Consider the following 57,671-nt stretch of genomic DNA (forward strand, 5'->3'; position numbering starts at 1 on the left):
GTTGTTGGGACATAGCGATGTTTCCACGACAATGATTTATACCCATGTATTGAATAAAGGCGGCCGGGGAGTGTTGAGTCCATTGGATCAACTCTGACACCCTCCCCTAATTTAGGATGCCAGCCACACTTTTTATTTCCTCGCAGAAGCACCCTACGTCCTTTGGGTAGCCACTCATTAATCAATCTCCCTAATCAACGCCATCATATCCTCAACCGACATTTTGCCGCTGACTTCGCCGCCTTCGAGCAGGCTACTGGCCAAGTCGGCTTGTATTTATGCAGCTCGAATCTTGTCTTCAATGGTGTCTTTGGCGACTAGGCGATAAATAGTCACCGGACGCTGCTGGCCTATGCGATGAGCGCACTCGGACGCCTGGTCTTCAACCGCCGTGTTCCACCACGGGTCCATGTGGATTACATAGTCGGCGGAGGTCAGGTTCAAGCCGGTACCGCCCGCTTTCAGGCTGATTAAAAACCAATCGCCCTCCCCGGCCTGGAATGCGTTCATGGCTTTTTTCCGTTGCGGCGCCGGGGTTGCGCCGTCCAGGTAATGATAGGCGATGCCTTTTTATCCAGCAGTTCGCGAATCAGCGCCAAATGCCCGACAAACTGGCTGAATACCAGCGCTTTATGGCGATTGTCCAGCAATTCATCGACCAATTCCTCAAAAGCTTACAGCTTGGAACTGGGAATGGCGCTGTCTTCAATCGCCAAGCGCAGATTGCAGCAGGCGCGGCGTAATTTCATGATTTCGGCCAATACTTTCAATGGAATACAGGTAAGTATGACGCTGTCAGCGAAAAACCTACAGACGATGCTTTTAGTGCCTTTCGTCGATAATGCGTAACATCGGTTAATCATGGGCAGTAAGGCCCAAGCAAGGAAATTTGGTTGTACCTTATCCGTTGCATATCTTACAATTCCGCTGGTGTACATTCAGGTTACCGGGCTATAGGTTTCCTTCCCACTAATAACATTAAATAATAATTTGGAGTGAGGTATGTTTAAAATTCGTTCGCTGGTTACCGCGTTAGCATTAACAAGTTCAATTTCGGTCGCTTCAGCTTGGGAAGCGTTGCCGACACACGCTGAGTCGCCTGCCGATAACCCAACTACGCCGGCAAAAGTCGAGTTAGGTCAAATGCTTTATCATGACCCGCGTTTATCTTCTACCGGAACGGTTTCTTGTTCTTCTTGCCACAACACGATGCTGGGCGGCGAAGACAATAGAGCGGTTGCCATGGGCGTTAACGGTCAAACCGGTGGACGCAGCGCACCGACAGTTTGGAATTCGGCGTTTAATAAAGTCCAATTTTGGGACGGCAGAGCGGCAAGCCTGGAAGATCAAGCAGCAGGCCCTGTAACCAACCCGATTGAAATGGGCATGAAAAATTGGGATGAAGTCGTCGCGCGTTTAAAATCGATTGAAGGTTATAAAGAACCATTTGAACAAGCCTTCGGTAAAGACTCAATCTCTAAAGAAACTGCGACTAAAGCAATCGCAGCTTACGAAAGAACTCTGATTACGCCTAACAGCCCTTATGACCGTTATGTTTCCGGCGAAAAATCGGCTTTATCGGCTCAACAAGTCCACGGCATGGAAAAGGTTGCGGAATTAGGTTGTACCAATTGCCATAGCGGCCCTGCATTTAACGGTCCCGGTATGTTCCAAAAATTCCCTGTCATTCCTAACGGCTACTGGGAAGCACAACATCATTTCAGCAAAGACAAGGGCTTGGCGGAAGTCAGCAAAAACCCGGCCGATGAGCATTTATTCAAAGTTCCTACTTTGCGGAATATCGCTTTGACCGCACCTTATTTCCACAACGGTTCGGTTAAAACGCTGGATCAAGCGGTTACGTTGATGGCCAAACTGCAATTAGGCAAAGATTTATCTAAACAAGAAGTTGCAGATATTGTCGCGTTCCTGAATGGTTTGACCGGCGAGTTTCCTAGACAGAAAATGCCGACTCTTCCAGGCACATCAGGTTCTACATTCAACAATTAAGCGGGTTAATTAAACGGCTTAGACAAAGGGAGCTTTTATAGCTCCCTTTTTTGTAACTATTCCGCGTATTCCCAATAGCACACGGATGGGACGGATTTACGCGGATTTCTAGCCCAAGCCAAGTCTAATTATGCTTTTAAAGATCAGTGATGATCCGTTTAATCCGCGCCATCCGTCGACTGCATGGACAAATATGCTCCTCGGCAACTGCTCCTGCGTTGCTCTACTACAGACTATCCATGGCCTTATGCAATATCTGCATGGCCGCCAAGGATGGTGGGAACGCCGCAAGATTACAGGGAGCAATCGCGACCGCTACATCCCGGTAGGTCATGCAGGAGGAACGACCCCATGGATGGGGGAGGCAGAGCAATTGCCGGGTTCCATTTCTTCATGTGCTGAATAGTTAGCCTTTTTATTCAGCGTTATAAATAGGCGTTGCTGAAATACGGGCATCGATCTGCTTTGAAATTTCCTGATAAACAGGGCTGTTTATTGATTCAAAGCGCTGTTTGAAATCGGCCTCGTTCATATGCTCGGGAAGATCCCTGGGATCCGGCATAAAGTCGCTGTAATCTTTTATCATTGACATCGCTTTTTGCATTTTTCGCGCATTTTCCGGCGACGATGTCGCCATTTCACCAAAGCGCGTACCGGCTTTGTCGGCCGCCAAATCAATAAAACTGAAGCCGCTACCGCCTTCTTGCGCATCGCTTAATTCTTTTTCTTCACCAGCAATCTGTGCCGCTTGTTTGTTCACCGATGCGGTCAATGCTGCTGAACCTATGAAGTGCTGGGCCAAATCAATGCGTTTATATAAAAAAGCGGAATATTGTTGTCCGGGCAACGGTACAGAGTCCGGCGCAGACAAAAGTTTTTTCGTCTCCTGCTTATTTACATAGTCGTTAATCGCGGAAATAACAATCCTGTTCTCATCTATCGCAGTTTCCAGTGTAGAACGCTGATAAGCCAATTCGAACAGCGGACGCAACAGCTCCGCCAGCGATAAACGCCATTCGGGGTCGTGTTTGGCGACGATGTCGGCGAGCTTTTGCTGGTAGATATTCAGCGTCGAATTGTCACCGGTATGGGTCAGGAAATTTCGTGCCTGAATTAATGTATCCTTGTTCGGATAATAGGTAATGGCGAGCTTTTCATCGTCAATTTTAATGGCTTTGATGGGGCGGGTTGCCAGAATGAAATATTCATTCAGCGATGAATGCTGGATAATCTTGTCGATGATAAAAGCCGCCAGTTTTGCCGGCAGCAATAATTTTCCGGCTTTAAATTTTGTGATGACGGGAAGATCATTGCCTTCGACGTTGCCTAACCGGAAGCTGATGTTTAAGTACTTGCCCAAAATATTCTTGGGCAAGGCCATGGTGACTTTGAATCTCAGCTCATTGTTTTTGAGGTCCAGATCGGCCGCGCTTTTGCTATAGCGGTTTAACAAATAATCGCCGGCAAGATTCAAGTCGGCTTCGCTTAATTCAACAATGCCAATCTCATCCGGCTTGGTTTTAGAACCCTCATGCAAAATCTTTTTTGCCCTGATCAGGTCCTCGCGGGTAGGCTCCCAACCTACTTCAAGCTCGGGCGTGTTGCCGACTCCGAAAAGAACCAGCATCACGCATAAAATGACCAATAAGCTGAAAAAATATAAAGGGAGGCGTATTAAAATTTTCATTAGCCGCCGCTTAGGCAAATTCCAGTTTGAATCCTGCCGACTTTAAATAATCGGCTTCCTGAATTAAATCGGCATGGGTCAACGGCGCCTGAGCTAGCCATTGGTCGGGAAACTGCAAACGAACTTTTGATTTTGCCAGCGATATTTTGAAATCGGGTTTGTCGTTTTCCTGGCGATTACGATGCAGCAATACCGACAAGCGCAAAATAACGGTCAACGTGATTGCGTCCACATTCCAAGGAGACGGCAACTCCTTGAACAGCGATCGGGAAAGCTTACGCCGATGCGACCTGACAATGGTTGACAACAAGATCTGGTCCTGTCTGGAAAAACCGGAAAAATCGCCATTCTCAACGATATACGCGCTGTGTTTATGGTAGTGGCTATGGGCAATATCCTGGCCTATCTCATGTAATTCCGCCGCCCAATTTAAAAACTGCACCATGTTCTCGTGGTTATCCCCTCCAAAATCCTCTCCTAATTGGTTCAGCACATAGCCGATCGTCCGCTTGACGCGAGCAGCATGGTCTTTATCGACGTGATAGCGTTCCGCTATGGCCTGCACGGTTGCGGAGCGAATATCGTGATCATAAAGCCGGCCCAATAGATCTTGAATCACGCCTTCCCTAAGCGCGCCGTCGGAGACGGTCATTTGCTCAATACCCAAGCTTTTGAACGTGGCGTAGATGATTGCCACGCCACCTGGAAACACCGGCAAACGTTCAGGATCGAGATCGGGCAAATTCAACTCGTTAACATGGCCGCACTGATTCAGGTGCGCGACCAGATGTTCGAGACCTTCCAGCGTTATTCCGTTGTTGCTCCAGCCCTTAGCTTTAAGGACTTTATCGATAGCCTTTAAACTACCCGATGCGCCGATAGCCTCATCCCAGTTCTTGCGTTGAAATTGTTTTTGAATCGGCTCAAGCTGTTGTTCGGCAAACAAGGTTGCGCGGGTAAACGCACTCCTGGACAACTTGCCTTCGCTAAAAAAAGCATTGCTAACTACCACGCAGCCCATCGGCGTACTTTCTTTAACTCTGGGCGTATCGCCGGAACCTATGATGTATTCCGTACTGCCGCCGCCGATATCCATAACCAGGCGCAAGTTGGCGTTGCTGCCCAAACTATGGGCGACACCCTGATAAATCAAACGGGCTTCTTCTATGCCTGAAATAATGTGGATAGGATGGTTCAGCGCTTTCTCGGCTTTTTCCAGGAACTGTTGGGAGTTTTTAGCCTGACGCAAGGTACTGGTACCGACAATGCGAACGCTTTCCGGCGAAAAGTTACGGATTCTTTGCCCGAATCGCTCCAAACATCCCAAAGCTCTTTCCTGGGTTTCAATATCAAGATAATTCCTTTTGTCCAAGCCGGATGCAAGCCTTACCATTTCTTTAAGGCGATCCAACGTTTGCAAATTACCATTGGTTAAGCTGCAAACGATCATATGAAAGCTGTTAGAACCCAAGTCTACAGCGGCAACGGTTTCGGGAGGTTTCTTCGGCACAAGTTATCCAGTTTTGTTTATGAAGCGTGTTAATATCTGATAAAATCGCATGGTTTTGACCATCCAAAGCTATGGATGAAACGCGTAATTTAACTTATTTGAAGGTTTCCGTTAAGTGTTAGTTTCAGCATGAATGCATTGTCCCTGCGTAATCTCAGAAAAACCTACAATAACGGCTTTGAAGCCTTAAAAGGCATTGACCTTGATGTCGAAGCCGGCGATTTTTTTGCATTGCTCGGCCCCAACGGCGCAGGCAAGTCAACGGCTATCGGTATTATCAGCTCGTTGATCAACGAATCCGGCGGCTCGGTCAGTATCTTCGGACACGATCTACAACGTGAGCGGGCCTTAGCCAAAAGCTGCATCGGCCTTGTTCCCCAAGAAGTCAATTTCAATCAGTTCGATACCGTCAAAAGTATTTTGCTCAATTCGGCCGGTTATTACGGCACGCCGCGTAAACTCGCATTGCAGCGCGCCGAGTACTGCCTTAAACAAATGGATTTATGGGACAAGCGCGACACGGTTTCCAGACGCTTGTCCGGCGGCATGAAACGCCGGGTCATGATAGCTCGCGCCCTGGTACATGCACCCAAGCTGTTAATTCTCGACGAACCGACCGCGGGCGTCGACATAGAAATACGCCGTTCAATGTGGCAAATGATGCAGGAAGTGAACCAGCAAGGCACGACTATCATTTTAACGACGCACTATCTTGAAGAAGCGGAAAGCCTGTGCCGCAATATTGCGATCATCAATCACGGCAAAATCATCGAACACTCCGATATGGCGAGCTTGCTGGCACGACTGCATATTGAACATTTCGTGCTGGATCTGGCTCACCCGGTTACCGTAGCGCCAGTCATTGAAGGCTGCCAGATTGAACTGCTGACCGACAGGTCGCTTAATGTCGCGGTAGCTAAAGAGCACGGGCTTAACAAACTATTCAGCCAGTTAAGCGCGCAAAATATCGAAGTCACCAGCTTAAAAAACAAAAGTAACCGGCTGGAGCAGCTATTTATGGATTTAATCGATTCAAATCCGAAAGATTCAAAAGCGGCAGGTGATAAATAATGAATGTCTCGATTGCTTTCAGAACCATTGTTGTCAAGGAAATATTCCGCTTTATCCGTATCTGGCCGCAAACCCTGCTGCCGCCTGCCATCACCACCGCCCTGTATTTCCTGATTTTCGGCAAGTTGATCGGCGACCGCATAGGCACGATCAACGGCGCCAGCTATATGGACTATATCGTTCCCGGCATCATTTTAATGTCGGTTATCAGCCATTCCTACGCTAATGTAGTGTCTTCATTTTATTCAACCAAGTTCCAACGCAATATTGAAGAACTGCTGGTTGCACCGATACCAAACTGGGTAATTCTTGGCGGATACGTGAGTGGAGGCATTACCCGCGGCTTACTGGTCGGCGTTGTCGTGGCTTTGATTTCTTTATTGTTTACCGACATTAGAGTGAGCAATGCGGCCATTAGTTTATCAATTGCAGTGCTGACGGCCACGGTGTTTTCGCTGGCAGGCTTTATCAATGCGATACTTGCGGAAAGCTTCGACGATATTTCGATTATTCCGAACTTCGTCCTGACACCGTTAAGTTACCTTGGCGGCGTATTTTATTCAGTGGACATGCTGCCCGGTATTTGGCAGTCGATCTCGATGGGCAACCCGATTTTGTACATGGTCAACGCCTTCCGCTACGGCCTGATAGGCGTGACCGACATCGATGTGCCGATAACGTTTGCGATCACCTGCGGTTTTATCGCCACGTTGACTTTGTTCAGCCTATACCTGCTGCACAAAGGCATCGGCATCAAAAACTAGCCAACCGCTCAAACTAATGCCGGACATTAACTTAAGCAAAATCTCGTTAATTACTTATTATGTACCTACCACAAAGACCGGAAGCTAAACGGCATTATCTCTTACAGGGCAATGCCGGATGAAACACAGCTTTGCGCAGGCAAAAATTTCCTAACAATACACAATTAAAAAACAATCAATGGGAGTGCGATGCTATTAAAAAAAGGCTCTACAGGCGACGACGTTAAAACGCTTCAAGCCCGGCTGGGTTTAACTGCCGACGGCATTTTTGGTCCAGGCACAGAAACAGCGGTAAAAGCATGGCAAACGCAAAACGGCCTCATCGCGGACGGCATTGTCGGCAACTCAACTTGGGCGGCGCTGTTTCCCGACTCGTCTACAGCCGCAAGCATAGCAACAACCGAGACCGGTTCTAACGTCGACAGCAACTTATCCAGCTCGCTAAATGCGCTCAAAGGCCATATTCCCGATGCCGTCATTGCCCAAATACCGGCAATAACCGAGCTCAGCAACGCATTGCGACTGGCCCATTTCTTGGCGCAGTGCGCACACGAAAGCGCGGAATTCAAGGTAGTTCAGGAAAACTTGAATTATTCCGCCGACAGTTTGAAAAATGTTTTTCCAAAATATTTTCCCGAACCGTTAAACGAGACTTACGCGAGCCAACCGGAAAAAATAGCTTCGCGGGTTTACGCCAACAGAATGGGCAACGGCGACGAGGCCAGCGGCGACGGTTACACGTTCAGGGGCCGCGGCTATATTCAATTGACCGGCAGATCGAATTACACCGCTTTCGGCCAGAGCGTCGGCGCGGACACAGTCGCCGATCCCGATTTAGTCGCCACCGAGTATCCGCTGGCATCGGCCGCGTTTTTCTTTGACGCCAATAAAATATGGACTATCTGTGACGGCGGCGCAACGGATGCCGTTATCACAGCGGTAACTCAAAAAGTCAACGGAGGAACTAATGGTTTGGCTGACCGCACGCAATATTTTAAGCAATACTACGCCTTGCTAAGTTAGCACATTGCAGGTTAGATATTTACAATGCAAGACTATGTAAATATCTAACCTGCCCTTTATCCAGGAGAAAAAATGATTAAATATATGTTGTCGGCTTTACTTTTTATTACATCGACGTTTGCATCCGCCGAGCCGGTGCATCACTGCTCGGAAGATGCCGTTATTCAAGCCAAAAAGCTATTGGATTTTCATTTCGGCCCGGATGACAGAAGCGAAATCGACAAACATGTCACCGTGCTTAAACCGATAAAAAATCCCGCCGGAAACAACAAATTTGACGTTCTGGAAGTATATGGACATATCTATAAAGGAACCTACCGGATGCATTTTATTTACGCTCAAATGGAGGGACAATGTTTACTTATCGGACAGGAAATCCTGGAGATGACAAATCTGTAAAACGGTATATTCGTCGCTAACAATCTGTAAGGCGCCTATGGACCCCATACCCGCTTAATATCCATGGGTAATCGATCGTAATTCGGGCAACGACCCCGGCAAACGCACAACCTCGGATTCAACCTGTCCATCCGCATACAGCTCTATTAACCGATAACCCGGAGCCGTTTCGCTGACGCTGAAATCGGGGGCTTCGGGCGTAAATTGAAAGCATGTAGAAGGCGCTCCCAATATCCGAAGAGTTGATGTTCTCACATCCATAACCTGATGAATATGTCCGGTAGTTATAACTTTTACTTGCGGATATTTAGCCGTTATCGCCAATAACTCTTGGCTGTTTTCTATGATCATCGCGTCCATCCAGGGACTTTTAGTTTCCAGAAGATGATGATGGACAGCGATAAGTGCATGACGATCCGGGATTTTAATCAAACACTCTTCGAGAAACGCCAATTCTTCTTCCGCTAAACGACCACCCGCTTCCCCAGGTATTTGACTATTCAGGCTAATGAGTTGCCAGTTATCCAGAATAACCTGTTTGCGGCAGTTTACCTTGTCGGTGTTTAAGACCCGCTGCATCAGCTCATAGTCATCATGGTTGCCGGGCAGGCAAATGCATGGCGTCCGGTAAGGCTCAAGGCTGCTCAAAATGCGCCGGTAACTTTCCGGACAAGGCTCCTGTGCCAAATCGCCGGTAAACAAAATCAAATCGAAATACGGCTTTTCAGCAAGAGCCTGTCGTGAGCTCAGCCGAAAAGCCTGCTCAAGACAGGCATGAAAATAATGCTCGGTATTAATGCCCAACAATTTGCCATCCGGCTCTTTCATGATATGCGAATCGGATAATTGCAGGATTGATATACTGGCGGGATTATTCATCATGGCAAGCCTTTACGTCATGTCTTTACAGAGAATTTTGGAATTTCTTTGTGGATTATATAAAGTCTTAAGTTGATCGGGGAGATCGCTAATGCTTGACGATAAAAAACCCCGTTCAATAAACCAGTGCATCGTTTGCGTAGACAGCACGAATAACCTTTTAAGCCGCAGCTCTGCCGCCCTGCGATACACATATTCCAGCATCCGGTTACCCCGATGCGAACCGCGGTAATCGGCATGCACGGCAAGACAGGCAATCGCACCGAAACGGCCTTGCAGATCCGGGTGCAAAGCCATGCAACCGATAATCAGACCGTCGCGCTCTATGACGATATAGTCGGCAATTTCCATTTCAATTTTTTCCCGCGAGCGTTTGGCTAATTTGCCTTGCTGTTCCAGCGGCTTGATCAATTCCAGTATGCCGCCGATGTCGTTCAACGTTGCCGGACGCAATTCTTCAAAAGCCGTTGAGCTGATCAGCGTACCTATGCCGTCGCGGCTGAATAACTCAAGCAACAACGCGCCGTCTATGGCCCGGTTAATTAAATGTACGCGATCAATACCGGACTGGCAGCTTTGCATCGCGGCTTTCAGCGGCAAGCTGATACTGGTGGATATGTCCGAATGTTGCTGTAAGAAAGTGCCGGCTTCGGCGGTGGTCATTTGCTGGATTTGTTCGCCGTTATCGGGATTACAGCAGCTTTGTTCAGTCAATAAAACCAGTTTTTCGGCTTTTAACGCAATTGAAACCGCCGTCGCAACTTGTTCGGCCGACAGATTAAAGACTTCGCCGCTTGGCGAATAACCGACCGGCGAGATCAACACCACATTGTCCTGGTCGAGTTGCTGGTGAATGGCGGCGCTGTCGATGCGGCGAACCTCGCCGGTATGACAATAGTCGATGCCGTCAATCACGCCTATCGGTTTGGCGACGACAAAATTGCCTGAGGCCACCTTGATTTTTGCGCCAGCCATCGGCGAATTAGCCAGCCCCATCGATAACAGCGCCTCAATTTCGACGCGGACCAAGCCGGCGGCTTCTTTCACGCATTGCAACGCGATGTCGTCGGTAATGCGCAAATTATTATGGAAACGAGCCGGAACGTCGAGCTTCGCAAGACGCTGGTCGATCTGCGGGCGTATGCCGTGAACCAAAACGAGACGAATGCCGAGGCTGTTAAGCAGCGCGAAGTCGTGGACATGATGATCGAAATCGTCAGCCAACACGGCTTCGCCGCCGAACGAGATGACGAAAGTTTTGTTGCGGTGGGCGTGGATGTATGGGGATGAGTCCCTGAACCAGCTGACGAAAGATTTTTGTGAGTCCATGACTATTTGATTGATGAGTGATTGATTTCCTTTCATCAGTCCACCCAGAATTACTCGTTATTTTCGAGATTGCCAATAATTGGGCTGTTTTCTTAAATGCATGATCGCAATTATTTCTAACAGATCCGGCTTTATTCTAAAAATGACTGCATAAGGAAAATGTAACAAACGACATTTTCTAATATCGTCATCTATCTTTCGGTACAGTAGCGGGTTTCGGCATGCTCTGTTAATCGCGTCTTGCACTGCCTCAATAAAGCGCTTTTCTAAACCCACTTGTTGTTGCTTGTAAAACAGAATCGTTTGTTCCAACTCCTCTTGTGCTTGAGGGTGCAGAAAAAACTTCATAAATAGCGTCGTTTCAGCTCGGCCATGACTTGCTCACCATCAACCAATACCGAAGGATCTGCATCTATTTCTTTACAACGCTTTTGTATTTCCTGCTGCCATTCTTCTGAAACGATGAAGTCTTCTTCGTAATCCAAGCTTTCAAGCAATATTTCCGCGATATAGGCCCTTGAGGCAGGGGCGAGTTTTAATGCTTGTTCGGTAATTGTTTCTATATTCATAAATCACCTCTAATTTTGCAAGCTCACCAACCCTGAGCCCGCATAAAAAGTACGACAGCATACCCTACTTGATTGAATTGCCGTAAGCACCGTTGCCATACAAGTTTGGATGCGTTTCAGATTGAAATAATTCCTTTTTAGGAAGAGTTTTGAGTAATGCAAACTCTTCAATCAAAGATTTGAAATTTTCATTACTCAAATGACTTAGCGCATTGTAGAACAAAAGAAGAAACTCCTGACTGGATAGTTGCTCCCTGACAATGTTTGTATAGAAATGTTTATCGGAGACATTACTATTTTTTACAAGATTTTATGATGTTGTACAGCATCCTAAAATAGTGTCCAAGCTCGTATTGATGTTCTAAGTAAAACCAATCATAGAGTTCATTAAAACATTTACGCCCCTTGATTACTTCTGTATCCGCATCATATTCATCTGGTAATCGAATAGGTGATCCTTTTCCATCGTGTACATATGAGGAATAAGTGCCATAGTTTCGATTGAATTGATAATCTCATTAAACAACGTCAGCATTTGAAAAAATGGAGTCTCAAATTGTTGTTTCTCTAATACCGTATTTTGTTTTTGAAATGACTCTGCTGATAATCTTAGTGTTGTAGACCGGTTCGAGCAGTAGCGAGAACCGGCGTTTCCAGCAAAACGATACTCGTTTCGCCGAAAAATTTTGCCTTGATCAGTACGAATCCCAACTGCTCCTACTACGCCGCCAGCTGAGCTTAGGTAAGATAAATCCCAGGATAACACCGATAAGGGATAAGATACCGCCGTATAAAAACCAGTCTTGGTTAGCCGTGTCTTGCAAGGCCTGATTCTCAAGCTTGAATTGTTGCAATTCACGTTCAACATTAACGACGCGCTCTTGAAGCTCATCGCGTTGGTTTTTTAACTCTATCGTGCTGGCTGCGGTTTTTTTCAGCTCACTAAGTTCCCGGCTCAATTGGTCGCGTTCCGACGCCAACGACTGCTCAAGCGTTGTGCCCGGCGTAATGGAATCTTTGACTGTCGCCAATTCAGACTTGAGCGTGGCATTTTCAGCCTGTAACGCCGCTAGATTTTTATTAGCCGTATCCAGTTGAGTCCGGCTGGGCAGTTCCTTCATGGTGTTACGGATCGGCATGTAACCTTCGGTGCCGTCATGCAGGCGAACATGAGAAAAACCGGTGATTTTATTTTCTTCAATGACCGTAAGCGGGGTGCCGGTCGGGAGTAGTTTTACAACTTTACTGCTGTTATTTTCTTCGCTCCTGAGCGATAAATTCAAATTGTCAGTAACATAGACGGTTTCGGCTTGGGCTGAACCAGCGGTTACCAGTAAGATAAAAAACGAGCTGAGTATTTTTTTCACTTGAATCTCTATTATTGGTCGTATCACGACTGTCAGGAATGGCTGAAGTGCCGCAACCGGCGAAAAACCGGTGCAGCTAAACTTAATTCTAACGTGATTTCTTGCACAGCAGAAATTCCAGCAATGCCTTTTGTGCATGCAGGCGATTTTCAGCTTCATCAAAGATAACGCTTTGATTACCGTCAATCACATCGCCACTGACCTCTTCGCCGCGATGAGCCGGCAAACAATGCATAAACAACGCATCGTGATTTGCAGCTTTCATGACTTCAGCATTGACCTGATAGTCTTTAAACGCTATTTCGCGTTGTTTTTGTTCTTCTTCCTGCCCCATGCTGGCCCATACGTCGGTGACGATCAGGTCCGAGTCTTGGGCTGCAGCCAACGGTGTATCGAAGAATCTGACACGATCCCCGGCGGCCTCGACGATCGAAGCTAACGGCCGGTAATCATCCGGACAGGCAATATGCAACGTAAAATCCAACACCATGGCCGCATGAATATAAGAGTGGCACATATTATTGCCGTCGCCGATCCAGGTAACTGTTTTGCCTTTAATATCGCCGCGATGTTCAAAATAAGTCTGCATGTCCGCCAGCAATTGGCAAGGATGCTGAAGGTCGGTCAAGCCGTTGATTACCGGAACACTCGAATACTCGGCGAACGTAGTTACCGTTTCGTGTTTATCGGTTCGAAGCATGATGCAATCGACCATGCTGGAGATGACTTTGGCGCTGTCTTTTAACGGCTCTCCGCGCCCCAATTGGGTATCCCTGGGCGATAAAAACAGTGCGCTACCGCCGAAGTGGCTCATTCCCGATTCAAATGAAATGCGGGTGCGCGTCGACGATTTTTCAAAAATCATCGCCAGGACTTGTCCTTTTAACGGTTGATAATTGGGATCGCGGTTGTGTTTTAAAACGATGCCTCTGTCGATCAAGCTGCGAAATTCGTCGCCGGATAAGTCAAGCAGGCTGATGAAATGTCTAGGATTCATAGGGTATGTCTATATGCTTAACAATAAGCGCCGATAAAGTTTCTACAAGTTGAGTGATTTGTTGGTCATCAATAATTAACGGCGGCAGCAAGCGAATGGTTTTCTCGCTGGTGACGTTAATCAATAAATTATTTTGTAAGGCTGCCTGCACAAGCTCCGCGCATGGACGGTCGAGTTCGATACCGATCATCATGCCTTTATGACGAATATCGACAATATGCGTATTGCCTTGTAAACGTTTCTTAAATGCCGAGCAGATCGCATCGCCTTTTTGCGTAGCTTGCTCGATCAGGTTTTCAGCATCTAAAGTTGCCAATACCGCTAAAGCAGCACTACACGCTAACGGATTGCCGCCAAAAGTAGAACCGTGGTTACCGGCAGTGAACAGCTTGGCTGCTTTGCCTCGTGCAAGACAGGCGCCGATCGGTACGCCGTTACCCAATGCTTTAGCCAACGTACAGACATCGGGAAGTATGCCGTTATGCTGAAAAGCAAGGAACTTACCGGTGCGCCCCACGCCGGTCTGGATTTCATCAAGCATCATCAACAAGTCATGCCGGTCGCATAGACTACGTATTTGGTTAAGGTAATCGGCAGCCGGAATATTAACGCCGCCCTCCCCTTGAACCGGTTCAAGCAAAATAGCGGCGACATTCTTATGCTGTTCAAGCGCTTGCTCGATCGCGTTGACGTCGTTGTACGGCACGCGAATAAAGCCTTCAACCAAAGGCTCAAAACCTTGCTGGATTTTAGCGTTACCGGTGGCACTTAATGTAGCCAGCGTGCGGCCATGGAAGCTTTTTTCCATAACAATAATCGCAGGCTTTTCTATGCCTTGCTCGTGGCCGTATTTACGCGCCAGTTTGATTGCCGCTTCATTAGCCTCGGCACCGGAATTACAAAAAAACACGTTGTCCATGCCGCTTTTTTCGGTCAGCCGGTCGGCTAACTGTTCCTGTACGGCAATACCGTACAGGTTAGAGGTATGCACCAATTTTTCGCTTTGTTTACAAATGGCTTGATGCACGGCAGGGTGAGCATGGCCCAAGCTGCATACCGCTATACCGGATACCGCATCCAGATAGCGATTATTGTTTTGATCAAACAACCATGCGCCTTCTCCCCGTTCAAAGGAAATGGGTAAACGTCCATAAGTTGGCATAATGTGGCTAGTCATTGATTCCGTCTATCACGAATAAATAGGCGACAAACTACCGCCCATTAAAAAAACGCTCGATTATAGGTTTCAATGAGTTATCAGGCAAGTTCTAATGAAGAGGCAGAGAGTCTGTTCAAACACCCAACCAATTCCGCGGCTTTAAATAGTCTTCGTAGAGCCTAGCTTCGGCACTTCCCGGCTCGGGCTGCCAGTTATATTTCCAGTGCGCGACCGGCGGCATGGACATCAAAATCGATTCGGTTCGCCCTCCGGATTGCAGGCCGAACAAAGTGCCGCGATCGTAAACCAAGTTAAACTCAACGTAGCGTCCGCGGCGGTATAGCTGAAAACCGCGCTCCCGGTCGCCGTAAGGCGTATCCTTGCGTTTTTGCACGATAGGCAGATAAGCATCGATATAATGATTGCCGACGCTTTGCATGAAAGCAAAAGACCGCTCGAAACCCCACTCGTTCAAATCGTCGAAAAATAGTCCGCCTACGCCGCGCGTCTCGTTTCTGTGTTTAAGGAAAAAATACTCGTCGCACCATTTTTTGTAAGCCGGGTAGACATCGTCGCCGAAAGCCCGGCAGACGTCGCGAGCGGTTTGATGCCAATGCAATACATCTTCGTCGAATGGGTAAAACGGTGTTAAATCAAAGCCGCCGCCAAACCACCAGATCGTCGGCTCACCCGGTTTTTCAGCGATTAAAAACCGTACGTTAGCGTGCGATGTCGGCACGTAAGGATTTTTGGGATGAATGACCAGCGACACGCCCATCGCCTGAAATTGCCTGTCCGCAAGCTGGGGACGTTTAGCCGTTGCGGAAGGAGGAAGCTTAAAGCCGGATACATGCGAAAAATTCACGCCGCCCTGCTCGAAAACCTGGCCGTCCGCTATGACGCGCGTCCTGCCGCCACCACCTTCTTCCCTGTCCCAAAGGTCTTCAGCAAACCGGGCTTCAGGCTCCACGCTTTCCAGCGCCATGCCGATCCGGTCTTGTAAATTTAGCAGATAGTTTTTTACTTCGGTGATGTTGTCAGTATTCATGCGCAGGCCAGTGTTGTGTTTTTAAATGCCGGCCATTAGCAAATTCAGGACCGCAAACTATCGCTGCCCAACGTGCCAAACCGGCCAAAGCATTATCATGATCGCTATATTCTCTGTGCATTTGAAGAATTTAACAATTAGAAAAACAGACCGTAGCGTATACTTTCTATCGAAAATATCCTGAAAAGCAATTTAACAACCATAAAATCGAGAGGACAAAGATGATAAAAGCACAAGCTATCAAATCGATGGGATTTATTCTGACAGCACTTACAACGCTATTCTTCTGCACCACACAAGGCGTTTCAGCCCAAGAAAAAACCAGCCTGAATAGAACCGCATTATTAGAAAAAAAACTGGAACTCCCCACCCCAAACATCACTACCAAAGTAATACGTATTGCTTTCCCGCCGGCATTTAAATCGCATTGGCATACTCATGAAGGACAAGGACCTCGTTATGTGATTAAAGGTACGCTAAAAGTTATTGAAGGCGGCAAGACCAACACTTATTCCGCCGGTGAAGTTTTTTGGGAAACGGGCGAATTGATGTCGATAGAAAACGTTACTGACGACGCCGCTGAACTTATTATTTTTGAACTGGCGCCGGCTAAATAACCTATGATGAATGAGACTATCGAAAATCCAATGCCATCATCTTTCTTTGCCCCATCCGGTTCGGATTGATGCGTATACTTTTCGCTTATGTCACTATTATTTTGCTTTGGTCGACGACGCCGCTGGCAATTAAATGGAGTGTTGAAGGACCGGGGTTTCTATTCGGAGTAACTAGCCGAATGGCAATCGGTACGGCCTGCGTCGTGTTATTGCTGATCGTGTCCGGACAACGCCTGGCTTGGCATCGAAAAGCAATCATGACCTATCTTGCCGTTGCAGTGCAGATTTACGGATCGATGCTGGTCGTGTATTGGGCGGCGCCCTATATTCCTTCCGGCTGGATTTCAGTGATATTCGGTCTTTTACCGTTGATGACGGCTATATTGGCGGCAATCTGGTTAAAGGAGCGGAGCCTGACGCCGGGAAACCTGCTGGCCTATATCCTCGCCATTAGCGGTTTGTGGATTATGTTCGGCTCGGCCTTGCAATTGGGATATGACGCAGTGCTGGGCATTATCGGCATACTGATCGCTACATTTTTGCAGGCTGTCAGTTCGGTCTGGGTCAAGCGCGTCGACGGCGAAGTTCCCGCTCTATGCCAGGTAGCGGGCGGCCTATTATTATCCCTGGTTGCTTACCTGACGACTTGGACAATATTCGATGGCCGTTGGCCGGTTGAAATTTCAACGATCAATCTGCTATCCATCTTTTATCTAGGCGTGATAGCGACGCCGGTTGGCTTTATTTTTTATTACTATTTGCTGATCCACCAGAGCGCAACCAAAGTTGCATTGATTACGTTAATTTCGCCGGTCATGGCTTTACTGTTAGGTCATGCCGTTAATCACGAACCGCTGACACTAAAAATAGTAACAGGCATTTCGCTAATACTCGGCGCATTACTGATACACGGCCTACTGGATGGGTTAGCAAGCTCAAAACAAACCAAGCTTTCCGATAATACGCCCGATTAGGCATCTATTTTTCAGCTTGGTTTAGCTGCTCTGGCGTTGCAATGAGAAACGGCTTTTATTCCTTGAAGGTGCTCATTCATAGCTATATTGCGCCCATCAAGACCAGTATCAGTAAGATAATCAGCACCACTCCAAGTCCGCCACTGGGCCCATAACCCCATGCTCGGCTATAAGGCCATGTTGGGATAACTCCGACCAGCATAAGAATTACAATTATCAGTAAGATTGTGCCTGTTGTCATGGTAGTTCTCCTGCCAGATAAAAACGTGAAATTGCAACCCGCTATAAAGCGGCATACTTCATGTAGCCCCCTAAATGAAATGATATGCTTTTAGCGCCTGATATTTTTCGATTACTCAACACGCGCCCTAACGATTTCGATAGAGACTTGCTCCGACGAGAGCCGATAAGGACGTTTTTCCTTAAAAGCAAAAACACTCTATCGGCAAGATCGCACCCAGTCTGTTCGGCGCGGAACATAAATCCATTTACCGCGGACGCTTCTATTGAGTTTATCGAGTTTGCGCCGAATTTGAAAACACAGCGTTCCGCGTTATTCGGAAGCCACATCTCCAGCATTTCCGGCCGTTCCCATCACCAATTCCCGCCACGCGGCTTTTTGCGGCATTAGCGGCGGCATTGCCGCAAATTCAGGCTCAGGCGTTATTTTTGCGATCAACTGCTCGGGATCGCGAGTCACAACGCCGCCCTTGCGGAAAAATGCGTTGTAGATAGTCCAATTCGCGGGATTGCGGGAACCGTCCCACGGAAAACGTTGCAACATCGAGGGCAAGGTGTAAAAACTGTCGTAAGTGTCCAGGTAACCGCGATAAAGTTGGTCGGCAGACAGGCCGGCCGGTTTAAAAACGATGTGGGACTGGTCGTATTTATCCCAATCGAAAGAGACGATCTGTTTGCGGCGCATCATCTCAAACCAATTGATAGTACCCGGATACGGCGTCAATAACGAATAACCGCACATATCGAACTTGGCCTCAATATTAAACTTCAAGGTTTCTTCGAACACTGACGGCTCGTCGCCTTCAAAGCCGAACATGAACAGGCCCAGCACCATGATGCCGTACCGGTGCAGTTTTTCGACCAGTTCGCGATAGGATTCGGGATTGTTCTGGCACTTATGCACGTTACGCAAGGTTTGCTTCGAGATCGACTCAAAGCCGATCGACAGCATGAAACAGCCGCTTTCAGCCGCCAATTCCAACAGCCGCTCATCGTTCGCATCGCGGCTGTTCACAGCAGCCTGCCATTTCAGCCCCCGCCCTTTAAACGCCTTCATAACTTCCATGGCCCGGCTCGGCGTGCCGAAAAAATCGGAATCGTTCAGCAAGATCACGCGTTCTTCAATATGTTCTATCTCGGCAATAATGTCTTCAATCGGCCGGTAGCGAAAACGCAGGCCGTACATCGTCGGCTCGGCGCAAAAAGTACAGCCGTGATGACAGCCGCGGGAGGTTTGCACGAAGCCCTTGTTGATATAGCGATTGCTCTTTAATAACTTTTGCCGCGGTTTCGGCATATTGATCATCGAATGCAGGTTTTCGGCCTTGTAAACGCCGTTCAGTTGACCGTGCTTCAAATCGTCGAGCACTTTGTCCATGATCAGCTCGGCCTCGCCGACCAGCACTGCATCGGCATGTTTGAGCGCTTCTTGCGGCAGATAGCTGACATGTACGCCACCCATAATGACAGGAATGCCGCGAACCCGGAACGCGTCGGCAATCTCGTACCCCCGGTTCACATAAGAAGTCATTGCCGAGATGCCGACCATATCGACGCTCAGGTCGAAATCGATAGGCTCGATGTTCTCGTCGGTCAGTATGATTTCGTACTCGTCTTCCGGGATCAGCGCCGCGACGGCTAACAGCCCGGCAACCGGGGAATAAAGCGCCTTGCCGAAGAATAACGGGCGCGTCGCGAAGGTATCGGCTTTAGGATTAATTAGATGGATGCGGCGGGTTCTAGCCATGTGAATATCTCGCAGTTATAAGGAGAGCAACATTCCGACTTGTCTATCATCACATTCTGAAAGAGAACGCAGCCACGCCTTGAGTTAATGTCTGGCTCAGAGACGGCGGTTTGCTCGCACACTGCAAAACCGATCGGCTTACGAAAAATAAGCGGCTAATAGCCGTCTAACAGAACCATTCCGGTGCGCCGACATTAAGACCGGCAACGCATATAGCATACAGAATCTGTGATTCCTGCCTATACGCTACCGTACCTACTTGCATTTACATTTTATCCGGCGCAATACTAACGACCAGATTGTTCTGAACCGACATCACACCTTTCTGGGTTTTAACCAGTTCCGCCGCTCTGGCAATATTCGATTCTGAATTAACCGTACCGTTCAAAGTCACTACGCCTTTATTGGTGTTAACCTCAATACGGGACGCACTCAGCAGCGGATCGTTGGCAATGGCCATCTTAACTTTGGCGGTAATGGCCGTGTCGTCGGCATATTCCCCAGCGGCTTGGCTTTTATCGGTGACCGATTCCTTGGCGGATTCAATTTGCTTTTCAGCTTGCTCTTTTGCTTGATCAATTCTTTGCTCGGCATTTTCAGCCGCGCGATCGATTTTCTTGCCGGCCTTTTCCGCCGTGTCTTCTTTTTGGCAGCCAGCCAACCCGAAAACAGCGATTAAACAGGCCATCGTAAGCATCTTACAGGTTATAGTCGTTTTCATCGGTTACTCCTCAAAATTTTAAAGCTTGAGCGGCTCACCTGCCCAAACGAAATTTATGCCCTTGGGGTGCTAATCGACGCAAACACCTCCGTTCAGGTCTAGCGCAATGAACTAAAAACTCGGAACTCACTTTAACGGCGGGATCAAACGCTGTCTGTACGTTAGCGAACGAAGATCATGGATAACCGCCCTCTCCGCTCGAATGCGGTACAAACCCGCTTTCACAGCGGATTTTCAGCCCTAACCTGTCGCTATTCGATCCAGATCAATTCGACACGGCGGTTTGCAGCCCTGCCTTGCGCCGTTCTGTTATCGGCAATAGGCTGGCTTTCACCGTAACCTCTAGCCATCAGCTTGTTGGTAACGCCTTTCGATTGCAGGTAATCAACAACCGATTGCGCCCGCCGTTGCGACAACTTCATGTTATAGGCGCTGGAACCTTCGCTGCTGGTGTGACCCTGGACTTCAATATCGTTTTTCTGCGGATCGGCAATCAGGCTCTTAGCGGTGTCGTCAAGAATGATCTTGGCATTCAAGGTCAAGGCGGCAGAGTTCTTCTGGAAATGCTGGCCTTTTAGCACCAACCTGACCGGGCAGCCTGTATTGTCAACCCGGGCTCCTCTCATTGTGCCCGGACATTGATCGACCGAATCCAGAACGCCGTCACCATCCGAATCGCGATCGACACGACTCGGCGCCGGGGCTGCGGCGGCGACCGGCGGCTCGGTCCTGGCCGGAGGACGGGGCTTGTCGCCGAACGGAATAACAAAGCCGACGTTTACCACCATATCGTGGAATTCGTCCTTACCGGGCTGGACATGGGCATTAAAATTATTATTGTAGCGATAGCGGACATCGCTACGGAGCAGGAAGTTGTCATGCACTTCATAGGTAAAACCGGCACCGGCTTCGCCAATGGCGCCTATGCCGCAATTGGCGGAAGCGCAACTATTCATAGCACCGCCCCCGATCACCGCATAAGGCGAAAATCTATCGCGGATAAAATAATACTGTAAATCAACCGTACCGCCGGCAAAACTCCAAGGACCGTTATCACCGCCGAATTCTTGGTAAAAGCCTTTCATCTCGACGTTGAAATGCCTATCGAGCATCTTGCCGATGCCCATACCGCCGCCCCAACCGTCCTTGGCATGGCGATCGCCGCCCGATTTAATAAACGTGCCGAATGGCGCAACATACCAACGGTCGTCATCGAATCGGCGGTTGTCATAAGAGGAGAGGTCATCATGAAATCGATCGCCGGCTTGTGCCATCGGCAACAAAGCGATACCAGCTAGTGAGACTAGAGTGAGTAAAATTTTTTCCAGCATAATATTATCCTTATCTATATGTTTACTTTTCATGATCACTTTTAAATTGATCTCGTTATTCCACTTGAACTTCCGCTTTCCTAAGAGACGATTAACAATATCCTCCGTTTACCCAAAGGGCATAAGTTTCGTTTGAGCAGCCAAGCTGCTCAACTCAGCTTTATAAAAGAGCGCCTTACGGCAATCATTTGTTGTTAGAAAATATAAAAAGTAGCTTAACTGCAACATTAACAGCTCGTCTGTACGGTAACGCGCATAGACTGTGTCTACTCCCCTGTTTGAAATAGGGTGTAGGTAATTGATTGCAAAGGACGGGGGCATACATCCCTAAGATTGGGCGGGAAGCCTCCCGCTGGGCAGACCTTCCGAACAGACGGGACCTATATCAATGAAGGCCGGATATGACATTGTCGGCGAGAGGAACCTACGGCCAATATTTTTTTGTGCCTTTCGTGCCTTTCACGGACACAGCGAACATTAGTCATCAGTAAAACAGCCAGATTCCTTCAAGTGCGCTTTTTACCGTCTGTTCCCTTATTTGCTTACGGTTTCCTAAAAATTGCTTTTTGACCACATTGGCCGTTCCGTCCTTATGTTTCCAGGCAATAAACACGGTACCGACCGGTTTCTCCAGCGATCCTCCATCCGGTCCGGCTATGCCTGTTACCGCAACGGTAATATCGGCATCGCTGTGAGCTAATGCGCCTGCGGCCATTGCCGTTGCCGTCTCGGCGCTTACTGCGCCGTATTTTTCCAGCGTTTGCGGATTGACGCCCAGCATCTGCATTTTTGCAGCGTTGCTGTAAGTGACAAAGCCACGGTCAAACCAAGCCGAACTGCCCGCCACCTCGGTAATCGTTTGGGCAATCCTGCCGCCGGTACAAGATTCGGCGGTGGCAATAATCTTTCCGTTTGTTTTTAGCAAGCGCCCCACTTGCTCGGCCAATTTAAATAATTCTGCATCCATGATGTGACCTCTCGCGGATTCGGATAAAATAGGCGTATGAGTATAAAACAAAACACCGCCACCCAGCAGCATACGCCAATGATGACGCAATTTCTCCGCATCAAGGCTGAACACCCCGATACCTTATTGTTCTACCGTATGGGGGATTTTTACGAACTGTTTTTCGACGACGCCAAAAAAGCCGCGCAACTGCTGGATATTACCTTAACCAGCCGCGGACAATCGGGAGGCCAGCCGATTCCTATGGCCGGTATTCCTTATCATGCGGCGGAAGGCTATCTTGCCAAGTTGTTGAAGCACGGCGAATCCATTGCGATCTGCGAACAAATCGGCGATCCGGCAACATCCAAAGGCCCGGTCGAGCGCAAGGTCGTGCGCATCGTAACGCCCGGCACCGTTACCGACGAAGCCTTGTTGGAAGACCGGAAAGACAATCTGCTGGTAGCCGTATGTTCGCTGCCAAGTTCCAGTTCGACTACGCAACACGGCATCGCCAGCCTGGACTTAACCAGCGGCCGCTTTGTGTTGCAGCAAGTTGAATCGATAGACCAGTTATTAAGCGAAATCGGCCGCCTGAATCCAGCCGAGCTGTTATTTAGCGAAGACTGGCCGTTACCCGCCAGCTTAAAGCAGCGTAGCGGTTTATGTAGAAGGCCGCCTTGGCATTTTGATGCGGAAAGCGCCAGGCAACTGGTATTGAAGCAATTCAAGATACTGGATTTGAAAGGCTACGGCTGCGAGGATGTGCCCGCCGCGATTGCCGCAGCCGGCGCTTTGCTGCAATACGTTAAAGATACCCAGCAGGGTGCATTACCGCATATTCAAGGCATCCGTACCGAAAACAGCGACGACAGCATTTTGCTGGACGCCTCCAGCCGCCGTAATCTGGAACTGGATTTTCACCCGTCCGGACAACTGCAATACACGCTGTTCGGGGTGCTGGATAAAACCGCGACGGCGATGGGCAGCCGCTGTTTAAGGCGCTGGATCAACCGGCCGTTACGCGATCACGACATTCTGAACAACCGCTATGCCTGCATCGATACCCTGCTTAATGTATTGTTGTATCGCGATATTCAAGGTCATCTGCGCCAAGTCGGCGATATTGAACGGATCAGTTCCCGTATTGCATTAAAATCGGCGCGCCCCCGCGACTTGTTGGTATTGCGCAATACGCTGGCGGTGCTACCTGCGCTACAACATGCGCTATCCGGCAGCGACAACTCCCAGGTTACGCACTTATCCGAACAAGTCGGCGAACATCCTGAGCTGCTGAATTTGTTGCAACGCGCCATTATCGACAATCCGCCGGTGCTGATCCGCGACGGCGGCGTAATTGCGCCCGGTTATCATCCGGAACTTGATGAGCTGCGCAATTTAAGCCAGAACGCCGACCAGTTCTTGATCGATATGGAAAACCGCGAAAAAGCGGCGACCGGCATCAGCACGCTGAAGGTTAATTACAACCGCGTGCATGGTTACTATATCGAGATTTCCAACCTACACGCCGAAAAAGTCCCTCCGCATTACACGCGCAAACAAACCTTAAAAGGCGCTGAGCGTTACATTACCGAGGAACTGAAATCGTTTGAAGACAAAGTGCTCAGCGCCAAGGAAAAATCGCTGTCGTTTGAAAAAGCCTTGTACGAGGAATTGCTGAATATCATCGGCGCTTCATTGATCCCGTTGCAACAGTGCGCCGCCGCATTGGCCGAATTGGACGTGCTGGTTAATTTTGCCGAACGCGCCGAGGCGCTGAATTTATCGCAACCGCTACTGACAGATAAGCCCGGCATAGAAATTGAAGCCGGACGCCATCTGGTTGTTGAGCAAGTTTCGGATATTCCTTTTGTAGCGAATGACTTATCGTTCTCCAATCAACGCAGAATGCTGATCATTACCGGCCCAAACATGGGCGGTAAGTCGACTTATATGCGCCAAGCCGCGCTGATCGTATTAATTGCCCATATAGGCTGTTATGTTCCAGCCAGAACCTTAACTTGCGGACCTATCGACAAGATTTTTACCCGTATCGGGGCATCCGACGACCTATCCAGCGGGCGCTCCACGTTTATGGTGGAAATGTCGGAAACTGCCAACATCCTGCATAACGCAACCTCAAAAAGCCTGATCCTGATGGACGAGATCGGCCGCGGCACCAGCACATTTGACGGTCTGTCCTTGGCTTGGGCTTGCGCCGATCATTTGGCAAGAGAAACCCAGGCATTTACGCTGTTCGCGACGCATTATTTTGAGCTGACGACGCTGCCCGAAGAACAAAAAACCATCCATAACGTGCATTTGGATGCAATGGAGCACGGCGATAAGATCATTTTCCTGCATGCGGTCAAAGACGGCCCTGCCAGCCAGAGTTACGGCTTGCAGGTAGCGTCGTTAGCCGGCGTACCCCGTTCTGTGATCGAAAAAGCTAAAGCCAAACTGAGGCATCTGGAAGACCAGACTTATCTTGAGCAGCAGGCGGAAACCGGATTTAACCAACTGGATCTGTTCTCAGCGCAAGAATGTCATCCTGTAGTGGGCTTGCTGGAAGATTTGAGCCCGGATGACCTTAGCCCGAAGCAGGCTTTGGAATTGCTTTACCGGCTAAAGGGGATGGTGTAAAAGGGCGCGCATAGCGCGCCCTAATTTGGATTAATTACTTTTGGCCTTTTTCGTCGGCCAGCGCTTCAGCTAGTTGCTTTGCAGGCAGATAGCCGGGGAAGATATTGCCTTTCTCGGTAACGATCATCGGCGTTCCCTTCACTTCAAAATCCTCGGCCAATTGCATGTGCTCATCAATCGGGTTGGTGCACGTTTTAGCGGGAGGCGTATCGCCTTTCTTTGCTGCCGTTAAAGCCGCTTTACGGTCGTCGGCGCACCATACCGATATAGCTTTATGATACGAATCGGAACCTTTACCGGCTCTTGGGAAAAACAAATACTGAACCGTAATGCCTTGAGCCATGTATTGATCAATCTCTGAATGCAGTTTACGGCAATAACCGCAGTCAATATCGGTAAAGACACTAACTGTATATTTGCTTTCTTTCGGCTTGAACACAATCATTTTGTCCTGGCCGAGTTTATCGAGAGCCTGTTTGCGAGCGCCACCCAATTTCTCTTCGGTTAAATCCTTGCGCCCGGCAACATCGATTAAATGCCCTTGAATCAAGTATTTACCGTCACCGGAAGCATAAACAATATTGCCGCCCACTGTGACTTCATACAGGCCACTGATTTCAGTAGGCTTAACCGAGCCTACTTTTACCGATGGCATCGATTTGGCCAATGCCTGTTTAATAGCTTCTTCATCCGCATGGGCCACGGATAAGGTCAGGCCAAGCATTGATAAGGCAGCGATATTAATGATTTTTTTCATACGTTATAGTGTCCCTTAAATTAGTTTATAGAGCGCAGGATAGGCTACTTAGATCGCACTGACTGCCTTATATTTGGTTGCTGTATTATTGAAATAAACGCTCAACATCCAAAAACATCGCCAATGCCATCAATGACACGAGCAATGCAATGCCGATTTGTTGAAAGAAGATTTGCGCCCTTTCCGAAACAGGACTGCCTTTAATGCCTTCCAAGGCAAAGAACATCAAATGCCCGCCGTCCAGCACAGGGATCGGCAATAAATTTAATATGCCTAAACTGACGCTGACGAGAGCCATATATTTTATGAAGGGCACCAGCCCCATCGTGGCCGACTGCCCTGCGTACTGGGCTATACTGATGGGGCCGCTCAAGTTTTCTACGGAGGCCCTGCCAACCAACATTTTGCCCATCATTTTCAAGCTGGTAACGGAATAATAATAGGTCGTTTCGAATGCAACCGGTATCGCTGCCAACGGCGACAACGAGTATTCAACGCTGACCGACCTCATCAATTCTTCCGGTACATAAACTGAAGCGCCGACTTTACCCTCGGTATTTTTGCCGACCGGAACACTTTTCGGTGTAATAGTTGCTGGTAATCGTACGCCATCGCGTTCGATCTCGAGCTTGATTGCAACACTAGGATGACTTTTTATGTAATCCACCCATTGCATCCAGTCTGTTATGTTTGTGCCGTCGGCACTAACGATTAGGTCGCGTTCCTTTAACCCGGCCGCTAACGCTGCGCTATCGGGAAGTATTTTCCCTATGATAGGCTGCAATTTCGGCGACCAAGGTTTGAAGCCTAATCGTTGATACAATACATCGGGATTCTCGCTGTCTTTATCGGCCAGCTTAAGCGTTCTGGTATTTTGTTGACCATCAAAGTTTTTTACTACAACTTCGATATCATGCACCCCATCGAGCGCCGCGGAAACCAGCACGCTCATGGCTTCGGTCCACGTGGGGGTTGTTTTGCCGTTAACCGAGATAATCTCATCGCCTTCGGCAAGGTTGGCATCGGCGGCTAAGGTGCCCTGTTCTACCGAACCGAGTATCGGCTTTATACCCATTTCGCCGATAACCAGCACACTCCAGAACAACACAACAGCCAATACTAAATTAAATACCGGGCCTGCTGCGACTATTGCAGTTCTGGCAAATAGCGATTGACGATTAAAAGCGTACGGCAAGTCGGCTTGCTTGACCTCGCCTTCCCGCTCGTCGACCATTTTGACATAGCCGCCTAGCGGAATTGCTGATATTACATACTCTGTTGAATCCGGGCTTTTCCGGTATGACCATAAAATCTTGCCAAAACCAAGCGAAAACCGAAGGACTTTTACTCCGGCTTTACGCGCGACCCAAAAATGCCCGAATTCATGAAATGAAACCAGGACACTGATCGCAACGATGAAATAAAACAGTGTATGCAATAAATCCATCAAGTATTAAGCTCTCCAATAATTTGTGTAGACATTAACCGGGCTTGCTGATCCGCATCCAAAATAATTTCCAGCGTATCGGCGGCCTTGGCTTCGAATTTGTTCATACAACGCTCGATAATCACCGGAATATCGGTAAACCGAACCTGCTCATTTAAAAACGCTTCCACGGCAATTTCATTGGCCGCATTTAAAACCGTAGGCATGATACCACCGGCATCGATAGCCTCATAGGCCAGTCGCAAACAGGGAAACCGTTCCAGGCTAGGCTCCTGGAAATCCATGCGCCCGACATCAAAAATATTCAGCGGATCAACGCCCGAATCGAACCGCTCCGGCCAAGCCATCGAATAAGCAATAGGTATACGCATATCGGGATTACCCATCTGCGCCAATACCGTTCCATCCACATAATCGACCATAGAATGAATGACGCTTTGCGGATGGATGACGACTTGAATCTGACTTGGGGACATATCGAACAAAATACAAGCCTCTATCATCTCAAGGCCCTTATTCATCATCGTTGCCGAATCTACGGAAATCTTCCTGCCCATATCCCAATTAGGATGAGCTACTGCCTGAGCCGGAGTAACATTGACCAATTGATCAACGGGCGTTTCCCGGAAAGGGCCACCCGAAGCCGTCAACAAAATACGTCTGGCCTGTTTTGCCTGCATACCGGTTTTATAACCGGCGGGCATGCACTGGAATATCGCATTATGTTCGCTATCAATCGGCAGTAACTGCGCCCCCGATTCCGTAATGGCTTGCATAAAAATTGAACCCGACATGACCAGGGCTTCTTTATTAGCCAACAATACGGTTTTACCCGCTTTTGCAGCCGCCAAACTCGGTAATAAACCTGCCGCGCCGACGATCGCCGCCATGACTGAATCAACATTATCCAACGTTGCAACATGCTCCAGCGCCTTGGCGCCGGATAGCACTTTTATATCCGAAACCGTTGAATTTTTTAGTTTCTCTGCAAAAATTTTCGCCTTACGCTCATCCACGACGACAACAACTTCGGGATGATGTTCAAGGCATTGTTCATAAAGGGCATCAATATTGGTGTTGGCCGTTAATGCGATAACTTTATATTGGCTGGAATGTCTGGCCACCACATCTAAGGTACTGACACCGATTGAGCCTGTCGCTCCGAGTATACAAATGCCTTTCATGGGTAAATTAAATAGATGCCGGCGTAGAAAAAGGGAACAGCCGCAATCAGGCTATCGATTCTATCCAGGATTCCGCCATGGCCGGGTAATATCGAACCAGTGTCTTTGACGCCACGCTGACGCTTGGCCACACTGAAAAACAAATCGCCATAAATTGAAATTAATACTGTTGTTATCGACAGCATGAGGAAATCAGACGCAACCATCCATGGAAAACCGTAGATCAAACTTAAAACGATAGCGCAAACGCCGCCCGCGATTAAAGCCCCATACATGCCTTGAACGGTTTTGCCTGGGCTGATCGCGGGTGCCAATTGGGTTTTACCGAATTTCTTTCCGGCAAAGTATGCGGCAATATCTGCGACCCAAATTAAAATCAAGAAATACAAAGTGAGTTCCGATCCGTAAAAAGCTCTTAACCTGCTCAAAAACATCCATGTTGTAAACAGGACAAACCATCCTATCAAAACCTTATAGCGGGTTTTTAGTTCCAATTTTAAAATACCCTCAGGCGTATTCCTGATTAATATCATCATCAATATCCAGAACAGCACCGGCGGCACAACCAACCACTCCAAAATCCCTGAGTAATTACGTACATCAGGCCAATCCAATACTTGAGCAATCACTTCCAGAAATTGCGTCCAAAAATGTAGCCATACCATCGGCAGAATCAATGTCACTAGAAATAATCCGCGTTTGAACGGCGAATTAATGCCGATTAGATTAGTCCATTCCCATGCGGCTAAAAGCGTGATTAGCCCCAAGAGTAGTGAAAAATACTCCGGATGCAGCTGGAAAACAGCAAGTACAACCAGAGGAACCAGAATTAATGCAGTAATAATTCGCTGTAGTAACATTTTTATAATTATTAGATGAAGTTGGAATTAAGTATCTGTTTTTTTTAATTAAGAACCGGAAATTTATTTTAAAAAGATTGATTTATCCAGCATTTGCTCACCGGTATGACCAAAGCGTCTTTGCCGACCTTTAAAGCTTTTGATTGCCTCTTCAAGTGAGCACTGATCAAAATCGGGCCACAGTGTTGGAGTGAAGTAAAGTTCCGTATAAGCCAGCTGCCATAACAAAAAATTACTGACTCTCTGTTCTCCGCCCGTCCTAATGAAGAGGTCAGGCTCGGGCAAATCCGCAGTTGATAAATGCTGGTTGATCAACTGCTCACTGATATCCTGATTTTTTAATTCGCCGGCAGCTATTTTTTCAGTCACGGTCCGAATCGCCTGACACAGGTCCCAGCGCCCTCCGTAATTTGCCGCGATAACCAGAGTTAAGGCATTATTATCCTTGGTTTGTTCCTCACCTTCAGCCATCTTGGCCTGTAACTTTTCAGAGAATGCTGTTCTGTCACCGATAAATCGCAAGCGGATATTATTGCGATCAAGCTTGTTGATTTCTCTTTGCAGAGTCGCCATAAACAGCCCCATCAGCAAGGAAACCTCTTCTTCCGGACGGCGCCAATTTTCACTACTGAAAGCGAACAAGGTCAAAACCTCTATCTCTTGTTTAGCGCAGTATTCTACAATTTTTCGGACCGCTTTAACTCCGGCTTGATGACCGAAAGCTCGAGGCATAAACCTCTTCTGAGCCCATCGGCCATTGCCATCCATAATAATGGCAATATGACGAGGGTTGTTGTTTGCACCCATCAGGGCATTTACCGACTCTAAACTATTACAATCATCCGTAGCCATTATTTAAATCCCGGTCACTACCCAGTAGTTATACCCAAAGGGCATAAGTTTCGTTTGAGCAGACAAGCTGCCCAACTCAACTTTAGAAAGCAAAGCACGGATAATGTGGACTTGACTAAAAAACACGCTCTCTCGTTTCCACCCTTGTTGCTAGAAATAAGAGGAAATCCTCTATCCGTCTGATCATTATCCTCCGTGTTCTGCGATTAAAGTCAACATCTGCCAGATATCTACAATCTCAATTACATTGACAGTAAATCGGCTTCTTTGGCTTCCAAAAGTTTTTCAACATCTTTTACATACTGATCGGTCAATTTTTGGATTTTTTCTTCAGCTGCACGGGCCTCATCTTCGGAAATCATTTTTTCTTTCTGTGCCTCTTTGATGGCTGAATTGGCATCACGACGAATATTCCTGATCGCAACACGGCCGTTTTCAGCTTCATTCTTGACCACTTTAACTAAAGTACGACGACGCTCTTCAGTCAGTGGCGGCAATGGAATCCGAATAGTCATCCCGTTGGTGGCAGGATTTAACCCCAGATCCGATTTCAAAATGGCTTTTTCAATTGCCTGAACCATGCCTTTTTCCCATGGTGTAATTGTCAATGTACGCGCATCTTCTACGGCAATATTGGCAACTTGGGATAAAGCAGACTCCGTTCCATAATATGTGACGCTAATTTGATCCAATAAGCTGGGATGAGCTCTGCCCGTTCTTATTTTTGAGAACTCATGCTTTAAGGCTTCAATACTTTTGCCCATACGCGTCGAAGCATCTTGTTGAATATCACTAATCATTAATCTGTTCCTCGTTCAATCAGAGATCCTATCTGTTCACCCATCATCAGTTTCATTACCGCGCCTTTTTCAAAGATATTCATCACGCGCATTGGCACATTATTATCCCGGCACAGCACCAGAGCAGTGGTGTCCATTACATTTAGACGCTGGTCCAGCGCTTCATCATAAGTTAATCGCGGGTAAAATGTAGCGTTCTTGTCTTTTTCGGGATCTGCGGAATAAACACCCTTAACTTTGGTAGCCTTAATCATCAACTGGGCATTAATTTCAATTGCTCGCAGACTGGCCGCCGAATCAGTAGTAAAAAAAGGGTTCCCGGTTCCCGCCGCAAAAATCACAACCCGGCCTTTTTCCAAATGCCTGACCGCTCTACGGCGAATATAATCTTCACATACTTGATTGATTTTCAGCGCAGACATCACCCTGACCTGCTGGCCGCATGCTTCCAGCGCGTCCTGCATAGCCAGGGCATTAATTACAGTAGCCAGCATACCCATCTGATCACTGGTTACTCTATCTAATCCTTTTGAAGCTTTTTCGGCCCCACGCAATATATTACCGCCACCGATAACCAAACCAACCTGAAGACCAACATCGCATAACTCTTTAATTTCAGTTGCAAGGCGTTTAACAATATCTGCATCAATACTACCACCCGTCTCACTCATTAAAGCTTCACCGCTTAATTTAAGCAAAATTCTCTGGCAAATCGTATTAGTCATTTTAATTTATCGAGTTAGATTAGTATTTATTATTGATGGGAGTTCCTCGGCAGTTAGCCGAGGAGTGCGTTAGCTGCCTCTAACTTGCGCCATAACCTCTTCAGCAAAGTTTTCTTCTTTCTTCTCAATACCTTCACCGACTTCCAGGCGAGCGAAACGAATAACACTGTTGCCTTTAGATGCAAGCAGTTTGCCGACAGTAACTTTATCGTCCTTAATAAAAGACTGCCCCATTAAAGTGACTTCCGCTAAGAATTTACTAACCCGTCCAGTAACCATTTTTTCGACAATGTCGGCCGGCTTACCTTTAATTTTCTCTTCTTGTTGCGCCAGGAAAATTTCTTTTTCTTTCTCAATAAGCTCTGCCGGTACTTGATCGTCGGAAACGCAAGTTGGTTTGCTTGCCGCGATGTGCATGGCAATGTCTTTGCCTAATTCGTTATCGGCTTTAGCTAATTCAACGATCACACCGATTTTTTTACCGTGTAGATAGCAAGCTGTGCCGCCAGTGGCAGTATGATATTTTTGGAAGCGTCTAACCGTAATGTTTTCACCCAACTTAGCAATCAGGCCGCGACGAACTTCGTCTACAATCGTGCCGTCAGCCAATTTCATAGCCAAAAGCTGTTCTTTAGTTTCAATATCGGAATTCAACAAAGCTTCTGTAACATTATTGACGAAAGTTACGAAATCATCGGCTTTGGCAACAAAATCGGTTTCGCAATTGACATCAACAATTGCCACAGTTTTTTCGTCAGCACTGACTTTAGCGCCGATGATACCTTCGGCAGCAATGCGATCGGATTTTTTATCAGCCTTGGCCAGACCTGATTTGCGCATATTCTCAATGGCTAACTCCATATCGCCATTTGCTTCAACTAACGCTTTTTTGCACTCCATCATGCCGGAGCTAGTTCTTTCACGCAGTTCCTTAACCATTGCAGCACTAATAGTATTACTCATTCTTTGATTTTCCTCATTATTCATATCTATAAAAACGCCCCCGTGAGGAGGCGTTTTTTTGCCTAACATCAAGCACTTATTTTACAGGAAAAACCTGCAAAAAAAGATCGCACTTATTCTGATGCCTCTTCAACAAAATCATCAGCCTTTGCTGACAATCCTAAAGTTGCTGATTTAGCTTCCATTACTGCTGCGGAAACACTTTCGCAATACAGTTTAACTGCACGAATTGAGTCATCATTACCTGGAATAATGTAATCAATTTTCTCCGGCGAGTTATTGGAGTCCACGACGCCAACAACCGGAATACCTAATTTTTTGGCTTCGCTGATTGCATTCTTTTCATAGCCAACATCCAATATGAAAATAACATCAGGAACGCCTTTCATATCTTTAATCCCGCCCAGGCTGCGCTCCAACTTTTCAAGCTCGCGCTCCATACCTAACGCTTCCTTCTTACCAAAACGTTGATAAAGCGTACCATCAGCCTTCATCGCTTCTAATTCTTTAAGACGATTAATTGATTTCTTGATGGTTTTGAAATTTGTCAACATGCCGCCCAACCAACGATGATTGACGTAAGGCATGCCGCAGCGTGCAGCTTCTTCAGCAACCACTTTTCTTGCTGCTTTTTTGGTACCGACAAACAAGACCGTGCCTTTGTTTGCCGCCATTTGACCCAGATAATTCATTGCGTCATTAAACATTGGAAGCGTTTTTTCCAAATCAATGATATGGATCTTGTTACGTGCACCGAACAGGTACGAAGCCATTTTCGGGTTCCAATAACGAGTTTGATGTCCAAAATGAACACCCGCTTCAAGCATTTGACGCATAGATACTGCTGCCATGTATTCTCCTAAAAATAAAAAATTCGGAACTTATGTCCGAGTTGGGTTACGCCTCCACCTATCCCGCCTGAAAACCAGCAATAACCGCTCCAAAAAGAGGTTACACCAGCACCCTTCCAACCGTGACGATAGGCGTGAGTATTAGTTCAAAAACGAACTTCCCTTTATACCATAATTACTTTCCCACAACAAGCGAATCCCTGTTAAAATAGTATATATTACATAGACGCAAAGCAGAAAAACACAAAAGTAAAACCTATATTTTGCGCTAACAACACTCTTACCTTTACATCTGTTTTTTATGAGCATACCTATCAAAACCGAAAGCGAAATTGAAAAAATGCGGATTGCCGGAAGGCTGGCAGCTGAAGTTTTAGAAATGATTGAACCCTATGTTGTTCCCGGAGTTACCACCGACGAGCTCAACCAGATCTGCCACGACTACATTGTTGACGTGCAAAATGCCATTCCCGCGCCACTTAATTATCACGGCTTCCCTAAATCTATCTGCACCTCGATTAATCACCAAATCTGCCACGGCATTCCCAGCGACAAAAAACTTAAATCAGGCGACATTGTCAATATCGACATCACCGTCATCAAAGATGAATATCACGGCGACACCAGCAAAATGTTCTGTGTCGGCGAAGTAAGCCAACATGCAAAGCGTCTAATTAAAATAACCCAGGAAGCTATGTTTTTAGGCATCCAACAGGTCAAACCCGGCGCTACGCTGGGAGATATCGGCCATGCCATACAAAAGCATGCCGAATCCAATCGCTACTCTGTTGTCAGGGAGTTTTGCGGACACGGTATCGGCAAAAAGTTCCACGAAGAACCACAAGTATTGCATTATGGCAAGGCAGGCGAAGGCGTGACTCTTGAAGCCGGCATGATATTAACCATCGAACCCATGATTAACCTGGGCAAACGCCATATGAAAGTTTTGGCCGATGGCTGGACCGCTGTAACTAAAGACCGAAGCCTGTCCGCGCAATGGGAGCACACTATTTTAGTAACCCCAAACGGCTACGAAATTCTGACCTTACGCAAAGAAGAGATGTGACCACCTTGGACAAAAGCATTAACAGCGCAATTTTTGCCGAAAAAGACAGCCTGCAACAGTTCAAACACCTCCTGAAACAAAAAGATTCGGAACTACGGCAGAAATTTAACCCTCATAAATCGGTTTCAAAATTACTCAAAGAGAAATCCGATTTTATTGACGAAATACTAAGCTGCTGCTGGCAACACTTCCTTGGCGAACACGCCAAACAACTCAGTCTAATTGCAGCTGGCGGCTATGGCAGAAGAGAACTATTCCCTTACTCCGACATTGATCTGGTCGTACTGCTGGATACAGAAGACACAAGCCCTTACCAAGAAGCCCTGTCAAGTTTCTTCACTTTCCTTTGGGATATTGGCTTAAAACCGGGACAGAGCGTTCGCACTGTCAAGCAATGTATTGAAGCAGCGGCAGCAGACCAAACCATCATAACCAGCCTGATGGAAAACCGCTTAATCACCGGCAACACTGCGCTACATAAAATACTTAACCAGCAAATCGCGCCCAACAAAATTTGGCCATCGGACCAATTTTTTGCCGCAAAAATGGAAGAGCAGCGGCAGCGCTATGCCAAATTTCATGACACCGCTTACAATCTCGAACCCAACGTCAAAGAAGGCCCAGGCGGATTGCGCGACAGACATGTCATTGCATGGGTATTCAAGCGCCATTACAACTCTTCAACACTCAAAGAGCTGATTAAATACGGATTCCTGCCCGAATCCGAATATTTGGAACTGGTTGCCGCCCTCGAAGTACTTTGGCGAATTCGCTACGCATTACACCTTTTAACCAACCGTTGCGAAGATCGATTAATTTTTGATTATCAACGCGATCTAGCCCGTCAATTCGGTTTTAGCACAGAACATCAAGAATATAATCAGGATGTCGAGCAATTCATGCAGTTTTATTTTAAAACCGTACTTGGACTTGAGCGACTCAATGAAATGCTATTGCAATTGTTTAACGAACGCTTCGTTTCAGAAGACGTTACTTACAAATCAATTCCCCTGAACGACAAATTTGTCGCGATCAATGGCTACCTTGAAGCCATTGATGAAGCGCTTTTTGAACGACAACCCCTAGCCCTACTCGAAGTCTTTTTAGTTTTAGAGCACAATCCATCAATCAAAGGCGTCAGAGCAACAACCATACGCTTGATTCGCAAAAGCCTGCATCTGATCGACGACTCATTCCGTAAGAACAAAGACGCCAACCGCCTTTTTATAGAAGCGTTTCGCCAACCCCGCGGCATTACCGATCAATTAAGGCGCATGAATCGCTATGGCGTGCTGGCAGCCTACATTCCTTGTTTTGCCAATATCGTCGCCCGAATGCAATACGATTTATTCCACATTTATACGGTAGACGAACACACGCTTTTCGTTATCCGTAACTTACGACGTTTTGCGCTAGAAAAGCATCTTGACGAACTCCCCTTTTGCAATGATATTTTTCTGATGATTTCAAAACCGGAAATTTTGTATCTTGCCGGCCTATTTCACGACATAGCAAAAGGCAGAAACGGCGACCATTCCGCCATTGGCGAAGAAATCGCTAGAGAGTTCTGCATACAGCACGACCTTTCACCGCACGACACCAACCTGATCTGCTGGCTGGTCCGCAATCATTTGGTTATGTCAATGACAGCGCAACGAAAAGACATCAGCGACCCGGACGTTATTCATCAATTCGCCCAAACTGTCGGCAGCACCGAATATCTGAACTATTTATACCTGCTGACCGTTGCCGATATTCGCGCCACCAACCCCGAATTATGGAATGCGTGGAAAGACGCCCTGCTGAAAGAGCTATATACAGTCACCTACAGCGCCTTACATAGAGGCCTGCAAAACCCCGTAGCACTCGCAGACCGCCTAGCTGAAAACAAAAAAGAAGCCAAAGACGAATTGGTGAAGCTCGGCATATCCGAGCCGGTAATTCTTAGATCATGGCAACATGCCAGCGACGATTATTTCTTAAGATATTCAGCGGATGAAATTGCATGGCACACCATTGCTATTGCTTCATCCAGGGAAGACGACTTCCCTTTGGTCCTGCTACGCCCACAAACCCAGCGAGGCAGCGCGGAAGTTTTTGTTTACACAAAAAACGAAGAAGCTATTTTTTCGCTGAGCACCGCCACTCTTGACCAGCTAGGACTCACGATTCTTGACGCCCGAATCATGACCACGACCGATGATTATGTTCTCAATAGCTTCCTGGTACTTGAACAATCGGGCAAACCGATCAATGAACTATTCAGGGAAGTACATATCTGCAACGTGCTTCGCACCAACCTTCAGCTCCGCGAAGTAAAAAAACATAAAAACATCCATCGCCAGTCAAGACAGGCCAAACACTTCCCCATCCCTACCAGCATTCAGTTTCATGCAGACCCGCTTAAAAGACATACAATTATTGAGCTAATCACCACAGACCACGCCGGACTTCTATCAAAAATAGGCCGCGCATTTGTACAAAAAGAAATCCACCTGCATAGCGCAAAAATCACCACTATCGGCAGCCGCGCCGAAGACATGTTTTATATCACAGACAACCAGTCGCAACCGATCACCGATCCGGTTAGACAGGAGCAAATACGCGAAGAAATATTAAAAATGCTGGGAGCTACCGGCGGCTAATGAATCCCAAACTTCTTCAGCCAGATAGCAGCCTTGCCTCAATGAATCGCACGAGCCACCGATGCCCGTCACCTTCAATATCAACATATCGCAACCCGATTTTACATTGATCACTGGACATGCGCCGCGAGAAAACCACATGACACCGCGCCACTATTTTGGCCGGCTGCCCATCCTCATCAAACAAACTCAGATCAACAGACACCGAAACAGGCTTGCCATCGCGAACAAAACTTCCTCCCGGAGTAATCATATTCCGCTGCCTAATATTACACTCCACCCCCAACCCATCACTGGATACATCGACCGCAATCACCTGAATACGCACACCATCCCCATTGGTAACAACAGCCGAAGCCTGCACCGGAATCCTTTGATAAAGCCTTCTTTCCGCAACCATCTATACTCACTATCAAAATAACTTAAAGACTTAAGTTTAAAAAATTGATTATTTCGACGCAATCGCCGCAAACAACCGGCCGCCAGGCATCCAAAAACGCTAATGAATTCAAATAATCGGCTCGCCTCGCGCAAGCTTGGGCAAGTTACCTTCCAACCCCATTGCATTACGCATCACCTTATTTTTAGCCGGCAAGATTCGCTCAGCCAAACCCAACCCCAAGTTACGCAAGAATTTAACAGGTAAAACTTGATTACTAAATACCCGGTAAAAAACATCCATCACCGTCATCATCTTTAAATTCTCATGACGGCGCATTTTTTCATAGCGCCTTAAAACCGACAAGTCACCAAGATCATGGCTTTGCCGGCTTGCATCAATCAACACCTCGGCCAACGCCGCCGCATCCAGCAAACCAATATTAACGCCCTGCCCAGCCAAAGGATTAATCATGTGCGCAGCATCGCCCACCAAAACCACACCCGGCTTAACATAGCTTTGCGCATGCTGGCGCTTCAACGGAAAACTTGCCGTTCCCAAAATTGCATTAACCTTGCCCAGACAATCAGGAAATGTCGCAACCAACTCGCGCAACAAATCGTCGTTAGATAAAGCCTTCAAGCGCCCCACCTCATCCGGCGAGTTATACCAAACTATAGAACCGTAATGACCGGTTAGCGGCAAAAACGCCTGCGGCCCACTCGGCACAAAACGCTGCCAAGTAATGTCCTGCTGCCCGTAATCGGTTTCAACATAAATCACCAGCGCATGCTGATTATAATCCCAGCTGGTTACGCCCAAGCCGACAACCTGCCTAACCTTCGATTGACCTCCATCCGCCGCAACCAATACTTTTGCGGACAAAACTCTACCGTCACCCAACTCCACCTCAGGCGAACTGCCAACTGAATAATTAATTTTATTAATCGCAGCCGGACACATCAGTTCGACGTTGTCGAAATCCCGCAAACGGTCCAGCAATGCCAACTGCGTAACCCTGTTCTCAACGATATAACCCAGCTCGGGATAGTTAATATCATCACTGCAAAATTCAGTATCCCCCGCCGTTTCCCAAACCCGCATCCTGCGGAATGGACAAAGCCTGCGATTAACAATGCCACCCCATGCACCAACAGCTTCAAGTATCTTTTTTGAGGCAATGCTGAGCGCAGACACCCGCAAATCATGAGGCTGCTCAGGCGCAAAAACCTGCGGCAGCGCGTTCTCTATCACCGCCACTTTCAACGCACTTCCGCCTAAACTACAGGCAACAGCGGCCCCAACCATACCCCCGCCCACAACGATCACATCAAAATTTTCTTTCATAACCAACTAATCAATGTATTTAAGATTTATTTGAACAATTGTAATAGCTATTGTCCGGCCGCAAAAATTTAGCGAATAGCAATGGGAATAACCAGCTATTAAAATAAAGCTCAGAAAGATACCATATCTCTATTAAAGAGCAGACAAAATACCCTTCCCAATATCACAACCAAAGCCCGCGCCCCACGCCAAAATATGACAAGCAGCCGCCGACCAGCAGCAAAACAAAAGACTGCGTGACAGAATTGCTTGTCATCCGTATAATTAACTGGTTTTGCCGTATCGTAGGCCTTGATGACTCCATCAAAGCAGGTACGCAACGAGGGTTATTTAAGTTAGAGGATAACGACCCTTTTGTAATATTTTTTAGAGGTGACAATGAGTCAAAGTATGCTACCGACCAGACAGGGTTTATATGATCCACGCAATGAACACGATGCATGCGGCGTGGGTTTTATCGTTCATATAAAAGGTCAAAAAAGCCATGAAATCGTACGTCAGGGCTTGGAATTACTTAAAAACCTGACCCACCGTGGCGCGGTCGGTGCCGATATACATGCGGGCGATGGCGCTGGCATTTTGATTCAAATGCCCGACGCTTTTTTACGCGGTGAGTGCGATAAATTAAATATAACGCTTCCGTCAATCGGCGATTATGCCGCCGGCATGGTATTTTTGCCGCGCGATGCCGCCAACCGAAGCACTTGCGAAAAATTATTAACGGATATTATTGCGCAAGAAAAAGCCGTGCTGCTGGGCTGGCGCGATGTACCGGTTGATAACCGCACACTGGGTGAATCGGTAAAACTAGTTGAACCATTTATACGGCAAATCTTTATTGGCCGTGGCGAGAATTGCCCTGACCAGGACGCTTTCGAGCGCAAATTGTTTGTAATTCGCAAACAAGTCGAAAATACCGTGCGCGATTTAAATCTCGATCACGGACACGCTTTCTACATGCCCTCATTGTCATCGCGCACAATAGTCTACAAAGGCATGCTGCTGGCAGACCAAGTCGGATCGTTTTATGCGGATTTAAACGATGAACGCATGGTCAGCGCCTTGGCGTTGGTGCATCAACGATTCTCCACCAACACCTTCCCGACTTGGGATTTGGCACACCCTTTCCGCCTGATCGCTCATAACGGCGAAATCAACACCTTGCGCGGCAATGTCAACGGCATGGCGGCGCGCCGCCATTCGATAGCGTCCAAGATATTGGGCGATGACATGCAAAAATTATGGCCGCTGATTAACGAAGAGCAATCCGATTCGGCGTGTTTCGATAATGCCCTTGAATTATTGGTAGCGGGCGGCTATTCACTTGCCCACGCGATGATGCTGTTAATCCCGGAAGCCTGGGCCGGCAACGAGCTAATGGATGAGAAACTGCGCGCGTTCTATGAATATAACGCCGCCTTGATGGAACCTTGGGACGGTCCTGCCGCAATTGCCTTTACCGATGGCCGTCAAATCGGTGCAACTCTGGATCGCAACGGCTTGCGCCCGGCGCGTTATCTGGTCACCGATGACGATATCGTGATCATGGCATCGGAAATGGGCGTCATCGAAGTACCCCAACACAAAATCATCAAAAAATGGCGTTTACAGCCAGGCAAAATGCTGCTGATCGACACCGAGCAAGGCCGCATTATTGATGACGCAGAATTAAAAACCAACTTGGCTGCATGCCATCCTTATTCCGAATGGTTGAGCAAAACTCAAATCTTGCTCGCCGACTTGCCGCCCGAAATTTCCGCGATGGCCCCGGATGCACGCACGCTTTTAGATAGACAGCAAGCTTTCGGCTATACCCGCGAAGATATTGAATTCATCCTAAAACCGATTGCGCAAACCGGCCAGGAACCTATCAGCTCAATGGGTATTGATGCCGCGTTGGCGGTATTATCGGAACGCTCGCGCTTACTGTACGATTACTTCAAACAAGGCTTCGCGCAAGTCACTAACCCGGCTATCGATCCTATTCGCGAAGAGCTGGTCATGTCGTTGGTTTCACTGATCGGTCCGCGTCCTAATTTATTGGGACTGGACGAAGGCGGCACGCATATGCGCCTGGAAGTCGAACAACCCATTTTGACCAATCAGGATTTGGAAAAAATTCGCCGCATCGAAACACGTACCGGCGGCGTATTCAAAACCAAAACCCTGACGCTTTGCTACCCATCCGATTTGGGCGCAAGCGGCATGGAAGCGGCACTTGATAAACTTTGCCTTGCAGCAAAGCAGGCTGTTGAAGAAGGCAACAATATTTTGGCACTGTCCGACCGCGACCTGGATGTTGCACATATCGCGATCCCTGCCCTGCTGGCAACTTCCGCCGTACACCATTACCTGACCCGCGAAGGTTTGCGCACTAAAGTCGGCTTGGTTGTAGAAACCGGCGAAGCGCGTGAAGTTCACCATTTTGCGCTGTTGGCGGCCTATGGCGCAGAAGCGGTTAACCCTTACCTTGCGTTCGACACGCTGTCAGGTTTATGCGAAAACATCGCCGATCTGAGCGAATATGAAGCGCACAAACGTTATATCAAAGCGATCTCCAAAGGCCTATTGAAAGTCATGTCCAAGATGGGCATTTCGACTTATCAATCTTATTGCGGCGCGCAAATCTTTAACGCAATCGGTTTATCGGAACCTTTCTTGAATCGCTATTTCACCGGCACGACCAGCACAATCGAAGGCGCCGGTTTAGCGGAAATCAGCGAAGAAACCGCTCGCCGTCATCGAGTTGCATTCGGCAAGGCGCCGTTGTTCCGCGATGCTTTGGATATTGGCGGGGAATACGCCTATCGTCTACGCGGCGAAGCGCATACCTGGACGCCCGCAAGCATCAGCACTTTACAGCATGCAACGCGCAGCAACAGCTATGAGAAATATTCCGAGTTCTGCCGTCTAATCGACGAGCAAAACGAAGCCTTGTTGACATTGCGCGGCTTGATGTCGTTTAAAGAATCCGAAACGCCGATTCCATTGGACGAAGTCGAACCCGCAGCAGAGATCGTCAAACGCTTTGCGACAGGCGCGATGTCGTTCGGCTCAATTTCCTATGAAGCCCACACGACTCTGGCTATTGCGATGAACCGCATCGGCGGCAAATCCAATACCGGTGAAGGCGGAGAACTCCCTGAACGCTTCAAGCCGTTACCCAACGGCGATTCGATGCGTTCGGCAATCAAGCAAGTCGCTTCCGGCCGTTTTGGCGTGACCACTGAATACCTGGTTAATGCCGACGACATCCAAATTAAAATCAGCCAAGGTGCGAAACCGGGCGAAGGCGGACAGTTGCCCGGACATAAAGTCGACGCGGTTATTGCCCGGGTACGTCATTCGACGCGCGGCGTAGGCTTAATTTCACCGCCACCGCATCATGATATTTATTCGATTGAAGACTTGGCGCAGCTGATCCACGACCTGAAAAACGTCAATCCCGAAGCGCGAATCAGCGTCAAGCTGGTATCCGAAGTTGGCGTCGGCACTGTTGCCGCAGGCGTATCCAAAGCCCATGCCGATCATGTGACCATTTCCGGCTATGACGGCGGCACCGGCGCAAGCCCAATGACGTCTATCAAGCATGCTGGCTTGCCTTGGGAAATCGGCCTTGCCGAAACCCATCAAACGCTGGTGCTGAACAAACTGCGCGGACGTATTTCCGTACAAGTTGACGGCGGTCTGCGCACCGGTCGCGACGTAGTCATCGGCGCATTACTGGGTGCCGACGAGTTCGGTTTTGCGACTGCGCCATTGATTGTTTCAGGTTGTTTAATGATGCGTAAGTGCCATTTAAACACCTGCCCAGTCGGCGTTGCGACGCAAGACCCAGAACTGCGCAAGCGTTTTACCGGCCAGCCGGAGCATGTAGTCAACTACTTCTTCATGGTCGCGGAAGACGTGCGTCAATGGATGGCAAAACTGGGCTTCCGTACAATCAATGAAATGATAGGCCGCTCGGACAAATTGGACATGAAACGTTCAATTAATCATTGGAAAACGCAGGGCTTGGACTATAGCCGTGTTTTCTATAAACCTGAGATTGACAACAACACTGCCGTTTACAACACCGAAAAACAAGACCACGGTTTGGATCAGGCATTGGACCATGCATTGATTGCCCAGGCCCAGCCAGCGTTGCAAAACGGACAAGCGGTAGTCATCGAAACGCCTATCCACAACATTAACCGTACTTTCGGCGCAATGCTGTCCGGCGAGGTTGCAAAGCGTTACGGGCATAAAGGCTTGCCTGACGACACTATTGCCATCCGAGTTAAAGGTACGGCCGGACAAAGTTTCGGGGCATTTTTAGCGCAAGGCATCAGCATTGAACTTGAAGGCGAAGGCAACGATTATGTCGGCAAAGGCATGAGCGGCGGCCGTATCGCCATTTACCAGCCTAAAGACTGCCCTATTACACCGGCTGAAAATATTATCGTCGGCAACACGGTGCTGTACGGTGCCATCAACGGCGAATGCTATTTCAGCGGCGTTGCCGGAGAACGCTTTGCAGTACGTAACTCGGGCGCTATCGCCGTCATCGAAGGCGTAGGCGATCATGGCTGCGAATATATGACCGGCGGCGTTGTTATCGTGCTTGGGCAGACCGGACGCAACTTCGCGGCGGGTATGTCAGGCGGTGTGGCTTACGTGCTCGATGAAGACGGCAGCTTTGAGAAACGCTGCAATATGGCGATGGTCGAAATCGAACCTATCCCTGCTGAAGACGACATGCTGGAAGCCATCGCACATCAAGGCGGCGATATGGAAACCCATGGCAGGGTCCACCTGATGTCGGATATGACCCGTTTTGACGCTCAACGTTTAAAGCATTTCATTGAAAATCATAAGCGTTACACCAACAGCGCCAGAGCGCAACATATTCTGGATAATTGGCAGGATTATTTGCCGCGCTTTGTTAAAGTCATGCCGGTCGATTACCGTGAAGCGCTCAAACAAATCCAAGCAGAACAAGCTAGCGCAACTGCATAATCGTTGCGAAACTATTTAAGTAGAAGGTATTAAAAATGGGTAAACCAACCGGGTTTATGGAACTACCACGCACAGAGCGGCATTACGCATCTCCGAGCGATCGTATCCAGCATTATCGCGAATTTACGCTACCCCCTAGTGAAACCGAGGTGGCTCAGCAGGGCTCAAGATGCATGGACTGCGGCATTCCTTTTTGCCATCAAGCCTGCCCCGTCAATAACATTATTCCTGATTGGAACGATGGCGTTTATCGAACAAATTGGCAGCAAGCACTGGAAGTCTTACACAGCACCAATAACTTTCCGGAATTTACCGGACGCATCTGCCCTGCTCCTTGCGAAGCAGCTTGCACATTGAACTTGCAAGAACAACCGGTGACTATTAAATCGATAGAATGCGCCATTATCGACAAAGGCTGGGAAATGGGCTGGGTAAAGCCGCAAATTCCGGAAAAACGTACCGGCAAGCGCGTTGCAGTCATAGGCTCAGGCCCATCGGGCTTAGCCTGCGCCCAACAGCTGGCCCGCGCCGGACATGAAGTCGTGGTCTATGAGAAAAACGACCGTATCGGCGGCTTATTGCGCTACGGCATCCCCGATTTCAAGATGGAAAAATCGCACATCGACCGCCGCATCGCGCAAATGCAGGCCGAAGGAGTCAGATTCAGACCCAACAGCCATATCGGCACCGACATTCCCGCGCAAAAAATCCTTGCCGAATACGATGCAGTGGTTTTAGCAGTAGGCTCCGAGAAGCCGCGCGACCTGGAAGTGTCCGGACGTAATGAATACCAAGGCGTTTATTTCGCGATGGACTTTTTACGTCAACAAAACAAGCGCAATGCTGGCGACGTCATCCCTGAAGAGGAAATCATCAGCGCGACGGATAAACGCGTGGTGGTGATCGGCGGCGGCGATACCGGCTCCGACTGCATCGGCACATCGATTCGTCAAGGTGCGGCCTCCGTCGTACAGCTCGAAATTTTGCCGCAACCGCCCGAGAAAGAAAACAAGCTGCTTACCTGGCCGCTATGGCCCAATAAACTGCGCACCACTTCTTCGCATGAAGAAGGTATCGAAAAGCGTTATTGGAGCGTTAACACGCAAAGCGTAACCGGTAAAGACGGCAAAATCACCCATCTGAACGTAGTCGAAGTCGAATGGAAACAAGAAGGCGGACAATGGAAAATGAATGAAAAGCCCGACAGCGCGTTCGCTCTGGAAGCCGATATTGTATTTTTAGCGATGGGCTTTGTTCACCCGGTACACGAAGGCTTGTTAAAAGAGCTGGGCGTTGAACTGGAACGTAACAATATCAAAGCCAACGACAAGCAATATCGCACATCGGTCGATAAAGTATTTGCTGCGGGCGACGGACGTCGCGGACAATCGCTGGTAGTCTGGGCAATACGCGAAGGCCGGCAAGCAGCCAGAGCGGTAGATGAGTTCCTGATGGGAAGCACGGAACTACCTAGATAATCACCTACGCAAAAAAAGCGCTTTAGCGGCAATTGCCGCTAAAGCGCTTTAGATTTTATCTTCCCACAGCGTTTACATTGATAGACGGTAATCAACTTCCCCTGCTTCACATCAAACTGTTTCTCTTTCAAAACTTCCCATTTATGGAAATTGCTGCGGCATAGCGTATTGCCTTTATGTAATTGCGATGGTTTAGGGCGTTTAAACGGAACTACCTCACCCATCATTTCCTTCCTGTTCGTATAAAGCTGAGTTGAGCAGCTTGCCTGCTCAAACGAAACTTATGCCCTTTGGGTATAAGCAATATTTAGTACGCATAACTTTTTGCGATATAAAAATAACTAAGCCGGCACTTTCATCTAAAAATTCAACATCATTTTTTGACTATTGCATTCCAGGCGGCAAGCCAAGCTTGCGATTGATAAAAATCGGCTTTCCGGTCAAAAAAGCCGGTCAGCACCAATTTCAAAACATTCTCTATGATGCCGAAGAACAGTGCATAACCTAGCCGGGGTGTGATGCTGCGGAGTTCGCCGGCTTTGACGCCAGCTTCAATAATCCTGATGATCTTTATAAAGGCTACGGACTCATGCAGCGGCTTCGCTTCCGGCAGAAACTCGTTGACATTCAAGATCAACAAAAACCGCATTACATCCGGGGCCTCATCGGTCAACTTAAATAACAAATCGACTATGCCTCGCAACTGCTCGGACGGCTTCTCATTCTTACATTTTATTTCATCAATAGAGATGCTTAAGCTGTCGAGAATATTCGCATGCAACTGCGCCGCAATCATTTGTTTTGTTTTGAAGTGCTGATAGATTGTGCTTGTGCTTGTTCCTGCCGCATCTTTAATATCGATTAAAGACGTATTGAAATAGCCTTTTTCTACGAACAGCTTCAAAGCCGCCAGCAATATCTCATGCTGCACTTCCGATTCTACCTGAATATTTTCTATTTCCTGATCCATGTTCTTCTTTTACAGCTGATTCAATGCGCTGTGTTATTTGTAAGTGAGTGAAAATTCAAATGGCCTACGCCCGTAGACCCACAAATATTAAGCTGAGCCGAGCGGCTTGTCCGCTCAAACGAAACTTATGCCCTCTTTGGGTATAAAACTTATTTTGCGGACAACACTGCCATTGCCGCACTTAAATAATTAATCATTGACCATAATGTCAATATGGCCGCCACGTACAACAAACCGTAACCGCAATAATTTACCGGTATGCCGAATAAATCCTCGCGATATAACAACATGCCGATCGCCAACATTTGAGCCGTCGTTTTCCATTTGCCTAATTGAGAAACCTTGACGTGCGCCCGCTGACCTATCTCCGCCATCCATTCCCTAAGCGAGGCAATGGTTATTTCCCTGCCGATAATGATTGCGGCAGGTATTGCCAAATACGGACTGGCCTGTTGCTGAACAATCAATACCAAAACCATGGCCACCATCAGCTTATCCGCGACAGGGTCTAAAAAAGCCCCGAAAGGCGTTTCCAAACGCATTTTTCTGGCCAGATAGCCGTCCAACCAGTCAGTAACTCCGGCCGCTAGGAAAATCAGCATGCAAGCGACATTGGAATATGCCCAAGGCAGATAAAAAACCACGGTTAATAGCGGTATTAACGCAATTCTTAACAGTGTCAGATTTGTCGGTATGTTAAATTCAATTATCATCTTGATGATGAAATAGTTCGTAAATCCGTTGTGCCAAATGACGGCTGATGCCGTCTACACTGCAAAGAGCATCCACACCAGCCTGTGAAATACCTTGCAAGCCCCCAAATTGTTTTAATAACGTCTGCCGCCGCTTAGGCCCTAACCCCGGAATAGTTTCCATCGGCGATTGTTTTTTAGCCTTACCTCGGCGTTGCCTGTGTCCGGTTATAGCGAACCGGTGCGCTTCATCGCGAATATGTTGGATTAACAACAAACCGCTAGCGCCAGGATTTATATCTATTGGCTGCTCCTGATCCACCAGTATCAGCTTTTCCATGCCGGGTTTTCTATCCGGCCCTTTCGAAACACCGACTATCATAACATTGTTTACGTCTAATTCCTCCAATGCCTTTTGCGCTTGATGAACTTGGCCTTTGCCGCCGTCTATCAGCAATATATCCGGAGCCGCATGTTCGCCTTGCTTCAAACGTTTAAAACGCCTGAATACCGCTTGATGAATGGCCGCATAATCATCGCCGCCGGTTATGCCTTCAATATTAAATCGCCGGTAAGCCGACTTTACCGGCCCTTCCCGGTCAAAGACTACGCAGGACGCAACTGTCTGGTCACCCTGGGTATGGCTAATGTCAAAACATTCCAAGCGTTTCGGCAGCTCCTTGCAGCCTAACTCTTCTTGCAAGCTGAGGAAGCGGGTATAAATTCCCTGCTTATCGGCTAGCTTACTCTGGAGTGAATTTTCGGCGTTGGTGCAGGTCATTTGCAACCATTTTAAGCGCTCGCCCCTGACATTATGGGAAATAGCCACCGCATGCTTTGCCTGAGCCGCCAGCACTTCCCTTAATAAATCGGTTTCTTCCGGCTGATGACTGACAATCAATTCATGAGGCACTTGCTTATCCATATAATATTGAGGAATAAACGCCTGAATGATCGCAGCCGCATCGTACTCGTCGGTTATTTTCGGGAAAAATACTTTGTTTCCCAAATGCTGCCCGTTACGAATAAAAAATACCTGCACGCAAGCCACGCCGGCTTTAGCCGCACAAGCGATGATGTCCACATCGCCCCGCTCGCCGAGCACAAAATGTTTTTCCAGCACAGTGCGCAATTTTACAATCTGATCCCTGAAAATGGCAGCCTGCTCATATTCGAGTTTAGCGGACGCTTCCTCCATATTAACAATCAACTGATCGATCAGCAGCCCGCCCTTGCCTTCCAGAAACATAATCGTGTTTTCAACATCCTTCGCATAAGCGGCTTTATCGATTAAGCCGACGCACGGAGCCGTACAACGCTCTATCTGATGCTGCAAACAAGGTCTGGAACGATTATTGTAAATTGAATCATCGCACTGTCTGACCTGAAAAATCCGTTGCAATAGCTTAAGACTCTCCTTAATTGCACCGATGCTTGGATAAGGCCCGAAATACCTCCCTTTTTTTCTTTTTGCACCCCGATGCAGGGTAATCTGGGGAAAATCATGTTCGGTCGATAAGAAAATATAAGGATAAGATCTATCGTCCCTTAAACAGATATTGTATTGGGGCTTATGCCGCTTGATCTGCTGGCATTCCAACAGCAATGCTTCCCCTTCGGTATGAGTTACAGTAACTTCAATACCCGCTATTTTCGGCACCATCCGGTGCTGTTTAGTCGAAGCGGACGGTTTTCTGAAATAGCTGGAAACGCGGTTTTTAAGATTCTTGGCTTTGCCAATGTAAATAATCTCGCCCTGATCATTAAGCATCTTGTAAATGCCGGGGCGCGTAGTCAGATTTTTTAAAAACGCTTTTACGTCAAAACTGTTTTCTGGTAACTCGGAACTCACACTTTATCCTGATAACATACGCGCAGTACAAAATTCATCATGCAATAGGCTACATTCCTTATCTGCTTGCAAAGTGAATTAAAGCTTTCTCCACACGCACTAAAATCGTTTGTACTTACCGTAACGACGCTTAAATCATGTATTAAGACAATTGCTGCAATTTGCCAGCTCAACATTTTCCAGAATGAAAACCTGTTAATTTCCGGTCACTCGGGCAATTTCTGATCAAAATCCACTACATAGTCATTATACTCGGCAAGAATCATCTTTAACCAACTCTGATTGAGGTTTTATATTTTTTCGCAAAGTAAGCTTTTTATTTCACTCATGTAAGTGATTACTTACCACTACCTATGTTAGATTAAATTTTCCATAAACAAAACCATCCATATCCCCATTTTCATTTAATCTAATAGAGACTATCTGGATGAAAGATATAAAGATAACACCACTTACAGTACAGCAATACGTAGACATCTCCGATAAGATTTACGATGAAGTCGAAAGGGTTGAACATGGAGGAATACTTGCCGCCAAGTGCAGTAATCATCCCGAATATGGAAATATTATCCTTATTTCATCCAGTTCCGGCGATTGCTTAATGGTTCACTCTTATCCTACTGCCCAACTTTAGCGCAACAGGAATTAGCATCCGCTTTATACGTTAAACCAACCGCTCTTAACATATCCCGCAACATACTAAGCATTGACAGGAAAATCCGCCTTTCAATACGGTAGCGATCGGTCATAATAAGAACCGCACCAAGATTTTTCACCTCCGACGACACCAAGTTATATTCCTTCATGTCGCCGTTGGTGCATACAAACGCTACATCAAACAATATCCGCCAAATTCCCTTTGGTTTCGAGCCATACTTTCCTATCTTGCGAGCGTTTCTTAGCCAGCAATAAATCAAGCTGCCCCGTAGTGTCGTCATCCTCGGCTACCGTCAACTGCACCAGCCTGCGCGTATCCGGGTTCATCGTGGTTTCCCTGAGCTGGCTGGGATTCATTTCACCTAGACCTTTAAAACGCTGCACATTGACCTGGCCTTTGAGCTTTTCGGCAGCAATGCGATCCAGCACGCCCTGCCGTTCGGCTTCATCCAGCGCGTAAAACACCCGCTTGCCGACATCGATCCGGTACAGCGGCGGCATTGCGACAAAAACATGGCCGGCTTCGACCAGCGATTTGAAATGCTGGTAAAACAAAGCGCAGATCAGCGTGGCGATATGATTACCGTCGGAATCCGCATCGGCCAAAATGCAAACCTTGCCGTAACGCAGGTTCTGCAAATCGGAAGAACCCGGTTCTATGCCCAAAGCCACGGCAATATCGTGAACCTCCTGCGACGCCATCACTTGGTTGGACTCCACTTCCCAGGTATTCAAAATCTTGCCGCGCAACGGCATAATCGCCTGAAAGTCCCGTTCCCGCGCTTGTTTGGCGGAACCACCGGCCGAATCCCCTTCGACCAGGAACAATTCGGTTCGCCCAATATCCTGCGCCGAACAATCGGCCAACTTGCCCGGCAAGGCGGGGCCGGCGGTGATTTTTTTGCGGATGATTTTTTTATTGGACCGCAGCCGTTTTTGCGCGCTGGAAATAATCACTTCGGCGATTTTCTCGCCCTCGGCCGGGTTCTGGTTCAGCCATAGACTGAAACTGTCTTTCGCCACGCCGGACACAAAAGCCACGCACTCGCGGGAACTGAGCCTTTCCTTCGTTTGTCCTGAAAACTGCGGATCTTCCAATTTGACCGACAATACAAAATGGCAGTTTTCCCAGACATCTTCCGGCGCGACTTTAACGCCGCGCGGCAGGATATTCCTGATGTCGCAAAACTCGCGCATCGCTTCGGTCAAGCCTGCCCGCAAGCCGTTGACGTGAGTTCCGCCTTGCGCGGTCGGCACCAGGTTCACATAACTTTCGGCCAGCACTTCCGGCGGATTTTCAATCGCCCAAACAATGCCCCACTCGACAGCTTCATGATTTGCGGCCATGCTGCCCATGAACGGCTGCTCAGGGCAAAAATCAATATCGCCGATACGGTCGAGCAAATATTCCTTGAGACCGTCCTGGTAACACCAAACATACTCTTCCTCGGTTTGATCGACTTTCAGAGATATTTTCAAACCCGGACACAAAACCGCTTTCGCACGCAACACATGCTTAAGCTTTGCGACAGAGACTTTGTTGGAGTCGAAATATTTTTCGTTCGGCCAAAACCGAACCGTCGTTCCGGTATTATTTTTACCGACTGCGCCGGTTTCGAGCAACTCCGTTTGCTTGTCGCCATCGGCAAACTCCATCCGGTAAACCTTGCCGTTCCGCTTAACTTCCACTTCCAGCTTGGCCGACAGCGCGTTAACAACCGAGACGCCGACGCCATGCAAACCGCCGGAAAACTGGTAATTCTTATTGGAAAACTTTCCGCCCGCATGCAGTTGGGTCAAAATCACCTCGACGCCCGGAATACCCTGCTCCGGATGAATATCGACCGGCATACCGCGGCCGTTATCGCTAACCTGTACCGCGCCGTCTTTATACAAAACCACGTCAATCGACGTAGCATGACCGGCCATCGCTTCATCGACACTATTGTCAACAACTTCCTGTACCAAATGGTTGGGTCTTGTCGTGTCCGTATACATGCCGGGACGCTTTCGCACCGGCTCCAATCCGCTTAACACTTCGATTGCAGCCGCGTTGTATTCGTTACTCATACTTCCTAATCACTCACAATTCAATTTCAGATATAATGAGGCGCAAGGTAAAAGGTACAAGATACAAGGCCTTCCACCTTTTACCTTGCACCTTGTACCTTGCATCTCTATTACATCGTATCATTAAAAATATTTTTATCTCATGCCGAAAAAGAAAACCCCGACTTTATTCGAAGACTCCCTCGCCGAATTAGAACAACTGGTCAACCAGCTTGAACAAGGCGATATTTCGCTGGAAGAATCGTTAAAGTCGTTTGAGCGCGGGGTTAACTTGACCCGAACCTGTCAAAAAGCCCTGCAAGAGGCCGAGCAGAAAGTTCAAATTCTAATTGAAAAAAACGGCACTCAAACCCTGGAGCCATTTACCGATGAGTAATGCGTTAAAAGACTATCTTGAATTTTGTCAAAACCGTGTAGAAAGAGCGCTGGATGCCCGTTTGCCCGGCGAAAACATCCTGCCGCAAAAACTGCATCAAGCCATGCGCTATAGCACATTGGACGGCGGCAAACGGATGCGCCCGATGCTGACCTATTGCACCGGAAAAGTCTTGGGCATCGCTCCGGAAGCGTTGGACGGCCCGGCTTGCGCGGTGGAATTTATTCACGTTTATTCATTGATACATGACGACCTGCCGGCGATGGACGACGACGATCTTAGACGCGGCAAAGCCACCTGCCATAAAGCGTTCGACGAAGCGACCGCGATTTTAACCGGCGACGCATTACAGGCCTTGGCTTTCGAGACACTAGCAACCGATCCCAGCATCACCGCATCGCCTGAAAACCGCCTGAAGATGATCTCCGTGCTAACCAAGGCCAGCGGTTCGCAAGGCATGGTCGGCGGCCAGGCAATCGACCTGCAATCCGTAGGCACCAGCCTGACGCTGCCTGAACTGGAAAACATGCACATCCATAAAACCGGCGCACTGATCCGCGCCAGCGTCAATATGGCGACACTGGCGAAACAGAATGTAGACGCGGAGATTGCGAAAAAACTGGATAACTATGCCAAATGCATCGGCTTGTCGTTCCAGGTTAAAGACGACATTCTCGACGAAGAAAGCGATACCGCGACATTGGGCAAAACCCAAGGCAAGGACAAGGACAACAATAAACCGACCTACCCTGCGCTGTTAGGCATGGCCGGCGCGAAACAAAAAGCCCAGGAACTGCATGAGCAGGCATTGGAGAACTTGAGTATTTTTGGCAGCGAAGCGGATTTATTGAGGGATTTGTCGCTTTATATTATTCAGCGGGATCATTGATTCGAGTTTATCGGATTTAAAGGCTGCTATTTTCCAAGATCGTCATTCCGGCAGGTAAACAGGCATGACGATCTTGTATAAAATATAGAATAGAAAAGTAGAATTAGGTTCTACGCTTGATCTTTACTGCGCATAAAGCAATCCAGCAACAAACATAACATGAGCCCAATTTAATTCACCAAGTTGGTGTTTCTAGCTCACGGTTAGCTCAAATGTCATATGCAAACAACATCCTCCATCAGAAGAGCAAATGACCAATTTCAAAGATAAAGCCAACCTGATATGGGAAGTAGCGGACTTACTGCGAGGCGATTATAAACAGTCCGACTACGGCAAAGTGATATTACCGATGACGGTTTTGCGCCGCCTCGATTGCGTATTGACACCGAATAAACAGAAAGTGCTCGATTACCTGCCTAAAGTTGAAAAATTCTCCGATAGCGCCAAAGACCTCACCTTAAATAAAATAGCCGGGGCGAATTTTCACAACCGCAGCCAGTTTGATTTCGCCAAACTGGTGGCAGCCCCCAACCATATCGCCGCCAACCTGCGCAATCACATCAACGGTTATTCCGCTTCAGCCCGCGAGATTATCGAATACTTTAATTTCGACGATCAAATTGAGCGCATGGATGATCCCAAGGCGGACATCCTATTCCAAGTCGTGAAAAAATTTGCCGAAATCGACCTGTCCGACATGGACACTATGCACATGGGCTATGTGTTCGAAGATCTGATCCGGCGTTTTGCCGAACAATCCAACGAGACCGCCGGAGAGCACTTTACGCCTAGGGAAGTGATCAAACTGATGGTCAACGTATTGTTCAACGCCGACAATCAAGCACTCACACAGCCCGGCATCGTCAAAACCCTGTACGACCCGGCCTGCGGCACCGGCGGCATGCTCTCGATCGGCGAACAACACCTGAAAGATTTTAATCCCAACGCGAAGCTGGAAGTCTTCGGCCAGGAAATCAACCCCGAATCCTACGCCATTTGCAAATCGGACATGCTGATCAAAGGGCAAAATCCCGCCAATATCAAATTCGGCAACACCTTTACCATCGATGGACTAAGGGATGAAAAATTCGACTACATGCTGTCCAATCCGCCTTTTGGCGTGGACTGGAAAAAAGCCCAGAAAATCATCACCGACGAACACGCCAACTTAGGCTACGCAGGCCGCTTCGGCGCGGGGCTGCCGCGTATCAACGACGGATCGCTGCTGTTTTTGCAGCACATGATCGCCAAAATGAAACCTCGAGAAGATGGCGGCAGCCGCATCGGCATTGTCTTTAACGGTTCGCCGCTGTTTACCGGCCAAGCCGGCAACGGCGAAAGCAACATCCGCCAATGGATCATCGAAAACGACTGGCTGGAAGCCATTATCGCCCTGCCCGACCAACTGTTTTACAACACCGGCATTTCCACCTACATCTGGATACTCAACAACCATAAAATCCCCGAGCGCAAAGGCAAAATCCAACTGATCAACGCCACTGGCGGCAAAGACGAAGAACAGGTAAAAGCCGGCAAGCGCGACAACAACCGTTTCTGGGAAAAAATGCCGCGCTCGCTGGGCAACAAGCGCAAGCAAATCCCCGAAAACGGCGACAGCAAAGGCATAGGCTTTATCACCAAACTCTACGGTGATTTTACCGAAAACGAATTCGTCAAAATCCTGCCCAACGAGTTCTTCGGCTACTGGCGGGTTACCGTCGAACAGCCGGAGAAAGACAACAACGGCAACATCATTAAGGGGCGCGACGGCAAGCCCAAAGCAGACAGCAGCCTGCGCGACTATGAAAACATCCCGTTTTTACAGAAAACCCGCGACGGCAAACTGATTCCGCAAAGCATCAAGGAATATTTTGAACGGGAAGTGAAACCGCACTTGCCCGAAGCCTGGATTGACGACAGCAAAACCAAAACCGGCTACGAAATCAACTTCACCAAATATTTCTACGAGTTCAAGCCTCTGCGTTCATTGGCCGAGATTAAAGCCGATATTTTGGCGCTGGAACAAAGCAGCCTGGAATTGGAAAAGCAGGTGTTGGAATGAACGAAGAAACTCAAAACATCATTATCTACAATACAACTGACGGCAAAGCCAGCGTCAAACTCTACGCCCAAGACGGCATGGTCTGGATGAGCCAAAACCAGTTGGCTGAACTTTTTGCCACCTCCAAGCAGAATATCGGTCAACATATCGCCAACATATTGAATGAAAACGAAATGTCCGAAAATTCAGTTGTAAAGAATTTCTTTACAACTGCCGCTGACGGCAAAGAATACCAAGTCGCCCACTACTCGCTGGAAATGATCCTTGCGATTGGTTTCAGGGTACGCAGTAAACGCGGCACCCAATTTCGCATTTGGGCCAACCGTAATTTAAGGGAATATATGATTAAAGGCTTTGTCATGGACGACGAACGCCTAAAAAAACCGGATGGCAGACCGGACTATTTTGACGAACTGCTGGAACGCATCCGCGACATTCGCGCTTCGGAAAAACGCTTTTACCAAAAAGTACGCGACCTGTTTGCCCTAAGCAGCGATTACGATCCCAGCGACAAAGCCACGCAAATGTTTTTTGCCGAAACCCAAAACAAACTTCTGTTTGCCGTCACCCGGCAAACTGCTGCGGAAATTATTGTCAACCGGGCCGATGCCGACAGGCCCAATATGGCGCTGACGAACTGGCAAAGCGGCGTAGTACGCAAGCAGGATATTTTTATCGCCAAAAATTATTTAAGCGAAGACGAAATTGATACGCTGAACCGTCTGGTCGTGATTTTCCTGGAAACTGCGGAACTGCGTGCTAAAAACCGCACCGGCCTGACCATGAACTTCTGGCAGGAAAACGTCGATAAAATCCTGACTTTTAACGACCAGCCCCTGCTAAGCGGAAAAGGCACGATCAGCCATGCGCAAATGGAAAAGAAGGTGCGCGAAATTTATGACGCTTTTGATAAAAAGCGCAAAGTGCAAGAAGCCGAACTAGCCGATCAAGATGACTTACAAGCCCTGCAACAACTGGCAGACGATATTAAACGGAGCGGTCAATAATGGAACGCTATGAGAACTATAAAGACAGTGGGGTTGAGTGGATTGGGGAGATTCCTGAGGGATGGGAGGTTAAGAAGCTAAAGTATGTAGCTAGTTTAAGAAGCGGCAATAATTTAACATCCGATCAAATTAAAAATAGCAGTGAATATCCAGTATATGGCGGTAACGGACTTCGTGGCTTCTATAATGAATTCACTCATGAAGGTAATTTTATTTTGATTGGTCGGCAGGGGGCGCTCTGCGGAAATATTAATTATGCAAGTGGAAAATTCTGGGCTACTGAGCACGCGGTTGTTGTTCAATCAGTACTTAACTATAAAATCAATTGGTTGGGTGAAGTATTGCGAACAATGAATCTGAATCAATTTTCGGTCGCTGCTGCGCAGCCTGGACTTGCAGTTGAAGCTATTTACAACTTATCCATTCCCTATCCCTCATTCCAAGAACAAACCGCCATTGCCAATTACCTTGACCGCAAGACGGCGGAGATTGATGCGCTGATTGCCCAAAAAGAACGTTTAATTGCGCTGTACGAGGAAGAAAAAACCGCCATTATCAATCAAGCCGTAACCCGAGGCGTTGATCCCAACGCCAAGCTAAAAGACAGTGGCATCGACTGGCTAGGCGAAATTCCTGATGAGTGGAAAGTTAAGAAACTGAAGTATGTAGCGATATTAAAAAGCGGCAACAATTTGACATCTGAAAACATTAATAATGGTAAGTATCCCGTGTATGGTGGTAATGGATTACGAGGCTATTACGATAAATTCACCCATAACGGTGACTTGATTTTAATAGGTCGTCAAGGTGCCCTTTGTGGGAATATTAACTATGCCAAAGGTAAATTCTGGGCTACAGATCATGCAGTTGTAGTTCAACCACGCATGAATTACAAAACCATTTGGCTTGGAGAAATGTTGAAAGCAATGAACTTAAATCAATATTCTGTTGCCGCCGCACAACCTGGGCTTGCAGTTGAAGCAATTTGTAACCTGTCAGTTCCATACCCGCCACTAGAAGAACAAACTGCCATCGTTCGCCACATCGAAACCGAATCCGCCCGCATCGATGCCAAAATCGCCAAAACCCAACGCATCATAGAGCTACAAAAAGAATACCGCGCCGCGCTGATTTCCGAAGTAGTAACGGGCAAAATCAAGGTCTCGCATCTGGCAGATAGAGAGTCGGACTTATGACGTTATGTGTAGCCTGGATTCGCCAAGCCAATGGAACCGAAGAATTGGTGTTTGCGACGGATAGCACGCTGACAGGCGGAGAAAAATGGGACCACGGCATCAAGCTTTTTGAGCTTCCGCGCAAGGATTGTTTACTGAGCTTCGCCGGTAGTACCGCAAGAGCCTATCCACTGATTCTGAACCTTGTTTCATCTATTAGCTTTGACAAATACCTGGATTCACCGTCAACCAATATTGAAGAAGTTTTAAAACATATTACTGAGTTATTTACTGACTTAATTAGAAAAATCGTCAAAGAAGTAATTTCTGAAGACATTCACGAATTACGAAATGCCGCTCGTTTTGTTTTCGGCGGATGGGACTGGCAGCGCGGATTATTTCGTGTATGGGAATTGTTCTATTCAAAGGAAGTGGAAGGCTTTCTATTCAAGGAAATTACGGACGATGGGACTAAAACCCGCTTTTATACTTTCATAGGTGATGCCCAGCAAGACGACTTCAGTGAACAAACGAAAAA

51 protein-coding genes and 1 pseudogene (1 of these 52 only partly in view) are annotated in these 57,671 nt (G+C 47.8%); 18 read left to right on the top strand and 34 right to left on the bottom strand.

The window, feature by feature from the left end; all coding sequences use genetic code 11:
* Positions 1 to 276: 276 nt before the first annotated feature.
* The 3 genes from EKO24_RS23000 to EKO24_RS23010 are packed head-to-tail and all read right to left on the bottom strand — an operon-like array spanning position 277 to position 863.
* Complete coding sequence (locus EKO24_RS23000) at positions 277 to 510, bottom strand: helicase-related protein (RefSeq protein ID WP_241674364.1); 234 nt, start codon at positions 508 to 510, stop codon at positions 277 to 279.
* Positions 507 to 662, bottom strand: a complete 156-nt coding sequence (locus tag EKO24_RS23005) for a hypothetical protein (protein ID WP_241674365.1) — start codon at positions 660 to 662, stop codon at positions 507 to 509. The genes EKO24_RS23000 and EKO24_RS23005 overlap by 4 nt, the downstream gene beginning before the upstream one ends.
* Before the next feature lie 12 nt (positions 663 to 674).
* Positions 675 to 863 (bottom strand): hypothetical protein, encoded by a 189-nt coding sequence (locus EKO24_RS23010; protein ID WP_241674366.1) that lies wholly within the window; start codon positions 861 to 863, stop codon positions 675 to 677.
* A gap of 139 nt (positions 864 to 1,002) precedes the next feature.
* On the opposite strand from EKO24_RS23010, the gene EKO24_RS01910 reads away from it, so the two are divergent.
* Positions 1,003 to 2,010, top strand: a complete 1,008-nt coding sequence (locus EKO24_RS01910) for a cytochrome-c peroxidase (protein WP_127027019.1) — start codon at positions 1,003 to 1,005, stop codon at positions 2,008 to 2,010.
* A 415-nt stretch (positions 2,011 to 2,425) separates the two neighbouring features.
* Here EKO24_RS01910 and EKO24_RS01915 read toward each other — a convergent pair whose 3' ends face one another.
* On the bottom strand, positions 2,426 to 3,697 hold the full coding sequence (locus EKO24_RS01915) for a YfiM family lipoprotein (RefSeq protein ID WP_127027021.1): 1,272 nt from the start codon (positions 3,695 to 3,697) through the stop codon (positions 2,426 to 2,428).
* 10 nt (positions 3,698 to 3,707) lie between these two features.
* Positions 3,708 to 5,207: an exopolyphosphatase gene (gene ppx / locus EKO24_RS01920; protein WP_127027022.1), complete on the bottom strand. Its 1,500-nt coding sequence runs from the start codon at positions 5,205 to 5,207 to the stop codon at positions 3,708 to 3,710.
* A gap of 129 nt (positions 5,208 to 5,336) precedes the next feature.
* On the opposite strand from ppx, the gene EKO24_RS01925 reads away from it, so the two are divergent.
* The 4 genes from EKO24_RS01925 to EKO24_RS01940 all read left to right on the top strand — a co-directional run bounded on the left by EKO24_RS01925 (position 5,337) and on the right by EKO24_RS01940 (position 8,464).
* Positions 5,337 to 6,278, top strand: coding sequence for an ABC transporter ATP-binding protein (locus tag EKO24_RS01925; RefSeq protein ID WP_127027023.1), 942 nt, complete (start codon positions 5,337 to 5,339; stop codon positions 6,276 to 6,278).
* Positions 6,278 to 7,042 (top strand): ABC transporter permease, encoded by a 765-nt coding sequence (locus EKO24_RS01930; protein WP_127027024.1) that lies wholly within the window; start codon positions 6,278 to 6,280, stop codon positions 7,040 to 7,042. The genes EKO24_RS01925 and EKO24_RS01930 overlap by 1 nt, the downstream gene beginning before the upstream one ends.
* 189 nt (positions 7,043 to 7,231) lie before the next feature.
* Positions 7,232 to 8,065, top strand: a complete 834-nt coding sequence (locus tag EKO24_RS01935) for a peptidoglycan-binding protein (RefSeq protein ID WP_127027025.1) — start codon at positions 7,232 to 7,234, stop codon at positions 8,063 to 8,065.
* Positions 8,066 to 8,137: 72 nt separating this feature from the next.
* Positions 8,138 to 8,464, top strand: coding sequence for a hypothetical protein (locus EKO24_RS01940; protein WP_127027026.1), 327 nt, complete (start codon positions 8,138 to 8,140; stop codon positions 8,462 to 8,464).
* A 54-nt stretch (positions 8,465 to 8,518) separates the two neighbouring features.
* Here EKO24_RS01940 and cpdA read toward each other — a convergent pair whose 3' ends face one another.
* The 9 genes and pseudogenes from cpdA to hemF form a co-directional block, all read right to left on the bottom strand.
* Positions 8,519 to 9,343, bottom strand: a complete 825-nt coding sequence (cpdA, locus tag EKO24_RS01945) for a 3',5'-cyclic-AMP phosphodiesterase (protein ID WP_338323991.1) — start codon at positions 9,341 to 9,343, stop codon at positions 8,519 to 8,521.
* A gap of 12 nt (positions 9,344 to 9,355) precedes the next feature.
* A complete protein-coding gene (argA, locus tag EKO24_RS01950) occupies positions 9,356 to 10,672 on the bottom strand; it encodes an amino-acid N-acetyltransferase (RefSeq protein WP_127027028.1) in 1,317 nt (438 codons plus the stop codon).
* A 57-nt stretch (positions 10,673 to 10,729) separates the two neighbouring features.
* Positions 10,730 to 11,020: a type II toxin-antitoxin system RelE/ParE family toxin gene (locus EKO24_RS01955; protein ID WP_127027029.1), complete on the bottom strand. Its 291-nt coding sequence runs from the start codon at positions 11,018 to 11,020 to the stop codon at positions 10,730 to 10,732.
* Entirely contained in the window at positions 11,017 to 11,241 is a 225-nt protein-coding gene (locus tag EKO24_RS01960) for an addiction module protein (RefSeq protein WP_127027030.1), read from the bottom strand. The genes EKO24_RS01955 and EKO24_RS01960 overlap by 4 nt, the downstream gene beginning before the upstream one ends.
* A gap of 64 nt (positions 11,242 to 11,305) precedes the next feature.
* A pseudogene (locus EKO24_RS23530) lies at positions 11,306 to 11,518 on the bottom strand (putative phage abortive infection protein); the annotation flags it as partial.
* A gap of 418 nt (positions 11,519 to 11,936) precedes the next feature.
* Positions 11,937 to 12,608 carry a TIGR04211 family SH3 domain-containing protein gene (locus EKO24_RS01970; RefSeq protein ID WP_127027031.1) on the bottom strand — a complete coding sequence of 224 codons (672 nt, stop codon included), beginning with the start codon at positions 12,606 to 12,608 and terminating at the stop codon, positions 11,937 to 11,939.
* A gap of 88 nt (positions 12,609 to 12,696) precedes the next feature.
* Complete coding sequence (gene argF, locus EKO24_RS01975) at positions 12,697 to 13,605, bottom strand: ornithine carbamoyltransferase (protein WP_127027032.1); 909 nt, start codon at positions 13,603 to 13,605, stop codon at positions 12,697 to 12,699.
* Positions 13,595 to 14,782, bottom strand: coding sequence for an acetylornithine transaminase (locus tag EKO24_RS01980; RefSeq protein WP_127027033.1), 1,188 nt, complete (start codon positions 14,780 to 14,782; stop codon positions 13,595 to 13,597). Before EKO24_RS01980 ends, argF begins: the two co-directional genes overlap by 11 nt.
* A gap of 115 nt (positions 14,783 to 14,897) precedes the next feature.
* On the bottom strand, positions 14,898 to 15,812 hold the full coding sequence (hemF, locus tag EKO24_RS01985; protein WP_127027034.1) for an oxygen-dependent coproporphyrinogen oxidase: 915 nt from the start codon (positions 15,810 to 15,812) through the stop codon (positions 14,898 to 14,900).
* Between the two features lie 221 nt (positions 15,813 to 16,033).
* On the opposite strand from hemF, the gene EKO24_RS01990 reads away from it, so the two are divergent.
* Together EKO24_RS01990 and EKO24_RS01995 are read left to right on the top strand one after the other, a co-directional pair.
* On the top strand, positions 16,034 to 16,429 hold the full coding sequence (locus EKO24_RS01990) for a cupin domain-containing protein (protein WP_127027035.1): 396 nt from the start codon (positions 16,034 to 16,036) through the stop codon (positions 16,427 to 16,429).
* A 68-nt stretch (positions 16,430 to 16,497) separates the two neighbouring features.
* Positions 16,498 to 17,403 carry a DMT family transporter gene (locus tag EKO24_RS01995; protein WP_127027036.1) on the top strand — a complete coding sequence of 302 codons (906 nt, stop codon included), beginning with the start codon at positions 16,498 to 16,500 and terminating at the stop codon, positions 17,401 to 17,403.
* An 82-nt stretch (positions 17,404 to 17,485) separates the two neighbouring features.
* On the opposite strand, the gene EKO24_RS02000 is transcribed toward EKO24_RS01995, so the two are convergent.
* The 5 genes from EKO24_RS02000 to EKO24_RS02020 form a co-directional block, all read right to left on the bottom strand.
* Positions 17,486 to 17,644 carry a DUF3309 family protein gene (locus tag EKO24_RS02000; RefSeq protein ID WP_127027037.1) on the bottom strand — a complete coding sequence of 53 codons (159 nt, stop codon included), beginning with the start codon at positions 17,642 to 17,644 and terminating at the stop codon, positions 17,486 to 17,488.
* Between the two features lie 312 nt (positions 17,645 to 17,956).
* The gene (locus EKO24_RS02005) at positions 17,957 to 19,390 is read right to left on the bottom strand and encodes a B12-binding domain-containing radical SAM protein (protein ID WP_127027038.1); all 1,434 of its coding nucleotides are present in this window, start codon (positions 19,388 to 19,390) and stop codon (positions 17,957 to 17,959) included.
* 265 nt (positions 19,391 to 19,655) lie between these two features.
* Positions 19,656 to 20,111 (bottom strand): BON domain-containing protein, encoded by a 456-nt coding sequence (locus EKO24_RS02010; RefSeq protein ID WP_127027039.1) that lies wholly within the window; start codon positions 20,109 to 20,111, stop codon positions 19,656 to 19,658.
* Between the two features lie 251 nt (positions 20,112 to 20,362).
* Positions 20,363 to 21,475, bottom strand: a complete 1,113-nt coding sequence (locus EKO24_RS02015) for an OmpA family protein (protein WP_241674367.1) — start codon at positions 21,473 to 21,475, stop codon at positions 20,363 to 20,365.
* A 451-nt stretch (positions 21,476 to 21,926) separates the two neighbouring features.
* A complete protein-coding gene (locus tag EKO24_RS02020; protein WP_127027041.1) occupies positions 21,927 to 22,409 on the bottom strand; it encodes a CinA family protein in 483 nt (160 codons plus the stop codon).
* A 36-nt stretch (positions 22,410 to 22,445) separates the two neighbouring features.
* Between EKO24_RS02020 and mutS the strand changes: the two genes are divergently transcribed.
* Positions 22,446 to 25,031 (top strand): DNA mismatch repair protein MutS, encoded by a 2,586-nt coding sequence (gene mutS, locus EKO24_RS02025; protein ID WP_127027042.1) that lies wholly within the window; start codon positions 22,446 to 22,448, stop codon positions 25,029 to 25,031.
* A 34-nt stretch (positions 25,032 to 25,065) separates the two neighbouring features.
* On the opposite strand, the gene EKO24_RS02030 is transcribed toward mutS, so the two are convergent.
* From EKO24_RS02030 to rpsB, 9 genes are all read right to left on the bottom strand, one after another.
* Entirely contained in the window at positions 25,066 to 25,788 is a 723-nt protein-coding gene (locus tag EKO24_RS02030) for a DsbC family protein (protein WP_127027043.1), read from the bottom strand.
* An 85-nt stretch (positions 25,789 to 25,873) separates the two neighbouring features.
* The gene (gene rseP / locus EKO24_RS02035) at positions 25,874 to 27,235 is read right to left on the bottom strand and encodes an RIP metalloprotease RseP (RefSeq protein ID WP_127027136.1); all 1,362 of its coding nucleotides are present in this window, start codon (positions 27,233 to 27,235) and stop codon (positions 25,874 to 25,876) included.
* Positions 27,235 to 28,419 (bottom strand): 1-deoxy-D-xylulose-5-phosphate reductoisomerase, encoded by a 1,185-nt coding sequence (gene ispC / locus EKO24_RS02040; RefSeq protein ID WP_127027044.1) that lies wholly within the window; start codon positions 28,417 to 28,419, stop codon positions 27,235 to 27,237. Before ispC ends, rseP begins: the two co-directional genes overlap by 1 nt.
* Positions 28,416 to 29,279, bottom strand: a complete 864-nt coding sequence (locus EKO24_RS02045) for a phosphatidate cytidylyltransferase (protein ID WP_127027045.1) — start codon at positions 29,277 to 29,279, stop codon at positions 28,416 to 28,418. Before EKO24_RS02045 ends, ispC begins: the two co-directional genes overlap by 4 nt.
* A gap of 63 nt (positions 29,280 to 29,342) precedes the next feature.
* Entirely contained in the window at positions 29,343 to 30,131 is a 789-nt protein-coding gene (locus EKO24_RS02050) for an isoprenyl transferase (RefSeq protein ID WP_127027046.1), read from the bottom strand.
* 242 nt (positions 30,132 to 30,373) lie between these two features.
* The gene (gene frr / locus EKO24_RS02055; protein ID WP_127027047.1) at positions 30,374 to 30,931 is read right to left on the bottom strand and encodes a ribosome recycling factor; all 558 of its coding nucleotides are present in this window, start codon (positions 30,929 to 30,931) and stop codon (positions 30,374 to 30,376) included.
* Positions 30,931 to 31,656, bottom strand: coding sequence for a UMP kinase (pyrH, locus tag EKO24_RS02060; protein ID WP_127027048.1), 726 nt, complete (start codon positions 31,654 to 31,656; stop codon positions 30,931 to 30,933). The genes frr and pyrH overlap by 1 nt, the downstream gene beginning before the upstream one ends.
* Before the next feature lie 69 nt (positions 31,657 to 31,725).
* Positions 31,726 to 32,619 (bottom strand): translation elongation factor Ts, encoded by an 894-nt coding sequence (gene tsf / locus EKO24_RS02065; protein WP_127027049.1) that lies wholly within the window; start codon positions 32,617 to 32,619, stop codon positions 31,726 to 31,728.
* A 113-nt stretch (positions 32,620 to 32,732) separates the two neighbouring features.
* Positions 32,733 to 33,470 (bottom strand): 30S ribosomal protein S2, encoded by a 738-nt coding sequence (rpsB, locus tag EKO24_RS02070; RefSeq protein ID WP_127027050.1) that lies wholly within the window; start codon positions 33,468 to 33,470, stop codon positions 32,733 to 32,735.
* 301 nt (positions 33,471 to 33,771) lie between these two features.
* Between rpsB and map the strand changes: the two genes are divergently transcribed.
* Together map and glnD are read left to right on the top strand one after the other, a co-directional pair.
* Positions 33,772 to 34,536 carry a type I methionyl aminopeptidase gene (gene map, locus EKO24_RS02075; protein WP_127027051.1) on the top strand — a complete coding sequence of 255 codons (765 nt, stop codon included), beginning with the start codon at positions 33,772 to 33,774 and terminating at the stop codon, positions 34,534 to 34,536.
* Entirely contained in the window at positions 34,533 to 37,181 is a 2,649-nt protein-coding gene (gene glnD, locus EKO24_RS02080) for a [protein-PII] uridylyltransferase (RefSeq protein WP_127027052.1), read from the top strand. Before map ends, glnD begins: the two co-directional genes overlap by 4 nt.
* A 16-nt stretch (positions 37,182 to 37,197) precedes the next feature.
* On the opposite strand, the gene EKO24_RS02085 is transcribed toward glnD, so the two are convergent.
* Both EKO24_RS02085 and EKO24_RS02090 read right to left on the bottom strand, forming a co-directional pair.
* Positions 37,198 to 37,581 carry a PilZ domain-containing protein gene (locus EKO24_RS02085; RefSeq protein ID WP_127027053.1) on the bottom strand — a complete coding sequence of 128 codons (384 nt, stop codon included), beginning with the start codon at positions 37,579 to 37,581 and terminating at the stop codon, positions 37,198 to 37,200.
* A 108-nt stretch (positions 37,582 to 37,689) separates the two neighbouring features.
* Positions 37,690 to 38,907: an FAD-dependent monooxygenase gene (locus tag EKO24_RS02090; protein ID WP_127027054.1), complete on the bottom strand. Its 1,218-nt coding sequence runs from the start codon at positions 38,905 to 38,907 to the stop codon at positions 37,690 to 37,692.
* A 378-nt stretch (positions 38,908 to 39,285) separates the two neighbouring features.
* Here EKO24_RS02090 and gltB point away from each other — a divergent pair, with 378 nt between their 5' ends.
* Together gltB and EKO24_RS02100 are read left to right on the top strand one after the other, a co-directional pair.
* Complete coding sequence (gltB, locus tag EKO24_RS02095) at positions 39,286 to 43,905, top strand: glutamate synthase large subunit (RefSeq protein WP_127027055.1); 4,620 nt, start codon at positions 39,286 to 39,288, stop codon at positions 43,903 to 43,905.
* A 35-nt stretch (positions 43,906 to 43,940) separates the two neighbouring features.
* The gene (locus EKO24_RS02100) at positions 43,941 to 45,383 is read left to right on the top strand and encodes a glutamate synthase subunit beta (RefSeq protein WP_127027056.1); all 1,443 of its coding nucleotides are present in this window, start codon (positions 43,941 to 43,943) and stop codon (positions 45,381 to 45,383) included.
* 373 nt (positions 45,384 to 45,756) lie between these two features.
* Here EKO24_RS02100 and EKO24_RS02110 read toward each other — a convergent pair whose 3' ends face one another.
* The 4 genes from EKO24_RS02110 to parE form a co-directional block, all read right to left on the bottom strand.
* Entirely contained in the window at positions 45,757 to 46,353 is a 597-nt protein-coding gene (locus tag EKO24_RS02110; protein WP_127027057.1) for a TetR/AcrR family transcriptional regulator, read from the bottom strand.
* A 149-nt stretch (positions 46,354 to 46,502) separates the two neighbouring features.
* Entirely contained in the window at positions 46,503 to 47,066 is a 564-nt protein-coding gene (gene pgsA / locus EKO24_RS02115) for a CDP-diacylglycerol--glycerol-3-phosphate 3-phosphatidyltransferase (RefSeq protein WP_127027058.1), read from the bottom strand.
* Positions 47,056 to 48,897 (bottom strand): excinuclease ABC subunit UvrC, encoded by a 1,842-nt coding sequence (gene uvrC / locus EKO24_RS02120; protein WP_127027059.1) that lies wholly within the window; start codon positions 48,895 to 48,897, stop codon positions 47,056 to 47,058. The genes pgsA and uvrC overlap by 11 nt, the downstream gene beginning before the upstream one ends.
* 834 nt (positions 48,898 to 49,731) lie before the next feature.
* Complete coding sequence (gene parE / locus EKO24_RS02125; RefSeq protein ID WP_127027060.1) at positions 49,732 to 51,624, bottom strand: DNA topoisomerase IV subunit B; 1,893 nt, start codon at positions 51,622 to 51,624, stop codon at positions 49,732 to 49,734.
* Positions 51,625 to 51,766: 142 nt separating this feature from the next.
* Between parE and EKO24_RS02130 the strand changes: the two genes are divergently transcribed.
* The 6 genes from EKO24_RS02130 to EKO24_RS02155 all read left to right on the top strand — a co-directional run.
* On the top strand, positions 51,767 to 52,000 hold the full coding sequence (locus EKO24_RS02130; RefSeq protein ID WP_104424381.1) for an exodeoxyribonuclease VII small subunit: 234 nt from the start codon (positions 51,767 to 51,769) through the stop codon (positions 51,998 to 52,000).
* Positions 51,993 to 52,889 carry a (2E,6E)-farnesyl diphosphate synthase gene (gene ispA / locus EKO24_RS02135; protein WP_127027061.1) on the top strand — a complete coding sequence of 299 codons (897 nt, stop codon included), beginning with the start codon at positions 51,993 to 51,995 and terminating at the stop codon, positions 52,887 to 52,889. Before EKO24_RS02130 ends, ispA begins: the two co-directional genes overlap by 8 nt.
* A 250-nt stretch (positions 52,890 to 53,139) precedes the next feature.
* Positions 53,140 to 54,951 (top strand): type I restriction-modification system subunit M, encoded by a 1,812-nt coding sequence (locus EKO24_RS02140; RefSeq protein ID WP_127027062.1) that lies wholly within the window; start codon positions 53,140 to 53,142, stop codon positions 54,949 to 54,951.
* Positions 54,948 to 55,958, top strand: coding sequence for a virulence RhuM family protein (locus tag EKO24_RS02145; RefSeq protein WP_127027063.1), 1,011 nt, complete (start codon positions 54,948 to 54,950; stop codon positions 55,956 to 55,958). Before EKO24_RS02140 ends, EKO24_RS02145 begins: the two co-directional genes overlap by 4 nt.
* Positions 55,958 to 57,154: a restriction endonuclease subunit S gene (locus EKO24_RS02150; RefSeq protein ID WP_127027064.1), complete on the top strand. Its 1,197-nt coding sequence runs from the start codon at positions 55,958 to 55,960 to the stop codon at positions 57,152 to 57,154. The genes EKO24_RS02145 and EKO24_RS02150 overlap by 1 nt, the downstream gene beginning before the upstream one ends.
* Positions 57,151 to 57,671, top strand: the 5' portion of a protein-coding gene (locus EKO24_RS02155) for a hypothetical protein (RefSeq protein WP_127027065.1). The gene runs 484 nt beyond the window's last position; the window shows 521 of its 1,005 coding nt (coding positions 1-521); the start codon lies at positions 57,151 to 57,153; the stop codon falls past the right edge of the window. The genes EKO24_RS02150 and EKO24_RS02155 overlap by 4 nt, the downstream gene beginning before the upstream one ends.

The sequence above is a fragment of the Candidatus Methylobacter oryzae genome (genome assembly GCF_003994235.2).
Taxonomy (GTDB): Bacteria; Pseudomonadota; Gammaproteobacteria; order Methylococcales; family Methylomonadaceae; genus Methylobacter_A; species Methylobacter_A oryzae.

Bases quoted from the DNA above. Each gene is read 5' to 3' on its own strand.
- EKO24_RS02050 (WP_127027046.1), bottom strand. From the start codon at position 30,131: ATGGCTACGGATGATTGTAATAGTTTAGAGTCGGTAAATGCCCTGATG.
- EKO24_RS01960 (WP_127027030.1), bottom strand. From the start codon at position 11,241: ATGAATATAGAAACAATTACCGAACAAGCATTAAAACTCGCCCCTGCC.
- EKO24_RS01910 (WP_127027019.1), top strand. From the start codon at position 1,003: ATGTTTAAAATTCGTTCGCTGGTTACCGCGTTAGCATTAACAAGTTCA.
- EKO24_RS02100 (WP_127027056.1), top strand. From the start codon at position 43,941: ATGGGTAAACCAACCGGGTTTATGGAACTACCACGCACAGAGCGGCAT.
- pgsA (WP_127027058.1), bottom strand. From the start codon at position 47,066: ATGATAATTGAATTTAACATACCGACAAATCTGACACTGTTAAGAATT.
- EKO24_RS02145 (WP_127027063.1), top strand. From the start codon at position 54,948: ATGAACGAAGAAACTCAAAACATCATTATCTACAATACAACTGACGGC.
- parE (WP_127027060.1), bottom strand. From the start codon at position 51,624: ATGAGTAACGAATACAACGCGGCTGCAATCGAAGTGTTAAGCGGATTG.
- argF (WP_127027032.1), bottom strand. From the start codon at position 13,605: ATGAATCCTAGACATTTCATCAGCCTGCTTGACTTATCCGGCGACGAA.
- EKO24_RS02090 (WP_127027054.1), bottom strand. From the start codon at position 38,907: ATGAAAGAAAATTTTGATGTGATCGTTGTGGGCGGGGGTATGGTTGGG.
- EKO24_RS02085 (WP_127027053.1), bottom strand. From the start codon at position 37,581: ATGGTTGCGGAAAGAAGGCTTTATCAAAGGATTCCGGTGCAGGCTTCG.
- EKO24_RS01940 (WP_127027026.1), top strand. From the start codon at position 8,138: ATGATTAAATATATGTTGTCGGCTTTACTTTTTATTACATCGACGTTT.
- EKO24_RS02000 (WP_127027037.1), bottom strand. From the start codon at position 17,644: ATGACAACAGGCACAATCTTACTGATAATTGTAATTCTTATGCTGGTC.
- ispA (WP_127027061.1), top strand. From the start codon at position 51,993: ATGAGTAATGCGTTAAAAGACTATCTTGAATTTTGTCAAAACCGTGTA.
- EKO24_RS01915 (WP_127027021.1), bottom strand. From the start codon at position 3,697: ATGAAAATTTTAATACGCCTCCCTTTATATTTTTTCAGCTTATTGGTC.
- EKO24_RS23010 (WP_241674366.1), bottom strand. From the start codon at position 863: ATGATTAACCGATGTTACGCATTATCGACGAAAGGCACTAAAAGCATC.
- tsf (WP_127027049.1), bottom strand. From the start codon at position 32,619: ATGAGTAATACTATTAGTGCTGCAATGGTTAAGGAACTGCGTGAAAGA.
- EKO24_RS02130 (WP_104424381.1), top strand. From the start codon at position 51,767: ATGCCGAAAAAGAAAACCCCGACTTTATTCGAAGACTCCCTCGCCGAA.
- EKO24_RS02010 (WP_127027039.1), bottom strand. From the start codon at position 20,111: ATGAAAACGACTATAACCTGTAAGATGCTTACGATGGCCTGTTTAATC.
- ispC (WP_127027044.1), bottom strand. From the start codon at position 28,419: ATGAAAGGCATTTGTATACTCGGAGCGACAGGCTCAATCGGTGTCAGT.
- argA (WP_127027028.1), bottom strand. From the start codon at position 10,672: ATGGACTCACAAAAATCTTTCGTCAGCTGGTTCAGGGACTCATCCCCA.
- EKO24_RS02150 (WP_127027064.1), top strand. From the start codon at position 55,958: ATGGAACGCTATGAGAACTATAAAGACAGTGGGGTTGAGTGGATTGGG.
- cpdA (WP_338323991.1), bottom strand. From the start codon at position 9,343: ATGAATAATCCCGCCAGTATATCAATCCTGCAATTATCCGATTCGCAT.
- EKO24_RS01995 (WP_127027036.1), top strand. From the start codon at position 16,498: ATGCGTATACTTTTCGCTTATGTCACTATTATTTTGCTTTGGTCGACG.
- EKO24_RS01930 (WP_127027024.1), top strand. From the start codon at position 6,278: ATGAATGTCTCGATTGCTTTCAGAACCATTGTTGTCAAGGAAATATTC.
- mutS (WP_127027042.1), top strand. From the start codon at position 22,446: ATGAGTATAAAACAAAACACCGCCACCCAGCAGCATACGCCAATGATG.
- hemF (WP_127027034.1), bottom strand. From the start codon at position 15,812: ATGAATACTGACAACATCACCGAAGTAAAAAACTATCTGCTAAATTTA.
- EKO24_RS02005 (WP_127027038.1), bottom strand. From the start codon at position 19,390: ATGGCTAGAACCCGCCGCATCCATCTAATTAATCCTAAAGCCGATACC.
- EKO24_RS01990 (WP_127027035.1), top strand. From the start codon at position 16,034: ATGATAAAAGCACAAGCTATCAAATCGATGGGATTTATTCTGACAGCA.
- rpsB (WP_127027050.1), bottom strand. From the start codon at position 33,470: ATGGCAGCAGTATCTATGCGTCAAATGCTTGAAGCGGGTGTTCATTTT.
- EKO24_RS01980 (WP_127027033.1), bottom strand. From the start codon at position 14,782: ATGACTAGCCACATTATGCCAACTTATGGACGTTTACCCATTTCCTTT.
- EKO24_RS01925 (WP_127027023.1), top strand. From the start codon at position 5,337: ATGAATGCATTGTCCCTGCGTAATCTCAGAAAAACCTACAATAACGGC.
- gltB (WP_127027055.1), top strand. From the start codon at position 39,286: ATGAGTCAAAGTATGCTACCGACCAGACAGGGTTTATATGATCCACGC.
- EKO24_RS02030 (WP_127027043.1), bottom strand. From the start codon at position 25,788: ATGAAAAAAATCATTAATATCGCTGCCTTATCAATGCTTGGCCTGACC.
- EKO24_RS01955 (WP_127027029.1), bottom strand. From the start codon at position 11,020: ATGAAGTTTTTTCTGCACCCTCAAGCACAAGAGGAGTTGGAACAAACG.
- rseP (WP_127027136.1), bottom strand. From the start codon at position 27,235: ATGGATTTATTGCATACACTGTTTTATTTCATCGTTGCGATCAGTGTC.
- EKO24_RS02020 (WP_127027041.1), bottom strand. From the start codon at position 22,409: ATGGATGCAGAATTATTTAAATTGGCCGAGCAAGTGGGGCGCTTGCTA.
- frr (WP_127027047.1), bottom strand. From the start codon at position 30,931: ATGATTAGTGATATTCAACAAGATGCTTCGACGCGTATGGGCAAAAGT.
- EKO24_RS02045 (WP_127027045.1), bottom strand. From the start codon at position 29,279: ATGTTACTACAGCGAATTATTACTGCATTAATTCTGGTTCCTCTGGTT.
- EKO24_RS01935 (WP_127027025.1), top strand. From the start codon at position 7,232: ATGCTATTAAAAAAAGGCTCTACAGGCGACGACGTTAAAACGCTTCAA.
- EKO24_RS02015 (WP_241674367.1), bottom strand. From the start codon at position 21,475: ATGAAAAGTAAACATATAGATAAGGATAATATTATGCTGGAAAAAATT.
- EKO24_RS02110 (WP_127027057.1), bottom strand. From the start codon at position 46,353: ATGGATCAGGAAATAGAAAATATTCAGGTAGAATCGGAAGTGCAGCAT.
- map (WP_127027051.1), top strand. From the start codon at position 33,772: ATGAGCATACCTATCAAAACCGAAAGCGAAATTGAAAAAATGCGGATT.
- pyrH (WP_127027048.1), bottom strand. From the start codon at position 31,656: ATGACTAATACGATTTGCCAGAGAATTTTGCTTAAATTAAGCGGTGAA.
- EKO24_RS02140 (WP_127027062.1), top strand. From the start codon at position 53,140: ATGACCAATTTCAAAGATAAAGCCAACCTGATATGGGAAGTAGCGGAC.
- EKO24_RS23000 (WP_241674364.1), bottom strand. From the start codon at position 510: ATGAACGCATTCCAGGCCGGGGAGGGCGATTGGTTTTTAATCAGCCTG.